Raw genomic sequence first — 57,671 nt, 5'->3', positions numbered from 1 at the left:
ACATTTGCGATAATTTGGGGAATCTGCTTTGTGTCGGCATATTGGATATAGGTATTGAGAATCCCCCACGAATAATCCCCATCGTGATTTAGCACGGTATTGTATTTATAATAATCTCTAATCGCCGTAATTTGCCTACTACTCGTATTTAGAGAGCCTAGATTTTGGTAGTTGAACTCACTATCTACATAGAGCGAATTTGCAGAATCTACATCCCAAGTTAATCTCCCGCCCACACTTGCGATGCGATAGCCTGTGGGAGAGTGGCTTGTGTAGGGATTTGTAGTTGTATCTCCTGTGTAGCCCGGAATGGACGATTTTAAGAATTTATTCGCTCCAGTGGCATTGTATCGCCCTCGCACATTTAGAAATAAGCTATTTTGCACTAGTGGAGAGCTCACAAATCCATTAAATCCATACATATCGCCCCAAGTGTCATTATGCTGTTGCAGTCGTAACTCTGTGGCAAAACTCCCGCTTAAGATATTAGTATTTTTCTTTGTGATGATGTTTATAACGCCACCCATCGCATCGCTTCCATAGATTATAGACGCAGGACCGCGAATAACCTCAATCCGCTCTATCATCGATACCGGCGGCATAAAGCCACTGCTTGGGTCAAATCCACTTCCGCCAAAGCCAGAGGCGACATTCTGCCTTTTGCCATCTATTAGAATTAGCGTATAACCCGCACTTAAACCACGAATAGAAATGCTACTAGCCCCTGTTTTGGAAATAGTTGTATTTACACCCGGAATCTCTTGCAAAGCATCGCCCAAATCCCTAATAGGGCGATTTACTAACTCCTCTTCAGGGATAATAGAAATCGTGGCTGGAGCGTCCTTGATATTTTCCTCAAAGCCACTTGCACTAACTACGGTTTTGCCTAAATCAATTTCCTTGATGTCTTGGGAGAATAGATTTGTAGATATAATTATACCCCCCCCCCGTTACGAAAATTATGAGATTTTTTAGTCGCATATAGAATCCTTAAAAATTTAGTAAATATTAAAAATATTGAAGTATTTTGAAAAAATGAAAATATCAAAATTAATATTAAAATAAAATTAAGAATGATTATTAAATTTATATTTGGATTTTTATGTGGAATATAGAATCTAAAATCGCCCAAGATTTAGAGATTCTAGATTTTATAATATTTCCTTAAGGGGAGGGGGGGGGTTATAATACTATAAATTAAAATTAAGGAGAGAGAAATGGCACAAAAAAAGATTAGTGAGATTTTTGGCGTAAATTGGCTTAGCATTCCACAATATCAGCGGGATTATGCGTGGGGAGAGAAAAATTTCCGTGATTTATGGGAGGATTTGAGAAGTTAACAAAAATTGCTTCGCAATTTTAAAATCTAGGATTCTAGCTTATTTTAGAGATAAAGTCGCTTAAGAATCTTAGGTTGTGGTGTGGAAAGCGTTATAATATCGCAAATAAAAATTTAAAGGAGAAAAGATGGCAGACATGAATGTTGACCCTAAAAGCATTAAGGATTTTCTAAGTTCTGGGAGGGAGTTTCTAATCCCTGAGTATCAGCGACAATATCGCTGGGATAAAGAGCAGTGTCAAACGCTGTGGGAGGATATTTTAGATTTTTTTGGAGAGGTGCGACAAACAAACGCACAAAATTCCCAAGAAAAAAACGAATATTATCTAGGGAGCATTGTGGGATTTAGCAGTGAGGATAATAAAAATGTGCTAGAAATCATCGATGGACAGCAGAGAATCACCACCTTAAACTTGCTTTTTCGTGCACTTTATGAAAAAGCCACAGGGGGCAATTACACCAATGAAAACACGAAAGGTTACGCCAAGCTTTTTGGCAAATGTATTTGGTGCTATGATGAGGGGAGCGAGGAGCTGGAATTTACTAAAACACACCTAAAAAGCAAGGTGATTTTAGATGAGGGTTTAACGGAGTTAGAAAAAATTTTAAGCGAGGATTGCACTTTGGATAATAAGCAAAACTCACTCTATGCCAAAAACTTTCAATTTTTTAGGGGAAAAATAGATGATTTTTTGACTCAAAATCCGGATTCGTTTGGAGAATTTTGTAAGGTGGTTTTAAATAATCTAATCATTATGCCTATTGAATGTAAGAGCGAGGATTCCGCACTTAGGATTTTCCAAACGCTAAATGATAGGGGGCTTCCGCTGGGAGATTCTGATATTATTAAAAGTAAAGTTTATGGCTTTACAAAGGCAGATTCTAGGAAGGACTTCATAAAACAATGGCAGGAGATTGAGGAAAATGTCGAAAATATTGAGTGGTATTTTAGGCAGTATATGCATGTTTTAAGAGCGAAAAATAATGATACTTCTAAGGAAATTGCACTTAGGACATTCTTTCTAAAAAATAATGTGGAAGCGTTAAAATCTGCAGAGCTAATGGAGGACATAAGCGATTTGGTGAAATTTTGGGGGGATAAATATGACGACAAATTAAGCCTTAGAGCAAATCAGTTTTTCGATATTTTGGCAGACTACCCAAACGAATATCACTACTATCTAAATAGTGCGATTTACTTTTATTTTAAGGACAAGGATTATTTTAGCGATTCTAGGATTTTGCCACTTTTGCAACAAAGTATCGCCAATTTATTCGTGGTTTTTATCGATAGCAAGGCAGTAAATACGATAAAGCCCATAGTTTTTAAGGCTTATACGAACTTATATAAAAATGGGAAGTTAGATTTTGGCGATAGTGCCAAAAAGATATTAGAAGATAAAGAAAATTTTAAGAAAAATTTGCTCTCACCATCTAAGTTGCAAAATGCTCTAATATCGCTAAATATGTATCTAAAATTCCAAGACCAAGATATATTGGCGGGGGAAGTCGAGCATATTTTCCCACGCAAATGGCAGAATACAAATTATAACGGCTGGGATAAAGATAGTGCAAAAGAAAAGCTAGAATCGCTTGGCAATAAAATGTGGCTAGAAAAACAGATAAATATCGAAGCTGGGAATGGCTACTTTGGCAAGAAAAAAGAGAAATATAAAAATTCTAAATTCCTTGAAGCAAATGAGTTGGCGAAATATCCAAAAGATGACTGACTTAAAGAGGATATAGAGAATAGAGAAAATGAGATTTTCAATCGACTTTATGAATGGTTTAGCGAAAATGTGTGATTTTCCACGAGTTTTTGAAGTAATTTTTAATCGTTTAAATAATAGCATTAGATTTAAAACAAGGAGGAAATATGGCAACCATAGAAAAGGAATATTATGAAAATGGAAACCTAAAGAGCGAGATTCCATATGAAAATGGCAAAATACACGGCATAGCAAAGGAATATTATAAAAATGGAAATCTTAGGAGAGAGACGACATATGAATATAACGAAGAGCAAGGCGTAGAAAAGTGGTATTATGACAATGGGAATCTTTGGAAAGAGGTTCCATACAAAAATGGCAGAACATATGGCACGGAAAAGGAGTGGCATAAAAGCGGGAAACTCGTGAGAGAGTGTATATACGAAAATGGCATACTTAGTATGGAAAAGTTGTGGTATGAAAATGGGAATCTTAAGAGTGAAACTCCATATAAAAATGGCGAACGACACGGCATAGTAAAAGAGTGGTATAAAGATGGGAGTTTTAGTGTCGAATATCTATATGAAGATGGGTGTATGATAGATAAAGATGGGTATTATGTTATAGATGAGGACGACATACGAGGACGATAAGGATTGGGTATATGCAATTTAAACAATCCAAAGCAGATTCTACCACTTCCCAAGTTTTAGACAATTTACAAGATTCGCTTTATTTAAGCAGTAGGGATATTCTAGCTTTTTATACTACATAGATTTTGATTATAATAGCCAAGCTACAAAAGTGTTGTTCGATGGTAAAAATGCGTTTTTACAAGAATCTCGACATTAGATTCTATGCTTGAGATTCTAGCAATATCCCATAAACTCCTAATTTTCCCACAACTAGCGATAGATTTTATAAATCGCATAAAACTTTCCAAAACCCCACCAAGCCTTTTTTATTATATTTTGGTGGCGATATTCCGCAAAACTTTCTATACATTTTTCCATCAAACTTTTTTGCAAACTCGTAAGATTCTTTTTCTAAGATTTAATTTAAGATTATTTTAAGTAGTTTCTAATATTTCCTTAATGGGGGGGGGTATAACGATGTCTTAAAATGAAAATTTAAAAATCTAAAGCTTAAAACCAAGAATCTAAATATAAGGAGAAAACATGGAAAAAATCAAAGCAGAAAGCGAACAATTAAGCGAGATATTTGATGATAAGCGATTTTATCAAGTTCCAGATTATCAGCGACCATATTCGTGGGATAAGGAGCATGTAGAGAGTTTATTAAGCGATTTAGAATCTGCTTATGTAAATGCTTACGATGAGGATTATTTTTGTGGCTCATTGGTGTTAGTTGTCAAAAAAATATACAAAGATAGGCAGATATTTGATGTGATTGACGGACAGCAGAGGCTTACTACATTTAGCCTTTTGGCTTGTGTGATTAGGGATTTATATGAGAAAAATTTAGAGGGCAAGGCGAAAGAGTATATCTTAGATTCTTTGAAAAATAGATATGGTGAAAAGGAAGAAAGGCTTAGATTTCTAACCGATGAGCGGTATCACTTGGATTATAAAAAAGTGGTAGATGGGGGCATTAAAGAAAATGCTGACAAGAATAAATATGCGACAAACGCAAAAATTATAAAGGAGTTTTTGAAGAAAGATTTGAGTAAATCTATAAACGAAAATTCCATCAATGAATTTGTAGAATGGCTTTATACAAGCGTTGTTTTAACAGTTATTATTTGTCAAAATGAAGATAGCGCAATAAGAATCTTTGAGATTATAAACACTAGGGGATTGCCACTAAGACCAAGCGATATTTTAAAAGCAAGGTTGATGCAAAAACTGACGACTAAAGAGGATAGAAATAGTTTTAAAACAGAATGGCAAGAAATTGAGCGCGACCTAGAAAACAGATTAGATTCCATGCTTACCACATACACATATTATAAACTTGGGGAGATTCCAAGAAAGCGATATGATGAGGAATTATTAAAAGTTTTTAAAGATATGGATTCTATGAAAATCATAGATGAAATTAAGGGATTTGCAAAAATCTATAAGGGCATATTAGACAGCGATAATACATATATTTACTGCCTAAAATACTTGCCAAATGAGATATATTGGATTAGCATTGTGTGCGGTGCGAAGTTTGAGAAATATGGCGAATTTGATAGCTTGTTAAAACATCTTGTGGCGTATTACTATCAGCATTTAATCGCTGGAAATACTTCAAATCAATTTAAGCAAACTTCCGTAAATATCATAAAGAAAATCAAAGAAAAAGCCCAAATAGACGACATAAAAAATATGATGATAAAAAATTTAGATGAGAAAAGGGCTAAAGAGTTTAAAAGTCGCCTTGAGGAATGTAGTGACAGCGATAAATGGATAAAGCAGATTCTGCTATTGGCGGAATATTTTTCAAGCGATGCGGAGAAAAGGGATTTTATAGAAATATCAAATAAATTGCATTTAGAGCATATCTTACCACAGAATCCAAAGGCTGGAGTGTGGGAGCAATTTAATCATTTTAGCGATGATGATAAAAAGAAACTTACGCATTCTTTGGGGAATCTAACGCTATCGTATTCCAAAAAGAATATTCAAGCCTCAAATGATTCCTTTGAAACCAAAAAGGAAGTATATGCAAATAGAGACGACAAAACAACCGCATTTATAATTACAAGAGATATTTTAAATGCGGATACTTGGAATAAGGAAGCCATAGAAACAAGAGGCGAGAAGCTAAGAAATAAGATTTATGAGATTATAGATATTTTTTAATGTGATAATTTTATAAATCTAAGTCAATAAGAATCCTAAATTTAGCCTTAAGATTCTACGAATCTTTTTGTTTTTTTAATTCATTTGCTAGAAATTTTGCTGTGTAGCTTTTAGATTTTTTAGCATTTTTTACTATCTCTTCTGGAGTGCCACAATCCACTATTTTCCCGCCTTTATCCCCGCCCTCTGGTCCTATATCTATAATATAATCTGCATTTTTTATAACATCTAAATTATGCTCTATTACTATGATACTATTGCCAAGACTAGTTAGGTGATGTAAAACTTTCATTAATTTATTTATATCATCAAAATGCAATCCTGTGGTTGGTTCATCTAATACATATAGTGTTTTACCTGTGTCATTTTTACATAATTCTTTAGCGATTTTTATCCTTTGTGCCTCCCCACCACTAAGACTTAGTGCATTTTGTCCTAGCTTAAGATAGCCTATCCCAATATCTTGTAGGGTTTTTAGTTTTTGTGCTATTTTTGGTATTTTTGCAAAAAATTCTATTGCTTCATCTACGCTCATATCTAATACATCTGCTATATTTTTTCCATTATAGAGTATTTCTAGTGTTTGTTCGTTATATTTTCTACCTTTACAAATATCACATTTCACCATTATATCTGGCAAAAAGTGCATTTCAATCTTAATTTCACCCTCACCAAAGCATCTCTCACATCTACCACCTTTTACATTAAAACTGAATCTACCTATATTATAACCGCGAATTTTAGCTTCTTTTGTTTGCGAAAAAATATCCCTTATATTATCCATAATCCCTGTATAAGTCGCAGGATTACTTCTTGGTGTTCTACCAATCGGGCTTTGGTCTAGATAGATTACCTTGTCTAATTCCTCTAAGCCCTCTATTGCTACATTATCGATTTTATTGATTTTTCTTGCGTTATTTAGCATTTCTTTTGCATTTGGTAATAAGGTTTGAAGCACAATGGAGCTTTTACCACTTCCACTTACACCAGTAAAACATACGAAGTTTAGTAGCGGAATCCTAACATCAAGATTCTTGATATTATTGATATTGATATTTTTTATGGTAAGCCATTTTTCCTGTTTGCGTCTATAAAAATATTCAATTTTTTTGCTTCCCTTTATATATTCTGCTGTTAATGTATTTGATTTCATCATTTCTTTTATATTGCCACTAAATATAACTTCTCCGCCCAAATTTCCAGCACTAGGTCCTATATCTACGATAAAATCTGCATTTTTGATGGTTTCTTTATCGTGTTCTACGACTACAAGTGTATTTCCCTTGTTTTGTAGATTTTGTAGCGTTTTTATAAGTTTTAATGTATCTCTTTCGTGTAATCCAATACTTGGCTCATCTAATACATATAAAACCCCTGTTAATCCACTTCCAATCTGGGAGGCGATTCTAATTCTTTGATTTTCTCCGCCACTTATTGTTCTACTATCTCGTCCAAGACTTAAATATCCAAGCCCAACATCATATAAAAAATATAGCCTTTCTCTTATTTCTTTTAATATACTTTGTGCTATGAATTGTTGTTGTTTTGTTAGATATGCGAAGTTTTTTTCATTATTAAATATCTTGTAAACATTTTCAATAGGTAGATTCACAATCTCGCCAATGCCATAATTTGCCACTTTAACGCTCAAGGATTCCAATTTTAGCCTATTTCCCTTGCATACATCGCAAATTTTTTCACTCATATAATCACTCAAACCATCTCTATCATCTTTAAACATATCATATGCTAGTTTTAGCACACCTTCCCAAGTTCTGGTAATAGAGCTAGTTTTCCACTCCACTTTAAATTCTTTTTGGCTTCCATAAAGTATTAATTTTTGTTGCTGTTCATTTAGATTCTCAAAACTATCATTTATATCTATTTTTATACTTTTTGCAAATCCCTTAAATAGCTCATTATAATAACTTTTATTAAAACCATATATTATTTTTATGCCACCTTTTATAAGCGGTAAATGCGGATTAATAACTTTTTTAATATCAATTCTGTAATTCATGCCAAGTCCATTACAGCTAGGACAAGCACCTTTTGGGGAGTTGAATGAAAAGCTTAATGGCTCTAATTCATCAAAGCTAACCTTACAATCAAAACACGCAAAATGCTCACTATAATGCAATGGCGTTTTTTCATCATTTTTTAGGATTTCAATCTCGCCATAGGATTCTTTGAGTGCTTTTTCAATTGCGTGGGCTATTCGTGATTTATTTTCTTCATTGATAATAACCCTATCTACCACTATTTTTAATGTATGTTTTTTTGTTTTTGATAGCTCTATTTTTTCATCAAGCCTACATAACACCCCATCAATCATAACTCTTAAATATCCCTTTTGTCGTAAGGATTCTAATATATCGTGAAATGCCCCTTTCTTTTCCTTGAATATTGGAGAAAGTATAATTATTTTTGTGCCAACATCAAGATGTAGAATCTGCTCAATAATATCGCTACTACTCATATGTGAGATTGGTTTTCCGCATAAATGGCAGTGTTGCCTCCCAACTCTTGCATATAATAATCTTAAATAATCATAGATTTCTGTTATAGTGCCAACTGTTGAGCGGGGATTTTTGCTTGTGGTTTTTTGGTCTATGGCTATGGCTGGAGTTAAACCCTCTATTTTGTCAACATCTGGTTTGCCGACTTTATCTAAAAACTGCCTTGCGTAGCTTGAGAGTGATTCTAAATATCGTCTTTGTCCCTCAGCATAGAGCGTATCAAATGCTAATGTGCTTTTGCCACTCCCACTTAAGCCAGTGAAAACCACAAGTTTATTTTTTGGAATCTCTAAATTAATATTTTTTAGATTATTTTCCCTAGCTCCAATAATTTTTATAGTATCCAATAGATTTGCGTTTTTCAAAATATTCTCCAAGAATCTTTAGAATCTTAAACCGCAAATTATATCTAACTTCACTTATAGATTATATTTTTTATCATAAATAATAAAACAACTATATATAAAACCACTACGGCAATTTTATGGGCTCTATTTGAGATTTTTTTGTTGATTTTTACCCCGAGATAAACACCAATTAGTGAGAAAATCCCTACGATTATGCCCTCCTTGTAATTGACATAATTATGAAAAGATAGGCTTATAAATCCTGAGATAGATGAAAAAATCACAAAAAATAATGATATTGGAACGATTTTTTTTGTCGGTAATCCTAAATAATAGCTAATCACAGGAACGATTATAAGCCCACCTCCAATGCCTAGCGATACAGCAAAAATCCCTGTTACAAATCCAACTATAAATAATATTAATTTTTTATATTTGTTTTTAGTGCCATCTTTTATTGTATTTGATTTTTTTAGGCTTTTAAATAGGGAATATCCACAAACTAAAATAAATGCAATTTCTAGATATATGGGTTTTAGAGAATCTACTATAAGACCGCTAAATGCCGCACCACAGAATCCTCCAATACCGACAAATATCGCAATCTTATAATCTAAAACCTTTGCTCTTAGATTTAAAAAAGTGCCATAAACTGATGAAAAAATCATTTGCATAACAGAGATTCCAATTGCATTTTTTATATCGAATCCAAAAAATATCATCGCAGGAACGATTATAGTCCCTCCGCCAATACCAAAAACCCCAGCTAAGATTCCCGCTACAATCCCATATATCGCAAGAACAAATATATCCATCTTACACCTTGTGTTAAATATAAAAAGATTATAGATTTTATCTTAAATTTAGCATTATTGTTTGGAATCTTTAGAGATATTTTGGAATTAAAATTGCTTGAATTATCAATAATTTATATGTATGGGAAACAATTTGAGAGTCGAGACTTTTAATAGATTTGTTCAAATTAGCATAGAAGAGCAGAATCCTATGCTTTTTAAAATCTTGAGATATGCCACAAAATATTTTCAAAATCAATATCATCTATCAAGTTCTATTTTAATACTTGATGATGGGGAGCGATTTAAGAAAGATTATTTGATTAATTGGGCTTATTATTCCGCTATGCAAGAACAACATTCTATAGAAGATTCCACACTGAAAAAATTAGAGCATATATTAGAATCTAGCTATCTTCCTATTAGGATTAAGATTACCTCATCGAATTCATTACTAGAATGCGTTAGAATCTCCTTTCGGCTACTTGGAGTAAATCGTGCTGTTTTGATATTTGATAGACCAAATCATATTGCAAAAAGATATATAAATGCGATGCTTTCGCAGATTATCATAAGTAGTGATTTATCGCATATCTATTTGGATTCCACCACACCTGATTTTTGGTATTATTTGATGAAAATCATAGGAAATAAGATTATCCATAATGTTAGATTGGAATTTGATTATGATAGCTTTAAATTGCAACAATTTAATCAAAAAGGTTTCAAATCTTCCTATCTCACACTAAAAGAGCAAAAACTGCATAAAGCCTATTTTGTGCTTGGTTGCAATCATAATGATAGTTTTTTCTGCATAAAATCAAGATATTTAGAACTCATAAAAGAATACCACCCTGATAAGGTTTTTGGTAAAGATGAATCTATAATAAAATTTTATAATCTAAAATTTATTGAATTAAAAGAAGCATTTGATATTATAAAAGCTAGTTTTGAAAATATTTAATATATTTAGTATAATCACTTATTCTTAAAAAAATTGTGTAAGGAAATATTATGAGTATTTTTCAAGCTATATTTAGCAATAATGAAAATAAAAAGCTTACTTTTGTTCTTGGGGCTGTGCTAGTTGTCATACTTATCTTAGGGCTTATTACCTATATATTTTTTTATAACGATAATACCGACTATGATAATTTAGATTTTACTACAAATGATATTCCAGCAATTCAAAATCTAGCTACTACACAATCACCTCCAGAGGTTGCATCGCCAAACACACAGGTTTCAAATCCTACTATAGAATCTACACAAGAATCTACACAAGTCGTTCAAAATCCTACACAGGATTCCATTGCTACTCCGCAAACATCTACTATAAATACTATAAGTCAATTGCAATATACTATTAAGCCTATTAATCAAAATATTGTTACTTGCCACACGATGAGAAATGGAAGATGGGTTATGCCAGAATCTTGTGCAAAAGATATTGTGGAATCTGTGCAGAATCTAATCAATACAAATAAAGAATTAATAGCCTTAGAAGTTAGTGGCATTGTTGATAATAATCCTTATGCAGGACCTAGTGCCGAGCTAAAACAAGAAGGTTTAGCATCTTTTCGTGCCAGAGAGGCTATAGGTTTGGTTACTAGAAATTTTTCTAATGTCGCTGTATTTGAGGGCTTAAGTATTCAAGCACCGGATAAAAGAGGATTTGAGATAAAAGCATATTATTTACAAAAATAAAGTGATGCATATTCGTAAAATAGGCGTTATTCTCCGCCCATCAACCCCCTCTTTAGGCAATGTTTATTTTGGATTTAAAGAGATTGCCGAAAAACATTCTATCGAGGTTAATATTGATAGTATGAGTGGCGAGATGATTGGGATTTATGGGGTTGAGTTTTCTAAATTATGCCAATGGTGCGATATTTTAGTAACTTTAGGTGGTGATGGGACTTTAATATCTGCCCTTAGACGCTCATTTTTTTATAATAAACCCATACTTGGGATTAATACCGGAAGATTAGGATTTTTAACAGCCATTGGCTTAGATGAATTGCCAGTTTTTATGGAAAAGCTAAAAAATGATGAATATGTCGTGCAATCGCAAATGATATTAGAGGGCGAATTTAGCCAACTTAGCGATAATAAAAAACTTCATTGTGTAAATGAATTTTTAATCTCAAAGCAAGACATTTCTGGAATGATAAAAATCATAGCAAAAATCAATGGCAAACATTTTAATACATATTTTAGCGATGGATTGATAATAGGCACTCCAGCGGGTTCTACAGCATACAATATAAGTGCTGGTGGCTCAGTTGTCTATCCATATACTAGAAATATTCTTTTAACTCCTATTTGTGCACATTCACTTACACAAAGACCTTTAATTCTAAGCGATGAATTTATATTAGAGTTTGAAATGCAAGATTCTAGAGCAAATCTAGTAATCGACGGACAAGAGATACTACCTTTTAACGAAAATGATAAATTAAAAATTTATAGCTCCAAAAGTAATTCTTTGCTTATTTATGATAGAAAAAGGGATTATTTTGAGGTTTTAAGACAAAAGTTTAGTTGGGGTGTGTAAATGATTTGGCGGCTTTTGATTAAAGATTCTCCTGCATTTAGCGAAGTTGTTATAAATCCAAGTAGTGGTTTTAATGTGTTTAGCGGTGTTAGCGGAAGTGGAAAATCTGTATTAATGGAAAGCATTCTAGCACTTTTTGGCATTAAAGATAGCAATGCCTTATTAATCGAAGGTGATTTTGAAACTGCGAATATCTACTTAGAAGATGCTGGAATCCTAACTAATGATGAGCTAATTTTAAGTGTTATTAAAAAAGATAAAACAAAGTATTTTCTAAATAATCAATCTACCTCTAAAAGGCGTATAAAAGAGATTTTCGGCGATTATGTTAAATATATCCACTCCCATTCCACAAGCGAATTAGAAGAAGAAAATCTTTTAGATTTACTCGATTTGATTATCGTTAAAAATAATCCCAATTTTAGTGCTTTGCTACTCTCCTACAAGCAAAATTATAAGGATTTTAAAGCTAAATTTGCAGAGTTAGAAAAGCTAAAAGGTGATGAGAAAAACATCATTGAATTAAGAGAATTAGCAGCTTATGAGATAGCTCAAATCGAGGGTGTAAATCCCAAGATTGGCGAATATGAAGAGTTGATGGATTTTAAGAAAAATCTCTCCAAAAAAGAAAAGATTTTAGAAAAAATCTCATCATTAAAAAATACATTGGATAATTTTCCTGTTTTGATTAGCTTTTTAGATTCCATAGATAAGAATAAAGCAATTTTTGAGGAGATTCTAGGCGAGATTGAATCTTGCATAAAAGACGAGGAAGAGCGACTTTTAAATATTAATGATGATGATATTGAGAGTATTTTAAATCGTATTGAATCTTTGGGCAGATTAATCTACAAATATGGCAGCATTGAGGAAAGTTTGGCGTATTTGAAAAAGAAAAAGAATGATTTAGAATATTATGAAAATATTAGTTTTAATAAAAAAGCCTTGCAAAATGAAGTTGAGAATCTACTGCAAACTTCCAATTCTCTAGCCAAAGAAATCTCAAAATATAGGAATGAAAATGTGGGATTATTGCTGGATAGATTAGATTTTTATTGCACATCTTTAATGCTAAATAAAGCTTATATAAGATTGAAAAATAAGGATTTAGGTATTAGCGGAATAGATTCTTTGGAATTAACATTAAAAGATTCTACTATCTCCACATTAAGTTCGGGTGAATTTAATCGCCTAAAACTCGCTATATTATGCATTAATATGGAATATACAAAAGCTAGTGGAATCTTAATCTTAGATGAGATTGATGCGAATCTAAGCGGAAGTGAGAGCGAAGGAATTGCTAAGATTCTATCTCAATTATCAAAGAGCTATCAAATATTTGCCATAAGCCATCAATCGCATATGCCAAGTTTCGCGGATAATCATTATTTAGTCCAAAAAACTAGCAATAAAAGTGAGATAAAATTACTAGATAAAGATGGCAGAATAAACGAAATAGCAAGAATGATAAGCGGAGAAAATATCACAGATGAGGCACTTTTATTTGCAAGAGAAAAACTTCGACATATAAAATAATATGAATCTTTTTATCCTACAAGAAATCGCTAATCTTTTTAAAACATTTGATAAGATAACTTATATAGGGCGACTTGATGATAATCTAATAAAACTAAATCTAGATTCCCAAACATTTTATATTAATCTAGAAAAATCTAAAAGTATGATTTTCTGCACGAATGAGGCAATTCTTAGTGTGAAAAAATATAAAGCCCCTTTTGATTTTGCCCTGCAAAAATATTGTTTAAAAGCAAATATATTAGATTGCAATATCGATGGAAATAATAGAATCCTGCGATTATTTTTGCATAAAAAGTTGGATTATAAAGAGCTAAATTGTATTTTACAGCTTGAATTTACCGGCAAATATACCAATGCTATTATTTTGGATTCTAATTTCATTATCTTGGAATCTCTGCGTAAGATTAGTCAAAATACTAGGATTGTAAAGCCCGGAATCGCTCTATCTCCTTTAAATCAACAAGTAAATTTTAAGATTAGGGAGGTTGATTTTGGTGGTGATATTTTGCAGTTTCTATATACAAGTTACGCAAATTTAATAAAACTAAATCTAGATTCCCTAAAGCAACAAACCATAACCCTACTAGAATCTAAAAAACAAAAATTAATAGCCTTGTTGGAGAATCTGCCAAATAAAGATAGCTTAATTGCTAAATCTAAATATTACGCAGAAATCGGGCATTTAATACAAAATAATATGAATGCAAAACTAAGCGGAAATAGCATTACGCTTAAAAACTATAATGGCGAGTTTGTAACATATAATTTGGATAATGATATTGGATTTAAGAGTAATGCGATATTGGTAAATGAGTTTTTTATGAAATCAAAAAAATTACAGCTTAAATCAAAAAATATCTCTATCCAAGAAGAGAATCTAAAAGATAATATTGCATTTTTAGACGCTAAAATTAACTTTGTAATGAAAGCTAATAATATCAATGATATAAAGATAATCAATCCCAAAACAAAGCAGAATCTTAGATATTCTCCATCTAAAGATAAGGTAAAATTGCCTTATGAAAGCTTTTTTATTGATAGTGTAAAAATATCTATCGGTAAGAATAAAAATGAAAATATCGCACTTCTAAAGGACGCAAAATCCAATGATATGTGGATGCATATAAGGGGTATTCCCTCATCGCATTTGATAATCCATTGTTCTAAAATGAATATTAGAGATGATGTTTTGCAAAAAGCAGGTGAGATTCTAGTGGGATTTTTAAAAGCTAAAAGTGGAAATTTTATTGTCGATTATACTAGAAGGAAGTTTGTAAAAATAAAAGAAGGTGCAAATGTGGTATATTCAAACCATTCTACGATAAATATAAAAAAATAAAGCTTTTAAAAAGGAGTTATTATGGCTATATCTCAAATAGGAAACATAACTCATATTAATCAAAATACGCAGTTAAATGCACAGCTTCAAGCAAATGCACAAAATCAACTAAATGTCCAAAGCACGATAAATATACAAGAATTTAGCGACAAAATGCAAGAAAATGCCGAGATTCGCCCAACTGAAGAGATTGAAAAAATCAACGAAGATTCTAGTAATTCAAATAAACAAGAATATAACGAAGAAAGCCCAAAAAATATAAATGAAGAAAGCAAGGATTCTGCCCTAAAAAAAGAAAATATCTATGCACAAGATGATGATTTCTCACTTGATATAGAGGTTTAATCTTAATAAACTAATGCATATTTTATGATAGAATATTAAATATTTAGTTTAAAGTTAAGTAAGGATTGATTATGTTACCTTTTAGCGACGAGGAATTAATAAGTCCGGTAGAATCTATCTTAAATCAGCTTAGACCATCTATTATGCTTGATGGTGGGAATATCACATTAGTTGAGATTAAAGATGGTAAGGTTTTTGTGAGATTAGAGGGTGCTTGTAAAGGTTGCCCAAGTAGCAATATCACGCTTAAAGATGGTATTGAACGACAATTAAGAAGGGATATTCACCCTGATTTAGAAGTTATAAGTATTAATTAATAGAGGTAGCATTTTGGATAGAAAATCTAAGGATATTTTACGAAAAGCAAAAAAAGCATTTTTAGCTAAAAAATATCATATTGCGATAAATTATTTTAATGATATTATAGTTTTGCATCCAGATAGCAAAGAAGCCAAAATGGGAATCTTGCTTTGCGATGTGGCAATTGATAATGAGGAACAAGCCCAAAAACTATTTGAATATTATCAAATCACAAAAACCCAAAAGCTTCCCAATGCAGAGGAAAATATCATAAATTTAATTAATATTTTAGATAAAAATACAAATCACTTTGTATCACTTTTAAATGATTATGAAGAGGCACAAATCAATGATATTGATGGAATCTTGTATTCTGATTTTAAGAAACTAATAGAAGCAAATAATGACTTTAAAAAAATGTTTGAATATGCGATGTTTAATACCAAGATAGTTTTTACCAAAAAAAGTGATTTTTACGAGTTTCTAAATCTATTAATAGATAATGGCTTAGGCGATATTTCAATGCAATATATCGAAAGTTTAAGGGGAGATATAATCTATGATAATGAAGTGCAAAAAATCATAAAAAGAGCCTTAAAGATTAATGAAAATAAACATTGACAATTCCAACTTTTCGCATTCCAAATATCTATATTTAAGCGATGATAGTAGAGAGGTTTTAGATGATTTAGATTCTACTATTTTTGTAAAAACAGATTTGAATGCGAGATTTTTACAAGAAATGCAAGCAAATAACGCAACAATAATATCCCCAAATGAATTAAAAAAATATCTTGTAAATAATACGAAAATAATAGGCATAACAGGCACAAATGGCAAAACAACAATAGCTTCTTGCATTTATTCATTATTATTATCGTTGGGATTTAGATGTGCACTTTTAGGCACAAGAGGTTTTTTTATAAACGATGAGAGAATCGCCTCCAAAGGGCTTACAACACCAACTTTATTAGAACTTTACAATAATATTCATATCGCCTCTAAATATAATTGTGATTATTTTGTGATGGAGGTAAGCTCACACGCTATAGCACAAAACCGCATTGAGGGATTGGACTTTGCACTAAAAATTTTAAGTAATATTACAGCTGACCACTTAGATTTTCATAAAACAATAGAGGAATATGAGCGAGTAAAAAACTCATTTTTTAGCGATGAGGGGCTAAAATTAATCAATAAAGATTCGCTAAATGCTAGATTTAATATTATTAATTGCTACACTTATGGCATTGAAAACAAGGGGAATCTTAGCCTAAATGCTTATAGCATAAAGGATTCTATCGATGGGCATATAACTTGGAATGATTTTAAAAGAAAGCAAAAGGAAGAATGCCTTATCCACTCTAATCTAATCGGCAAATATAATCTATACAATATCCTAGCTTCTATCGCAGCAGTGAAGATTCTAAATAATGATATTGCATTAGATGATATTTCAAAAGCATTAAATGAATTTGGCGGAGTTTGTGGGCGAATGGAGGTAGTTCATATAAATCCGCTTGTGATTGTGGATTTTGCTCATACGCCAGATGGAATGAAAAATATTCTATCAAGTTTTATAGGACGAAAAATAAAATTAGTTTTTGGTGCAGGTGGCGATAGAGATAGATTAAAACGACCTGTAATGGGACAAATTGCTGAAATTTACTCCACTAGAATCTATCTCACCAGCGATAATCCACGAAGCGAGAATCCACACTCAATAATAAATGAGATATTAGAGGGCATCAGTAATAAAAATAAGGTATTTGTAGAATCCAATCGCAAACTAGCCATACAAAAGGCATTAAGCGAATTAAGAAGTGATGAGGTATTGCTAATACTTGGCAAAGGCGATGAAACCTATCAAATAATCGGCGATAAGATTCTCCCCTTTGATGATAGAGTGGAAGTAAGAGAGTTCTATAAAAATGATGAAGCAAGAGAGTGAATATGGAAATTAAGATTGATAATAATAAGATTTTTTCGCCATTAAGAAATAAATGGCTTATTTTAACACCTGAAGAAGAAGTTAGACAAAATTATATTTGTCGCTTAATCAATGCTTATGGATATTCTCTTGAGCAAATGGATGAAGAGTTAAAAGTAAATAATTCTCATAGGGGACAAGGAAAAGCCAGAGCAGATATTGTTATTTGGAAATCTAAAGAAGATAAGAAAAATAAAAAATCAGCATTTATTGTTGTGGAGTGTAAAGCCGAAACTGTGAAAATCAAGCAAGAAGATTATTATCAAGGTGCAAATTATGCGGCTTGGTCGGGTGCAAATTTTTTTGTTACAACAAATGCAAGGGAAACTAAATTTTTTAAAGTTGATAAGGATTCTTTGCCTAAGGAGTTAGATGAAATCATTGATATTCCTAAGGCAGCGATAATAAACGACCAAAAGAAAATTGATAAATTATTATCTCAAACAAAAGCTTTCTCAAGAGATGAGTTTGCAAAACTACTTCAAAAATGTCATAACATTATTAGAAACAATGATAAATTATCTCCAGAAGCCGCATTTGATGAAATAAGCAAAATTCTTTTTATGAAAATAAGATATGAACGAAATCCCGATGAAGATGTGTTATTTTCATTGGATAAATTCCAACGAGATGAAAAACATTTCGAAAAAAATATCAAAAAACATTTGCCAATAGAAGCACAAATGCCATATATGCAATATTTATTTAAAGCCACAAAAGATGAATTTGCAGAAGATAAGCTTTTTGATTCTTTTGAAACAATTAAGATTAAGCAATATAGTTTTGAACAAATTGTTAAAGAGTTAGAGAAATATAATTTGTCTGCAACTTCTGATGATATTAAAGGTATAGCTTTTGAGCATTTTTTAGGCACGACTTTTAGGGGTGAATTAGGGCAATTCTTTACTCCAAGAACAATTGTTGATTTTATGGTTGAAGTGCTTGACCCAAAAGAGGGTGAAACGGTTTGCGACCCAACTTGCGGTTCTGGTGGCTTTTTAATTAAATCTTTTGAATATATAAGAGATAAAATAGAAAAAGATGTGGAAGAAAATAAAAAAGTTTTAAAAGCAATATTATTTAATGGTGAATATGAGAAAATGACAGAAGAGCAACAATCTAAAGTCAATGAAAAATATAATGAAATTTTAAAAAAAATAAATTACGATATTAATATTCCCAATAAATCCTATTCAAAACAATCTAAATCAGAAAGAAATAGAAGAATTTCAAAGTTATCATCAAGTTGTATATATGGAACAGATGCTAATCCAAGAATGGCAAGAACATCTAAAATGAATATGATAATGCACGGAGATGGGCATGGCGGCGTTCATCATCATGATGGACTTATCAATATTAATGGTATTTTTGAGGGTAGATTCGATGTTATATTGACAAATCCACCTTTTGGTGCTCGTGTTGAAAAAGATTATAAGCTTAGTGAAACTGATAGATTTTATGATGATGTAATATTAAACGAGTATAAGGAGCATTATGGGGAAGATTGTATAAAACAAATTAATGAATTAAATAATGCAATAGATAAAGGGCAAAAAGTTCTTGATAGATTTGATTTAGGTAAGGTTAGCGGACTTACTGAGGTTTTATTTATGGAAAGATGTTTAAATCTCCTTAAAAAAGGTGGAAGAATGGGAATAGTTCTTCCTGAGGGAATTTTAAATAATGCAAATTTGCAAAAAGTTCGAGATTATATTGAATCTAAAGCCAAGATTCTATTAATAACATCAATTCCATCTGATGTATTTATAGCATCTGGTGCTACAATCAAACCTAGTTTATTATTTTTCAAGAAATTTACAGAACAAGAAGAAAATCAATATGCTCAAATTAAGGCAAAAGTTGAAAAAGAAATAAAAGAATCTGTTCAAAAAGAAATTGATAAATACTTTAAAACTGAAAAAGACAAAATAATTTTATTAAACTTAACTTCAAAAAAATCAATAGCTACATTAAATTTATTAGAAAAGAAATGCAAAAAACTTTTTGATAAAGAGTTTTCACAGCAAATGGAAACCATAGGCAAAGAGAAAATAAAAAAATTATTCAACTATGAAATACCTATGGTTCAGGTTGAAAAAGCAGGAATTACAACAACAGGCGGTCAATGCGAAAATGAACTTATAAAAGTTGCAGAGGAATTTAAAAAATATAGAGAAGAAAAACAATTATGGCAGGATAATAGTTTGAGAGTTACATACAAATTACAAAATGATGATTTGCTACGCATTATAAATGGTGAGGAACAAGTTATTAATGAGTAATACAAAATTTTCATATTTAACTTTTATAAATTTTTCATTTTTATCACTTTGGGATTATAAGCGATATGCTTCTAATGCTATTATTTCAAATCATAATATTGTAAAATTATCATCTTGCATAACAGAAGAAAATGAAAAAATAAAACCTTTTGAATTCCCAAATGAAAAATTTGAGATTTTAGGTGTTAATAATAAAACAGGTTTATTTGACGCATACATTGAAAAAGGTTCTAAAATCAACCAACCATATAAAATTGTAAAAGATGGTTTTCTTGCATATAATCCATATCGTATAAATGTTGGCTCTATTGGTTTAAAAACCAAAGAACAAAAATATAAATATATAAGTCCCGCTTATGTTGTATTTAGCTGCAAAAAAAATTTAATCCCGGAATTTTTATATATTTTATTTAAAACAAATAAATTTAATAAATTAATTCGTGAAAATACAACGGGTTCAGTTCGGCAAACTCTTTCCTTTGCTTCAATGGGAAATATTATGTTTCCATTACCATCATTAGAAAAGCAACAAGAAATTATTAATAAATATAATGAAAAAATAAAACTTGCAGAAAAACAAGAGCAACAGGCAAAACAACTTGAAGATGATGTAGAGAAGTATTTACAAAATGAACTTGGATTAAAAATAGTTGATAGTTATTTTGAGAAAAATATTATATGGAGTATTTATAAATTATCACAATTAAGCAGATGGGATGTTTATAATAATACAAGTTCTATTTCATCTCAAAAATATAAAATATCAAAATTTAAGGATATAGTAGTTGGTAAACCTATGTATGGAGCTAATGAAAAAGCGATAAAAATAAAAACCGATGTGCGTTATATAAGGATTACAGATATAAACGAAGATGGTTCTTTAAACAACAATATTGTTTCGGCTAAAAAAGTTGATACCAAATATTTATTAAAAGAAAATGATTTTTTAATAGCTCGTTCAGGAACTGTTGGAAGGACTTTTTTATATAAGAATATTTTAGGAAAATGTATATATGCTGGTTATTTAATAAAATTTAATTTAGATACTTCAAAAGTAAAACCTGAATATATTTTATACTATTCAAAATCAAAAGCATATAAGACTTGGATTCTTTCAAATCAAAGAGCAAACGCCCAACCAAATATCAATAGTAAAGAATATTTGGAAAGTCCAATGATTATTCCTCCTCTTGACATACAAAATAAAATAGTAGAGCATATAAAATCAATGCAAGATAAGATAAAATCTCTCAATAAACAAGCAGAAAATAACCGCACACTTGCACAACAAGAATTCGAAAGAGAATTATTTGCATAATAGATTTTAAAACTATTTTTGGATTATTTCAAAAAATATTTTCACTAGCACTATATAAAATTAATCTTTATAAGGATTGGTGTGATTATATGAAGTTATATTTTGGTGGAGTGTAGGGGGGTCGAACCCCTGACCTCAACGCTGCCAGCGTTGCGCTCTCCCAACTGAGCTAACACCCCAAATATATAAAGAGAATCTTAAGTAATTAAATATAAAAACTACTTTAAAATCCCATAAAAAGATTCTCTAAATTTTCGTATCAATTTTTCTTTTTTACTTTATATGCCACATAAACGCCTACGATAAGGACTACGCTTATTAGAGTGAAAATCACCGCTTGTGTTACATAGGATTTAATCTGCAATTCTTCTTTCGTTAGATTTTTTGAAGTAAAAGTAGCTATAACCTCACTAACTTCCATTCCACCGCTGAAAATTGCACCGACATAGTATCCTAATATTGTTAATATTATAACCCAGATTCCAGCCCCAAAGCTTGTATAAAAGCTAAATTTAGCTAGATTCATTTTTGCCAATCCTGCTGGAAGTGATATATATTGTCTAACTGCTGGGATTAATCTCCCTACAAAAGTGCTTATCTCGCCATGTTTTTGAAAGAAAATCTCCATCGTTTGCATTGTTTTTTCACTAAAAAAGAAATATTTACCAAATCTTAGAATAAAACTTCTCCCAAATTTTATTGCTAAATAATAGTTAAATAAAGCCCCAGCAAGTGAGCCTAAGATTCCCATAATTACTGCTATATAAATATTCATTTCACCTTTATATGCTAGGTATCCAGCCGGTATCATAACCACTTCGCTTGGAAAAGGGAAAAAGCTAGATTCTAAAAACATCATAAAAAAAATACCAATATACCCAAGTTGCCCGACTGTATTTACAATAAAGTTAATTATATCTGCCATTTACACCTACAATTTTAAAGATTATAAATCATCATTTAAAACCATCAATAAAATATAAATGCTATAATTACCACAAATTAAAACATTATTTTAAGGTTTATAATTGATGAAAAGAAAAAAATTATATCAAAAATCCGAGAAAAAAGGACTCCCACTATGGCTTGGGACATTTGGGGATTTGATGAGTTTGCTTTTAACATTTTTTATACTCCTTTTATCGATGGCTACATTCGACCACGAAAAAGTAGATTCAGCTATCGGCTCTTTACAGGGAGCTTTATCGGTTTTAGAACATGGAAAAGAGACTGAAATCACACAGCCAAATCGCATTCAAGCAACGCCAATAACCCACGATAGCCCAGCAGAAAATGTTATGAATGTATTTTCAAGTCTTATTACCGAATATAATGAAATGACAAAGATTGCTGATGGTCCGGGTATTAATCTAGAAGAATCCGAAGATGGCTTTATTTTAAGGATTCCAAATGATTTGTTATTTAATACTGGAAGTAGTGTGATTGAAAATAACGATGGAAAAATATTTTTGCAAAGATTGGCTATGGAATTGGATTCTTATAAAGATATATTAACATTACGAATAATAGGCAATACTGATAATGTTCAATACAAAAGTGGTAGTAGCATTGATAATTGGGATTTATCAAATAAAAGGGCACTTAGTGTGGCTGATATGCTATTAACCTTTGGAGTTCCAGCAGATATAATGGAAGTTGGCGGAGATGGCGAATTTAATCCCATCGCTTCGAATGAAACATTACAAGGTAGAGCAGAAAATAGGCGAGTTGATATAAACTTTAGTTTTATTGGAAACACTAAGGATAAAAAACAACAAGCAAAAGATATTATCAATAAAATACAACAATAAAAGGCATAATCCAACGATGAAAGAGTTATTTGAAGGTGCAATAAAATTTAGAGAAGAAGATTATCTAAATCATCAAGAATTATATGAGAATCTTAAGAAAAAGCAAGACCCACATACGCTTTTTATATCTTGTGTGGATTCTAGAGTTGTCCCTAGTTTAATCACAAATACTTTGCCGGGCGAATTATTTGTAGTTACAAATATTGGAAATATTGTCCCACCTTATAGAGAGAATCCAAATCATATAAGAAGTGGCTATTTAGCAACGACTTCAGCGATAGAATATGCACTAAATATCTTAAATGTAAAAAATATCATTATTTGCGGACATAGTAATTGTGGTGCTTGTTCGGCTATCTATGAAACTAAAGAAACATTATCAGCTACGCCCTATGTTTGTAAATGGCTTGATTTGTTGAATCCTGTGAAAGAGCGAGTAGAAGCATTAAAACCAAATTCAAGAGCAAAGCGTATTTGGCTAACAGAGCAGATAAATATAGAACAGCAATTAGAGAATCTTATGACTTATCCATTTGTTGAGGAAAAATTTGATGCTGGTGAATTGCGAATCTTTGGTTGGTATTATATTATAGAAACAGGCGAGATTTTAAATTATAATATGATAAAAAGAGAATTTAAGATTATAAAAAATACACAAACTAAAAGCAGTTAAAAGAGGTAATATGAAAAAGATGATTCTAATGGCTGGACCTTGTGCTATCGAGGGCTATGATAAGATTAAGATTATTGCAAATGATTTAAAAGAGGTCTCAAATAATCCAAATATCGATTTTTATTTTAAAGCTAGTTTTGATAAAGCAAATAGAACTAGTTTGGAAAATTATCGTGGTGTTGGAATGAAAGAAGGCTTGGAAATATTGCAAGAGATAAAAAAGGAATTTGGATATAAGATTATTACTGATGTGCATGAATGCTATCAAGTTGAAAGTGTAGCAGAAGTCGCCGATGTAATTCAAATCCCAGCTCTTCTTTGTAGGCAAACAGATTTGATTGTTGAATCTGCAAGAACAAATAGAATCTTAAATATCAAAAAAGGGCAGTTTTTAAATCCAGCAGATATGAAATACGCGATATTTAAAGCTATTAAAACTAGAGGCGGAGATAGCGTTAATTATGATATTTCTAATCGATTAAATATTTGGGCAACAGAAAGAGGCAGTAGCTTTGGATATGGGAATCTTGTCGTGGATATGCGAGGTTTGGTTATAATGCGTAAATTTGCCCCAACTATTTTTGATGCTACGCATAGTGTGCAAATGCCCGGACTTGGTGGCGGTAAAAGCTCTGGAGATAGCTCATTTGTGATTCCTTTAGCAAGGGCTGCTGCTGGAGTTGGTGTAGATGGATTCTTCTTAGAAACACATAATGACCCTAAAAATGCCCTAAGTGATGGAAGTAATATGGTAGATTCTAAGGATTTAAACACTATTGTAAATAAATTAATAGAGATTTCAAATATAGACTAAAGGAGATGAAATGAATAGATTTGAAGGTGATTTAAGACTAAATGGCAGTGAAAAAGTGGCAATTATAGCATCAAGATTCAACCATCTTATCACAGATAGATTAGTTGAAGGGGCAGAAGATAGCTTTTTGCGACACGGGGGAGATGAAAATAATCTAAATCTTATTTTAGTGCCGGGGGCATATGAGATTCCATTTGCACTAAATAGGCTTTTAAGTCAAGATGATTATGATGGAATCTGTTGCATAGGGGCTATTATCCGCGGTTCAACCCCACATTTTGATTATGTGAGTGCTGAGGCTACAAAAGGTATCGCCAATGCCACACTTAAATATGGTGCTTGTGTGAGCTTTGGTCTTTTAACAACAGATACCATTGAACAAGCCATTGAGAGAGCTGGGACGAAAGTAGGCAATAAAGGTTTTGAAGCGATGAATTCATTAATAGAATTGATGAGTTTATATAAGAAAATATAATGGCGACTAGAACACACGCAAGAGAAGCAGTTGTTGTGCTTTTATATGCGTATTCAAGCGGAAATACAGATATACGAAAATTTGCTCCAATGATGTTAGAGCAGAAAAAAATTAAAAATATGCAATTAGAATTTGCACTAAATCTATTTGATGGTGTAGTTTCGCATCTTGATGATATTGATAAGATTATTATAGATTCGCTTAAAAGCTGGGATTTTAATAGAATTGGTGTTATTGATAAATGTATTATTCGCTTAGGCGTGTATGAGATGATTTTCACTAATCTTGATATACCTATTATCATTAATGAAGCATTGGAAATATCTAAAATATTAGGAAGTGATAATACCTCTCGTTTCGTAAATGGAATCCTAGATTCCATAGGCAAAAATAATAATATTAGAAATAAAGGTTGATAATGCCAAAACTATGTATTGCCCTTGATTTGCCAAGAGATGAGAATCTTGCTTTATGCGAGAATCTTGCAAAAAATAATATTTATAATATTTATTTAAAGATTGGGCTTAGAAGTTTTATACGCGATGGTGTAGATTTTATAAAAGATTTAGAGAATCTTGGATTTAAGATTTTTTTAGATTTAAAGCTTTATGACATTCCAAATACAATGCTAGATTCCATTAGAGAGATAATGAAATTAAATGTTAGTATGCTTACTATTCACGCAAGTAGTGGAAGAGTAGCAATGCGTGAGATTGGAAAACTAATAAAACAATGTGAGAATCCGCCATTAATTTTTGCGGTTAGTGCATTGACAAGTTTTACAAATGATGATTTTGTAGAAATCTATAATACTCCATTAGATAAGGCTATATTAAATCTTGCAAAAATAGTCAATGAATGCGGGATTGATGGTATAGTGTGCTCTCCTTTGGAATCTAAATCTATAAAAGATAAATTTGATTTATTAACGCTAACTCCGGGAATTAGACCTATAAAGAGCGATTTTAATACAGCAATAGATTTATATGATAATAGCGATGACCAAAATCGCACTTCATCTATTAAAATGGCAGAATCTAGCGATTTTATCGTTATAGGACGACCTATTTATAAGCACAAGAATCCTATTTTTATAACAAAGCAAATATTATCAATACTAGATAATAAAGGGTGTTAAATGCAGATTATAGCGGATATAGATAGTTTAATCGCTTGGAGAAATAATCAAAATGGAACAATTGGATATGTCGCTACTATGGGAGCTTTACATCAAGGGCATTTATCTTTAATGCGAGATTCTAAGAAAAATAATGACAAAACCATTGTATCTATCTTTGTCAATCCAGCACAATTTGGTGCAAATGAAGACTTTGATAAATATCCCAGAGCGAAAGATAAAGATATTGAGCTTTGTAGGATTGCGGGTGTTGATGTGGTTTTTACCCCTGAAGTTTGCCACATATATCCCATAAAAGATGAAGTAAATATTATTCCACCTATAAAAATGGCTAATGTTTTTGAAGGTGCATTTCGCCCCGGACATTTTAATGGCGTTTTGCTTGTTATCGCGAAGTTTTTTAATCTAATTCGTCCTACTAATGCGTATTTTGGCAAAAAAGACGCACAGCAATTGCTTATAATTAGGCGAATGGTTAGGGATTTGTTTTTTAATATAAATATTGTTGGTTGTGATATTGTGCGGGATTCTAATAATTTGGCACTTAGCTCAAGAAATGTTTATTTAGATTCTGCTTCGTATAATCTCGCACTTAGGATTCCTAAAGCTTTAGAGATTGTTTCGCATTGTGTTTTATCGAATAAATTGGAATCTAGCGTATTAGAAAAGGCTGCATTAGATGTTTTGGGAGATTTAGAAGTGGATTATTGCAAGATTGTAGATTTTAATCTAAATCCCATTGAAAAAGTGAAAAATGGAGAATCTCTATTAATAATAGCAGTTAGGGTTGGCGGGGTTAGATTGTTGGATAATTGTTGGTTTTAATATCTAATATTGAAAAATAGGAGTTTGCTTTGAGGGTTATTTTTTATTTAATTTTTACTATTGGGATATTGAGTGCAAATAATTTTACAGATGCCATAACATCAGGGACAAAAGAGGGAGATATACATCTTATTTTTGATTATGCAAATTCTTCACCAGATAAAAATGGCACAAAATATCAAGATAATGCATATCTAGCGACATCATTTGGACTTTATTATCATAGTGCTTTTTATGGATATTTTAGAGCATATATTGGATTTAGAGGGGCGCTTCCTTTGATACAAGGTAGTAAGAATTCTCGCTATAGTGGCGGAAAAGGTGATGGTGCAAGGGATTTTTGGACTAATAGTAGAGTAATGCTTGCTAGGAGTTATTTAGAGTATTTTGATGGTGATACTAATATACAAGCAGGTAGATTGGAGCAAGAAAGTGATTTAATAGCAAAGCAAATGGATGGCATTTGGTTTCGAAATAAATCTTTGGGTTTTTTGCTTATTGATGCTATATGGATAAATCAATATGGTAGGGTTTTGCCACGAGAGCTTTCAAGCTTTGAAAAATTTAATACAAAATATGGTGGGGCATATTATTTAGGGCTTACTTTGGATATTTTGGAGATTTTAAAACTAAAAGCTTATGGTCTAACCTCGCCACAATTTTATAGTTTTCTTGCATTTAAAGCAGATTTAGATACGACTTATATAGATGCAAGTGCGGGAATAGTCGCTGGATTTGAGCATAGAAATAGTGTTTTTAGGGATAAAAATAGCCTTTTATTTAATGCAGATATTGGATTTAATTTTAATATTTTCTATGGGGAATTAGGCTATATTAAAACAGGTTCATCTATTGGAATGGGGAATCTACAGCTTACAGGAAATAGCTTTAATCCGTTTTTTTATTTTAGTGGCGATGCATTAAATTATGAGCGAAATGTAAATTTATTTTATGGGAAGATTGGTATCGATGCAAATATAATACAAACTTATTTAGTATATGGCTACAATACTTTTAATAGGAATCAAAGCGTAGATTCTAAGAAATATTCTCAAGGTGAAATAAATCTATATTTTGATTGGAAAACAAGTGAAGTTACTAATGTTATTTTCTATTTTCTAAATACACACGGAGGTAAAAATGCCATTCCTACGCTAAATCAGCTTGGTTTAGCAGTAAAGCTTGGATTCTAAGAATCCTTATATAAAGATTCTATCAAAGTATTTTTTAAACACATAAAAGAATATAAAACCTCTTATAAATGTTTCAATTAGGATTATTATATATATCGAAAATATTGGTAATCCTGCTATTAAACATAAATACATTGGTAGGATTCTAAGCCCCCAAATTGATGTAATATTTATTATCAATGATATTTTTGTCGCACCTGCTCCACGATATGCACCATCAAGAACGAATATAAAAACAAGTGGAATCTGCGAAAGCCCAATAAAAAATAAATACATCATCGAGCTATAAACTACATCGTTTTTATTGCTAAAAGGATAGCTTAGGGCTTCCCCAAAAATCATCATAAAAAGCCCCATAACTCCCATAAAAATCGAGCCTAGAATGATTATTGTGTAGATAAATTGCTTTAATAAATCTTTTCTATTTTTTCCTAGATATTGTCCTGTGAGTGCCATAGAAGCGACCATAAATCCAAAAGATGGCATAACAGCAAATGCTTCAATTCTTGTGCCGATTTGGAATCCCGCTAAATAATCACTCCCATAAGTTGCAATGAATTTTGATATTAAGATTAACGATATAATCGTAAATCCTCTTTCCACGCCGACTGGAATCCCGATATTTATACCTTTTTTGAAAATAGCAGGAGAAAAGAAGAATCTTAATTTTAATCTGCCATTTTTCTTAGCTAGTAATGCTAGTAATATAACTAACTCTAAATATGAAGTCAATAGATTTGATATAGCCATTCCCACGATGTCTAGTGGCTCAAAAAAGATTCCAAAAATAAGAATATAATTTAATGCTATATTTATTGTTGTTATTACTATTTTGATAAAAAATGGTGTTTTTGTATTACCCATTGCGGCAAATGATGATATTAATATACTTTTTGCAAGTAACGCAGGAATCCCAAATAAAATAATATTTACAAATATTCCTCCCAAAGCTTGAGATGTGGTATCCACTCCAATCCAGCTAAAATAGCTTGGATATAGCAAATTAGCAATAAGATATATGGGTAGTGAAAAAGCAATTGCCCCAAAAAACATACTTGATAAAACATCTATAATCGCATTAAAATCTTTTTTGCCATATAGACGCGATATTTGTGCGTTTGTCCCTACAAAAAATACATTTGTGATAACAAAAATTAGCATAAAGAAATTTAGCCCAAGCCCAACGGCATTAATATGATAGCTTGATAATTTACCCATCATAAAAATACCAATCATTATATTTGCAATATCAAGCAAAGAGTTTAAGCCAGAGGGAATGGCTATGTTTAGGATTCTTTTACATCGTTGGGCGAATGTGATTTTGTGCTTTGTCAATGTGATTAGCCCAAATTAGTCTATAAATCTTTTTGTAATATTTTGATAAAACTCAATTCTTCTATCTCGTAAAAATGGCCACATATGGCGGACTTCGGCTATTCTATCCATATTAATTATAGCTTTGATTATCTCATCATTTTGGGTTTTTGCCATTGCGATTTCCTCGCCCTGTGGTCCAAAAATAAAGCTATGCCCCCAAAACTCAATGCCATTTATTTGATTGGATTTGGCGGAATCTGCGTATTTTGTGGAATCTTGGGCGATTTTAGATTCGCTAGATTCGGCTATTTTAGATTCTGTGGTGGTTTTGGATTCTATAGATTCTATAAGTTTATTTTCCTCAAATCCCACACGATTTACTGCTATTACAAATACGCCATTTGCAATTGCATGTCCTTTCTGCACTCCAAGCCACGCATTTAATTGGCGATTTTGCTCTTCTTTTGGCTCATTTGGGGAAAAGCCAATCGCTGTTGGGTAAATCAAAATCTCAGCTCCGCCCAAAGTCATAAGCCTAGCAGCCTCTGGAAACCACTGGTCCCAGCAGATTAAAATGCCAAGTTTTCCAATTGAGGTTTCTATTGGGCGAAATTCATTATCGCCGATGGTAAAATAAAATTTCTCATAAAATCCCGGGTCATCTGGAATATGCATTTTGCGGTATTTCCCAGCGATACTCCCGTCTTTTTCGAAAACCACAGCGGTATTGTGATAAAGCCCATTTGCTCGTTTCTCAAATAGTGAAGTAACCAAAACGATATTATTTTTTCTCGCCACTTGGGAGAAAATCTCAATTTCATTTTCAAAAGATTCTGCGTATTTGAAAAAATCCACATTCTCACTTTGACAGAAATACTCGCTTGTGTGAAGCTCCTGCAATACTACCAAATCCGCACCATTTATCGCAGCTTGTCTAATCATTTCTAATGTGTATTCAATGGTTTTTTCTTTTGTTTGTTTAAATGAATGCTGGATTAATGCCACTTGGATATTATTTTTTCTAATCATTCGTCATCTTCGTAATCGTCATCATCTATTGTATAATCATCGTCATCATAATCATAATCTATCTCATCACTATCATCAAAATCGTCCCAATCCTCGTCTAAATCATCATAATCATCATCGCTATCTTGCATTGCTAGTTTTAATATTTCTTCTTTCATAATATCCCCTTTTATAAATCTAATATTTTACAATTTATTTTATCCAATTAGACACAATATTTATATCTTTATAGCTTGTCATATCAAGCAATATTGGCGTAATACTTGTATATCCATCAAATACCGCTTGAAAATCCGAATTATTCTCCTCCCTTTCATTCCATTCTAGTGGGTGAAGTCCCAGCCAATAATACTCTTGCCCTCGTGGATTGCGATGTAGATGTGCGTCATTGCCGTATAATCTATATCCTAATTGAGTAGTTTTTATCCCCTTGTAATCTTTTCTTTTTACTTGAGGAATATTTATATTTAGCAGTTTTCTTCCATTTAGTGGGAAACTACTATCTAATATTTTTTGAGCAATATTTCTTGTTACTTCTTTTGCTAATGTAAAATCATATATAAAAGCGTCATTTTTATCGCTTAATACTTGCGATATAGCGATAGATGGAATCTCCCTTATAGCACCCTCCATTGCACCTGCAACGGTTCCTGAGTAGGTTACATCTTCGCCCATATTTGCACCTATATTGATTCCAGATATGATTAAATCCGGTTTTATCGTATAAAGTGTATTTAATGCTAGATAAATGCAATCTGCCGGCGTTCCATTGTCTAATTTATAATAATCATCTTTAATTTTTACAAATCTTAGAGGTTTTGTTAGTGTAAGTCCGTGCCCACAAGCGGATTTTTCACTAGCAGGGGCGACGACTAGAATCCTACCTAAATCCTTGATAGCCTCCACTAGTGCTTCTAATGCAGGAGAATCAAATCCATCATCATTTGTGATTAATATATTTTTCATTTATATCCTTATTATTTTTTAATATGCTTGAAGTAAAATCTCCAAATTTTTACTTATCTTTTTATCAATCTTTGCTAATCGTTCCATAATGATATTTTTCAAATCTTCTTTTGCTTTTTTTGCATTCTCTAATCCCAAAAGATTCACATAACTATTTTTATTTGTATCATTGTGTGTGGGCTTTCCTATATCTTTTTCATTTTCTAATGTATCAAGCAAATCATCTCTTATTTGGAAATATAAACCAAGTGTAATACCAAACTTATATAAACTACTAATCTCTTTTTTTGGTAGCTCAGCGATTATCCCGCCCATTTCTAATGCACTTGCTATGAGATTTGCCGTTTTATTGATATGGATAAAATCAAGTTTATCTTTTTGCAAAATGGTATTTTCAAAATAACAATCACAAGCTTGTCCTAAGACCATTTTTAAAGCACCAAATGAAAGTGAGTTGTTTAATTTGACTTTTATCTTATTTTTAAAATGTGATTTTCCAATGAGATAAAAAGCATAGGTATTTAGTGCATCTCCTGCTAGAATCGCACTTGTCTCATTATATTTTATATGTAGGGTTTGATGTCCTCTTCTTAAAGGTGAATTATCCATAGCAGGTAAATCATCGTGTATTAGCGAATATGTATGTAAGGATTCCAATGCTAGTGCCACTATAAATGTATCTTTTATTTTTTTGGGTTTTTTCGCTAAAACAACACTGAAAAGCAGATTCGGGCGGAATCTTTTGCCACCATTTATAACCATTTCCCAAAATGCTTCTTTGAAATGTGGATGAAAGCTTTCCATTATATTTGTATTGTGATTTCTTAAGAAATCCTCAAAATCGCTCATTATATTTTCATATTGTTTTTTCATAGATTCCCCTCAATTTAGTGTAATGAAAAGCTCAAATTTATTTCTAAGTATCAATAATGACAATTCATCTTTTTTCTGTGTGGCTATTGCCTTATTTAATGCTTGGATAGAATCTACTTTTATTTGATTTACCCTTAGGATTCTATCACCTTCTTTAAAATAGGTTTTGCCGATATTTTTAAGCACAACTAAATCTTTATTTAAAACAATGCCAAATGCTTCTAAAAATGAAACATCATCGCTAAAGCGGACATTTCGTCGTATCGTTTTTACTTCTAATGTTAGAATCTTAGAATCTCTTTTAATGGTTATTTTTACATTAGAATCTGGCTTTAGTAATGTAATCGTATCTACAAAATCATTAGAATCTACTATATTTTTATCATTAACTTTAAGTATTATATCTCCTATATTTATTCCAGTATTTATAAGTGGATTAGTATCGCTGACTATAACCCCATCTTTGCCATCTACTACAAATATACTTATATAAGAATATGCTATATTTTTAGCTTTTAGGAATATATCAATATATTTTTTATCGATAAATTTATTATTCCCCGCACTAATCCCATAAATTTGATAGCAAATATCACTAATGATTGAGTTTTCATCTATATTTTTACTAAATATTGCAAGTTTATTAAAAGATTGTTGTTTTTGTAGAATCTCGCCATTTATAATAGAATCTTTATTTATCGCTTTTACGGGGATTGATTTGTGTATATTATTAAATATAAATTTACCATTTAGCTCCATATCTTTAAATAGATATAAACCCAAAAAATCATCTTTTTTTATTAATGATTTGCTATCAAGCGGGATACTAGAATACGCTAGATAATTCCCATTTCCTATGTGGATTGCCATTGTATTAGCGAATTCTTTGGAGTTATTTATATAAAACTCTCTACACTTACTAAAATCTAGTGCATTTACAAAGCCCAAAGTTAAGATAAATACACAAAATACCTTAATTTTTAAATGGCGACATATCACCAAAAAGCTCCATTGCAGTATTTTTCTTATTTACTTCAACATTTTTATAAGCCTCATTGATTGCACCAATTAGCAGAATCTGTAGCGATTCTACATCATCTAATAAACTTTTATCAATGTTTAAATCTACAACCTCTCCTTTGCCATTTATGCTTACTTTCACCAAGCCACCACCACTTGTAGCACTAAAAATAGTATTTGCTTGTTTCTCTTCTATATTTTTAAAATTATCTTGAAATTGATTTAGCATTTTATTCAAATCATCAGGATTAAACATCATATTTCCTTTGAATGTGAGATTATGTTGTTATTACTATCTAATAAAATAATGGTAGGTTTGTAGGATTCTAACTCATCTATATCGTAACTTGCATACGCCATAATAATGATTTTATCGCCTATTTGCACCTTTCTTGCTGCAGCTCCATTTAGGCAGATAGTCCCGCTATTTGCCTCTCCTTCAATGATATAAGTGGAAAATCGCTCTCCATTATCAATGTCGGCAATATCCACCTTTTGCCCTACAAAGAGTTTCGCTTCTTTCAAAATCATCTTATCAATAGTGATTGAGCCCTTATAATTGAGATTTGCATCGGTTATCGTAGCACTGTGAATCTTGCTATAAAGCATTTCTATTTTCATAATCTTATCTTCTCTTACATATAAATTCTTATAAAAAATTTTAACATAATTTGATTATACTTGCTAGATAATTTTTTTTAAAGGTTCATTAATGGATAGGATTCTGCTTTCTTGTGGTAATGGCGGTAGGGAAAATGCTAATTTAATTAATAATGTTTTTATGAAATATTTTAAGGATTTTGCAAAATATGCATTTGAAGATGCAGGATTCTTCGCAGGATTCTCCAATAAACTTTCTAATGATTTCGCAATAAGCACAGATTCTTACACTATTACGCCCATATTTTTCCCCGGTGGTGATATTGGCAAACTTAGTATTTGTGGAAGTTGTAATGATGTGGCAGTTAGCGGTGCAAAACCTATGTATTTGACAATATCATTTATAATTGAAGAGGGATTTTTGGTGCAGGATTTAGAAAAAATCGCAAAATCAATGAGCGAAGAAATGCATAAAAATAATCTCACTCTTTTATCCGCTGATACAAAGGTAGTCCCAAAGGGTAGTGTGGAGGGCGTTTTTATCAACTCTACAATTATTGGTAAAGTGGAATACAAAGGCTTAAGTGCTAAGAATCTAAAAGAAGATGATGTTATTATTTTAAATGCACCGATTGGAAGTCATGGGGCTTGTATTTATTGTTTAAGAAATAATATAAGTTTAGAAAATAATCTACAAAGTGATTGTGCGAGTTTATGGGAAATGATTGAGGTATTATTAAAAAATAACATCGAGATTCACGCCATTAGAGATGCGACTCGTGGAGGTATTGCAGCACTTTTGAATGAATGGGCTAATTCTTCTAAAAAAGATATTTATATTAACCAAAATGATATTTTAATATTAGATGAGGTTAGAGGGATATGCGAGATTCTAGGAATTGAGCCATATAGTTTGGCAAATGAGGGAGTTTGTGCTTTTGCACTACCAGAAAGTAAGGCAAATAAGGCATTGGAGATTCTACATAATACGAATCTTGGGAAAGATTCTAGGATTATTGGTCGGGTTTGTAAGAATGATTTAGGAAATAAAGTAATACTACAAAATACTTGGGGAACAAAGCGATATTTGGAATATCCAGAGGGGGAGATTCTGCCTAGAATCTGCTAAGATTTATTTAGTTTTTAAAGCAAATATTAATTATGTTATAATTTTCAACCCAAAATCAAAGGTTTAGAAAGGCTTTTATGGATATTTACAAAGATGGTAATTTGGCATTGATTGGGGGGGGGCAGTCGCTTTAATTCCAAGCTTTAAACCAACTCCAGAACTTCTTAATATTGTTGATTCACTATTAGATTCAAATATCTCTGTTGTTATTGTAAATGACGGCTCTCCAAAGAGTTTTGATGCTATTTTTTCACAAATAAATAAAAAAGCGATTTTATTACACAATGCAATCAATCTTGGCAAAGGTGCGGCTTTAAAAAATGGCATTAATTTTATCTTAAATAATTATAGTAATTTGAAGTTAATAATCACGGCAGATTCCGATGGACAGCATAAAGTAGAAGATATACTACATTTAAGAGATATGTTTCTTGCTAATGTAGATATAGATTTAGCTATTGGTGTTCGTAAGTTTGAAGGGGAAAATATCCCATTTAAAAGCAAATTTGGCAATAAAATAACTAGAGTAATATTTAAAACTATGTTTGGTAAATCCATACAAGATACACAAACGGGGCTTCGTGCATTTAGTCCTGATTTTGCAAAAATGATGTTGAAAAATACCTATAATGGGTATGAATTTGAAATGCAAATGCTAGTTTTAGCTTGTAATAAAAATATGAAAATATTGCAAGTCCCAATCAAAACTATCTATATAAATAATAATGCCGCTTCACATTTTAATCCTATTTTTGATTCCATAAGTATTTATTTTGTGCTATTTAGACATATTGGAAATTCCATTCTTACTGCATTAATTGATTATGTTGTATTTGTGATTGCTTTTAGTTTAGGATTTGGACTTTTTGCTTGTATGTTAAGTGGTAGAATCATCGCTGGAAGCTTTAATTTCATCGTTGGTAAAACTATTGTTTTCAAAACAAAAGCGAATCTAAAATTTGAACTCATTTCTTATATTTCCTTAACCATTGTTTTAATGCTTATTTCTATGCAAGGTATTAAGTTTATCTCATATTATAGCGGTGTAAGTGAGATTATAGTTAAGCCAATTTGCGAATCAATGATTTTTGCTATTAGTTTTTTAGTGCAGAGATTTTTTATTTTCACTTCTAAAGCTAAGATTCTAGATTCTATCAATACAGAATCTATGGGGGGGGGGATAAGTGCTAGGGCGACAGATTGGGAAAAATATTATTCTAAACGAAAAAATAATAATTTTAAAATATCAAATATTACAAGAAAGATTAGTGCAACAATGATTTTGAATCTACTTAAAAAATATAAGAATATACATCGTATTTGCGAGTTTGGCGGTGGCGATAGCTGCTTTTATAAAGATTTTAGGGAATCCTACGCCAATGCGGATTATATCGTTTTTGATAATTCTAAAAAAGGTGTGGATTCTTTTAATAACAAATATGCGACCAAATCGCCACATAAACAAAAAGCAATATTATTTAATTTATTGGAATCTAAAGCAATAGATTCTAGCTTTGATGTGGTGTTTTCTGCTGGTTTAATCGAGCATTTTAATAAAACTAATACAAGAGCTATGTGTATAAAACATTTTGAGTTTGCAAAAAGTGGCGGAATTGTTTTAATCACATATCCAACGCCAACATTGCTTTATAGGGTTATTCGTAGCATATTAGAAAAATTAAATTTATGGGAATTTCACGATGAGCGGGCATTGCTTTTTGATGAAGTCAATGCTACTTGCGAAGAATATGGAGAATTGCTTAGTAGGAAATTAAATTTTGCTATTGGGCTTACACAGGAAATATTAGTTTATAAAAAATATTAAAGGAATATTATGGGTTTAGTTTTAGCGATATTATCATTTTTTAGTGCGGTATTTTTACCCGGAGCAATTGCATATAAATTATATTGTAGAAGATTCGGCATTTCTATAAATATATCTTTATTGATTGTGGCAAGTTTTATTATTAGCCTATGTTTTAATTTATATTTAGTTTATATGCTCGTTTTATTTGGAATCTACACACAAAATGTAGTTATTGTTATTTTTATCATAGAAATTATATTATTTCTATATCTATTTTTCTTTGAGATTAAAAATGGGATTCCGCTACCTTGCGTAATAAAATCCAATAATTATTTCTTGCAATTTTTATTCTTACTTGGAATCTTAATATCATTATATGTTTTTAATAATGTCCTAAAGGCAGATATTTTTTATGCTTGGGATGCCGTAGTATCGTGGAATCGCTGGGGAACTGAATGGGCTTTTGGTCAGCTTGTTTTAAATGAAGGTGGATATTCCCAACTATATCCCATATTATTATCTTTGGGTTATGTCGCTAGTCAAAAAATATCAAGTTTTCAAGGGATTGGCGTTGGCATATATTGGTATTTTGCATTTGTTGGGATTGTAGCAAGTATCTTTTTATTTAATAAAGATTCCATAAAGGGCAGTATATTTGGCATTACTCTTAGTGTTATTACATATATTGTATTTTTTAGATTATCCAATGAATTTTTTATCGGTTATGTTGATATGCCTGTTGCGATGATTATCTTAATATCAGCACTTTGTTTGCTAAAAGTCAGCCTTATGGAAACTAATAAAATAGATAAAAATATGCTATTTTTCTATCTTATTTTAGGTGCATTTGCCGCAGGAATCAGCACAGAGATAAAACAATCTGGATTATTTTGGTGTGTTGTTTATATCATCGCTTTATTTTATATAAAAAGAAAGCAAAAAATTGATATTAAAATAATATGGATTTGTATAGCCATCATTGCAATATTTAGTGCACCTTGGATTATCATTGCAATCTATAAGAAATTGATTTTAAATATAGATTCTACAAATGCTAGTTTTGTAATGGATAGAATATTTTTAGGAAAGGGATATGGAGACCGTTTATTAGATGCTTGTTCTTCATATAAAAATATTACAATATTATTCGTTCTATCGCTATTTAGTTTAAGATTACCAAATAAAATCTTTGGCTTTTTTGCTATTTTTGGCTTTCTATATTTTATTTTCTGGGGAACGCATTTAAGCTATGATTTGCGAAATTTACAAGCATCATTACCTTTGATGATAATTTCTCTTAGTGCTGTTATTGTTTATTATGCCAAATTTTATAATGCCATATTAGCATTTTTGTATAAACGAATCGCCCTTATTTTCGTGTGTTTTATTGCAATTGGTTTGATTGTGGCATCTTTTAGTGCTGAGAATATACTAAAAGCAGAATATAGAAAAAAGATGAATTTAGGCGATAGACATGCAAATGAAATGGTTTTTGAAACCTTTAAAAATAAAGGGAAAAAGATAGTTCTAACAAGCAATCAACTTCTAGCATTTACACCTGATTTTGATAGAAAGTATTATAAACTTTATCATTTTGGGAAACATATAAAAGATGGTGAATTTGAAAAATACGCAACTAACTTTAAAAAAGAACAAGGAAGTTTCTATATCCTATTGCCAAATAGCGAATTACATCGATATGAAAACTTTTTAAGTAATAAAACCAAGATAGGCTCTACGAATCAATATACTTTATTTGAATATTAGATTTATCTATGGTGAAGTAATGGCGACTTTATAAATATTTAATGGATAGATAAAAGTAACAAAATGGTAAAATTTTAAAAAATACAATTTGTTTTTGCAAAAATATCTTATTTTTTTGTATAATTTCCATTTTTAATAGATTAATATTTTTATCTAGGATATTTATGAGATTAAACACAATGATAAATCGAAGAAGTTTTTTACTTTCATCATCATTGATATTATTAAATATAGCAAATGCGAATTTTTTTAGCAAAAATGTTGATTTTAAAAGCCTAAAAATTGGTTATTTGCCTATAAGCGACCATCTTTTAATAATCGCCAAAGAGCTATACAACTCCCCATTTACGCCAATAAAATTTAGCTCATGGGCGGATTTAAGCGAGGCTTTAAGGGCAAAGGCGATAGATGGAGCATTTATACTAACGCCCCTTGCTTTGCGATTGAGAACTCAAGGGGTGAGCTTAAAAGCGATATTTGCAGCACATCGAAATGGCTCTGCACTAGTGCTAAAAAAAGGGATTTTAGAAACTCAAAATGCCAAAAATCTTAATGTGGCGAATTTAAAAAATGTGGCGAATGGAAAAAATAAAAATGCGGAAAATGTAGCAAATATAGCGAAAAGCGATAGCTTAAATAAAAATGCAAAAAATAATTTTAAGCCCGATATTTCGCTTTTAAAAGGGCTTAGGATTGCTATTCCAAGCCGATTTTCAACACATTATTTATTGCTTGCAAATCTCTTAGAGCAGGGCGGACTAACCCCAAATGATATTAAAATCGTAGATATGTCCCCACCAGAAATGGTTTTTGGGCTTTTGTCAAATAGTATTGATGGCTTTATCGTGGCTGAACCTTTTGGGTTTATCGCTGAGCTACGCGATATTGCAGAGCTTTTTAGGCTCTCAAAGGATATTGTAAATAATCATATTTGCTGCGTTTTTGCCCTAAGGGAGGAAGTTTTAGCAGATTCTCAAATGGATTCTAAGATTTTAGCGGATTCTGGAATCCAAACTATCGTTAATAATTTTGTAAAAACGGCACATTTTATAGAGCATAATCACGAAGATTCTGCAATTTTAGGGAATAAGCTTTTAGGCTATAAACCAGAAATTATCAAAAATCTCCTAGATTGCGATGAAAGAGTGGTTTTTAAAAACCTAAAATTAAGCAAAAACGATATAGATTGGAATGTGAAAAATATGCAAGATTTTGGCATTTGGAGCAATGGAGCGGATAAAATAGCAGATTCCCAAAGTGATATTTTTAGCGATTTTGTGGATTCAACGCTTCTAGATTCTGCCTTTAAAGCGCTAGATTCCACGAATCTCACGCAAGATTCCACACAGAAATTAAACTTAAATCGCAATCCGCAAGAATCCAGATTCCACACAGAATCTAAAGCTAAATTCCACAGCGGAATCCCAGAATCTAAAGCTAAATCCACCCCAAGATTTTACGCAGAATCTAACGCAAAACTCACAGAATCCACCACAAAGAATCCGCTATGAAGCTTAGAATTCTATCTTTTATCATTTTTATTGCCATTATTTTTTTATGGGAAATCTTGCTAGATTCTACTAGCTTTTTACCGCGTCCTAGCGATGTTTGGGCGGCATTCTTAGAGCTATTAAATAATGGAATCTTAATCCAATCCATACTAGATTCCCTAAGGCGATTTGCAATCGGGCTATTTATCGGCGGAGGCGTGGCGACATTCGTGGGGCTTATCTTAGGGCGATTTACTAGCTTTGAGATAGTCTTAGAGCCATATATCCAGCTTTTACGCCCCATTTCACCCATTGCGTGGCTTCCTATACTCGCCCTTTTATTTGGGATTGGCGAAGTTGGGGCGATTTTTGTAATCATCTATGCCGTATTTTTCCCTGTTTTATTGCTCTCAATCGCTGGTGTTCGGGCGATAAACCCCACGCTTTTGCAAATGGCAAAGAATTTTGGGGCAAGTGAATGGCTTATTTTTAAAAGCATTATTTTACCCGGGGCATTCGCTCATATCGCAAGTGGGCTTAAACTTGCTGCATCAATTGCGTGGATTCACCTTGTGGCAGGGGAGATGCTAGGGATTCAAAGCGGACTTGGGTATCTTATAATCGATGGGCGAAATACCTTACGAATGGATATTGTAGTGGTTGCGATGAGTTGGATTGGGATTTTGGGCTATGGGATTCATCTTGTATTTGTGAGATTGGAGCGATTTATCCGCTCTAAATTAGGAGAATCTAAGTGAGAGAATCTAAGCTGGAATCTAGAAAAAATCCACTTGCGGAATCTACGCAAATAAAGGGAATCTAAATGATTAAAATAAAACATTGCAATAAATCTTTTCATACTAAAAAATCCCAGCACGAAGCTAAATATCACGCTTTGAAAAATATAAATTTGGAGATAAAAAGGGGCGAATTTGTCATTCTACTTGGCTCTAGTGGGTGTGGGAAAACGACCTTGTTAAATATCATCGGTGGATTTGAGGGCTTTGATAGTGGCGAAATATCCATAGATAGCGAGGTTTTTCATAAGCAAACAAATCCAAAAGATTGCATTAAGATTTTCCAAGATTTCGCATTGCTTCCGTGGCGAAATGCACTAGATAATATCGCTTTTGGGCTTCAATCTAAGGGATTTAGCCTAAAAGAATCAAGGGGAAAAGCAAGGGAATATTTGAAGTTAGTGCATCTAGAATCGCTCTCCCACTCATTCCCCATAAATTTAAGTGGTGGACAAAAGCAGCGAATCGCCCTTGCAAGGGGACTATGCGTTAAGCCAAAGATTCTATTATTAGATGAGCCATTTTCAGCACTCGATAATTTCACTAGAATTTCCTTGCAAAATGAGTTGCTTAGGATTTCAAAAGAGCTAAAAACTACGATGATTTTCGTAACGCACGACATCGAAGAGGCGATTTTCCTAGGCGATAGAGTAATTATAATGAAGCCAAATCCGGGGCAAATCGTAGCAGACATAGAAATAAAAATCGATAAAAGCGATAGAAATAGCTTGGAATTTTTGGGATTAAAGCGGAAAATCGCACAATATTTGGAAGATTATCGATTTGATTTAGAATATGTGATTTAGTCTAAATCCCGTGCCATATGGATTTTTAATTGCATATGGCACAAAAATTTAACAATACAAAGGATAAATAATGAAAGTAGGACAAACTTCTTGCACTAGATTAGAACCAATCGACAAAAAAGGACTAGAGGAATTAATAAAAAATGGCAAGGCAAATCCAAATGCCATAAAAACATTGAAATGTAAAACTGTGGCTGAGGGGCGATTTCGCCATTCAAATTATATTAGGAATCTCCCAGCTTATATCGTAGATGAGCCACCAACACTTCTAGGCGATGATACCGCACCAAATCCTAGCGAGGCACTTTTAGCGGCACTTGGAAGTTGCCTAGCTGTAGGGATTCACGCAAATGCAATCGCAAATAATATCGTTATTACAAAGTTGGAGTTGGAACTTGAGGGTGATTTGAATATTACTGCAGTTTGGGGGACAGGGGACTTATCAAAGGATAAACCGCTTGGATTTACTGATATTCGCGTAAAAATTAATATAGAATCTAACGCAGATAAAGAAACTACAGATAATCTAATCGCCCACGCTACAAAATACTCTCCTGTGGCAAATACGATTTTGAGAGCGGTGAATCTTAGCGTAAAAGCGGGATAATGTAGAAAATAAACATTTAAGGAAATAGTATGGGAGTTGAAAACATCTTAGAATCTTTAAGTAATAAGGTCGTAGAAATCCACAAGGGGCATTATCCTAAGGATATTTTGCTTGATTTAGGGAAAGCGGGTTTATATCAACCTTTTTTAAAAAATGGCGAAAATGGGCTATTTCAAGCGATAGGAAATATCGCTAAAGTCTCGCAAATCTGTGGAAATACGGGCTTTTGTGTGTGGTGTCAAAATGCTCTAATTTGGTATTTATTTAATGCTAAAAATAAGAATGAGCGAATAAAAGAATTATTTAAAAAAGCAAGCAATGGCGAGATTCTCGGTGGCACAGGGCTTTCAAACCCTATGAAAGCATTTGTAGGGATTGAAAAACACAAGATTAAAGGCAAAAAAGTATCAAATGGAATCGCCCTAAGTGGAACTTTGCCGTGGGTCTCAAATATAGAAAAAGGGCATTATTTTGGTGCTATTGTAGAGATGGAATATTCTAGTGAGTTTTCGCTAGTTTTAATCGAATGCAATGAAAATGCAAAGCTCTCACACAGCGTGTCTTTTTGTGCGTTAGAGGGCTCTGGGACACTTGCGGTGTGCTTGGATAATTATATCGTGCCAAGTGAAGATATTTTAGTGCCAGATTTTAAGGAGTCTTTGCTAGAGATTATCCCAGCTTTTGTCATTTTGCAAGGTGGCATTGCACTTGGGCTAATTGATTCTGCGATTGAAAACTGCACGAAGAATCTTAATATAAAAGGCGGGATAAACTCGTATTTATCAAGCTTAGATGACTTTGTGGAAAGGCGGAATAATCTAGTAGAGCGGACGCAAAATCTAGCCAAAACGCCATATCTAAAAACGAAAGAATATTTTCGCTCCGCCTTAGAATTAAAAAAAGATTTTATAGATTTGGCACTTGAACTAGCAAATCAAAATATGTTATTTTTAGGCACAAAGGGCTATTTGCAAGATTCTTTGGCTTCAAAATTATTACTAGAATCTTATTTTGTTGCCATCGTAACGCCGTCCTTAAAGCATATTAATAAAATCTTGCAAAGCTGATTTTCAATGATAATTTTTAGGATTCTATCGTGCATGAATATTCTGTAGTTTCATCGCTTATTCTTTTATGTGAAGAAGAGGCATTGAAAAATAATGCAAAAAATATCATTACAATAACTATTGAGATTGGCGAGAGAAGTGGCGTAGAGGTGGAGCTTCTTAAGAGTGCTTTTGAGTTTTTTAAAGAAGAAAGTAGATTCTGTAAAAATAGCATCCTCGAGATAGTGCATAAAAATATTACATTGCATTGTAATGATTGTAATTTTAAATTTACCGCTAGTGGATTGAATTACGGGATATGTCCGCAATGCAATAGTAATAATGTAATTATTATTGAGGGAAAAGAATTAAATTTATTAAGGCTAGAAATGGAATAATTTTATAAAAAGTTTTAGGATTAACAAATGGATAAGATTTTTGATAAATTTATACAAAATGCAGATAATATTCGTGAGACTTGGCAGATTGTGGAATTTTTTGAAGAGGAATTTAAAAAATTCAAAAATGAAGTTAATGATTATGAAAATAATATAACAAAAGAGCAAGAAATGCTAAAGGCTATTCGAGCGGAGTATTTGGAGATTCAAGATGCGTTAAAAAATGCAAAAATCGATTTAGAGCGATTACAAGAGCAGAATAAAAACCTAGAAACAAATATCTATGATGTGGATTCTATCGATAATCTGCGTAAGAATATCCCTATTCGTCCGCTTGAGAAAGTTGATATTCGTTTAAAAGATGGCATTGTAGTAAAGGCGAATCCTGCTAGAGATGTGTATTCTAAGGAAATCGCTGAAAAATATCTTATAAGTTTAAAAGAACTAAGAGCATTAAAATCAAAGCTTATGAATAGTGATTTGGAAAATGCAAAATTAAAAAATGAGATAAAAGATATAAAGGCAGAAAGAAAAGTTATATGAAACTTTTTGTAAGTGCCCTAGAGCCATCTTCTAATATACATTTACAATATTTATTAAAAGAGCTAAAAAAACACATAGATTTTGATTTATATGGGGTTTTTTCGAAAGATATAGAATATGGGATTCCACTATATGAATTAGAGCAATTTTCCATTATGGGCTTTGTTGATGTTTTTAAAAAAATAACATTTTTCTTAAATGCTTCTAATGAAATGTCTAAATTAGCCCTAGAGTGCGATAAAATACTGCTACTTGATAGCTCATCTTTTCACATTCCTTTGGCTAAGAAAATAAAAAAAGCTAATCCAAATAAGGTTATAATGTATTATATTTTGCCACAGATTTGGGCTTGGAAGCCGTGGCGTGCAAAAACTATTGAAAAATATTTTGATAAATTAGCAGCGACTCTGCCTTTTGAGATTTCTTATTATCAAGCAAAAGCTGTTTTTATAGGACATCCATTGCTTGATGAAATAACGCATTTTAGGGGAGATTCTAGTGTGGAATCTAATGCAGAATCTAAAGATTCTAGGATTCTAGAATCCAATACTAAGAATCTCATTACCTTTATGCCGGGTAGTAGGATTGGTGAGATAAATAGAATCTTTCCTATTTTTAGAGAGTTAAAAAATATCCTAAAAAAAGAGGATTCTAATTTAGTGTTTAATTTAGTCGTTCCTAAGCATTTTAAGCATAGAAAAATAGATGAGATTTACAATGATATAAGTGATTTTAATATTGTTTTTGATGCACAATTAAGCTTATATGAGAGCAAATTCGCCTTTATCTGTAGTGGCACAGCGACGCTAGAATGTGCCATAATAGGAACTCCATTTGTGCTAGGATATAAAGCAAAGAAATTCGATGCTTTAGTTGTAAAAAATTTTTTAAATATTGAGTATGTTGGATTGGCAAATATTTTATATCGTAAGATTCACCCAGATTCACTTTTTCATTATGAAATCTTGCAAGATAAACTAACTGCAAAAAATCTTCTTGATGCCTATAATAAATCAAAAGATGATGATTTTATCTCCAAAAGCCTAGAAATACGCAAATATTTACAATATGGCAGTGCGAAAAATGTAGCTTGTTGGCTACTTGATAAAAATTAAATAGTTTTATAGATTATGGTAAAATTTGATTAATTTATTTTTGATAGAGGTGATGTTATGAGAACTAAGATTTTAGCTGTAATTGTCGTAGTAGCATTGTGTGTGGGCGGTTATTTGTATAAAGATACTATTATGGGATTCCTTGGGTTTCATTCTTCTAATGAAGAAACATTTGACGAAACAATAGATGTCCCCATTGTTGAAAATCAAGCTATGAAAAATACAGATTCCAATGCGACATCTTTCAATATTACTTCAAGTCCCTCAAGCCCTGCGGGAATCTTAAATAACTCTTGTTCTAGTGGTGTTATTAAGGATTGCGTAGCATTGGCAAATCTCTATTTAGAGGGTTCAAGCGTAGCAAAAGACCCTATAAAAGCAATAAATATCTTAATAAAACCTTGCGAAGATGAGAATGCAGATGCCTGTGCTTTGCTTGCTAATATCTATGATAAGGGCTTAGGTGTTGCTGAATCTATTTATTTATATTTAGGTTATGCAAACAAGGCTTGTAATTTTGGAAATATGGATTCTTGCTATGATTTGGGAGTTAAATATTATCGTGGAAATGGTGAATTAATGCCAAAAGATGTAATGAAATCATTGTATTTATTTAAAAAGACTTGCGATAAAGGTAAATTGGAGGGTTGTAATAATCTAGCAGTGATTTACAATAATGGTAAAAATGGCATTCCAAGGAATCTTAATCTCGCTAAATCTTTATTTGAAAATGCTTGTAAAAGTGGCTATCAACCAAGTTGTGATAATCTAAAGAAAATTTTTCCTAATTAAAATTTATAAGGTAGTTTTATGCAAAAAGAACCAATGACTGAATATGGCTATAAAAAGCTATGTGAGGAATTAAAAAATCTAAAAGAAGTCGAGCGTCCGCATATCGTTAAGGAAATTGATATTGCTCGCTCTCACGGCGATTTAAAAGAAAATGCGGAATATCACGCAGCAAGAGAAAAGCAATCTTTTATAGAATCTAGAATAGCAGAATTAAGCTCTATCTTAGCAAATATACAAATAATCAATCCAGCGACTTATGCCCATAATAGCGTTAGTTTTGGTAGCACGATTAGCCTATTAAATCTTGAGAATGACATTAAGGTGAAATATACTATTGTCGGCTCTTATGAAAGTAATCCTGAGAGAGGATATATCTCATTTCATTCCCCAATTGCAAAATCCATCATAGGTAAGAAAATAGGGGACGAAGTCTCTATAAAGCTACCAAAAGGTGAGAGTGAATTTGAGATTTTAGATATAAGTTATGAGGAGATTGTATTTTGATTAATCTTAAGATTAAAAAGTTAAATAATGATGCTATTTTACCAAAATATCAAAGTAGCGGAGCTAGTGGATTTGACTTGCATAGTGTGGAGGATTTGGATATTTTGCCTAGTGAATTTATAGCGGTTAAAACAGGATTATCATTTGAGATTCCATCTGGATATGAGATTCAAGTGCGACCAAGAAGTGGTTTGGCTTTTAAAAATGGAATTAGTGTTTTAAATACGCCCGGCACGATTGATAGCGATTACAGAGGCGAAGTGATGGTAATATTATTTAATTTTTCAAAAAATATATTTAATATCAAAAAAGGTGATAGAATTGCCCAAGCTATTCTCTCACAAGTTTTTCAAGCAAATTTAATCTTAAGCGATAGTTTAGATACTACAGAGCGTGGAAATAGCGGTTTTGGTAGCACAGGAATCTAAAAAGCGTTAGGGATTAATTTAAAATCTTAAGGTGATATTAATTAGAATGTCAAACTATAGAATCTAAAACAAGGATTAAATATTGAGTATCAAAAATAACTTAAATTATATTAAAAATGAATTTAGTAATGATGAAAAGATATTAGAAAGTGCTTTTAAGCTAGAAATCTTATATAAGCGATATAAACACATAATTTGGGGACTTGGAATCCTAATCTTATTTGGGATTTGTGCTTATGGAATCCACTCATATTATAATGAATATAATGCCAAAAAATATAGCAATGTTTATAGTTCTTTGCTTGAGAATCCAAATGATACTGCTCTAAAAGAACAGCTTCAAAAAGGCAATCCAACTTTATATAGTATGTTTATTTTACAACAAGCACTAAAAAATGGAAATCTAAGCGAACTAGAATCATTAAGTAAAGATAAAAATAGCTTAATATCTTCAATTGCACTTTATCATTTGGGTAGTTTCGATAGAAATATATCGCAATTGGAGCAAGTCGATAAATATGCTCTTGGGGATTTATCGAAATTACAACAAGCTTATGAACTTATCGATGAAAATAAGATTAGTGAAGCACAAATTATACTTGATAAGATTCCACAAGATTCGCAGTTAAATGAGCTAAAACAGCTTTTAAAGCATTATATGATTACAAAAAGATAATATTATGAATAGAATCTTTACATTTAGCATTTTTATATTTATTATCTTTGTAGGTTGTAGTGAAAAGAAGTATTTTACGCCAGATAAAAATAGTATCTTAGGAGAGATAAAAGTTGATGGTAAATTAGATTCCGATATTTATCAATCAAATAAAAATGGTGCAGTATTGAAAAATGGCACACTTATCACAAAAGATGGAATCTATCAAATAAAACTCAAAGATAATTTTTCTTTTTTAAATACTAGTGGTGATTTATTGCTTGTGGCAAATTATGATGATAATACACTTTTTATTTTAAATAAAGATGGTAAGGAATTAAAATCTTTTCCATTTGATTATATGCCTATTTCTGCGTCCTTAAGAGATAATATCCTAGCTGTTGTTTTAGCTGATAATACTTCTATTATTTGGGATATTAATGTAAATGAATTGCTATTTTCACACAAAAGTCCCGCTTCATATGCGATAAATTCCAAAGCTGCTTCGCCCTTATTTTTAGATACTACGATTATATTTCCAACTTTTGATGGTAAGATTATTTTAGTTAGTTTGGATAATTTTAAGATTATTAGAACTATTGCTTTAGGGAGTGGAATCTTTTTTAATAATGTGATTTATTTGGCATTAGAGGGTGAGAATCTCATTGTTGCTACAAATAATAAATTAATGACTCTAATATCAGGCGAAGATTTTTCTTATGATGTAAATATTAGTGATGTTTTATATACAAATAATAAAATCTATGTATTAAGTCTTGAGGGTGAAGTAATAGAGCTTGATTTGCTTTTAAACGAGCTTAATAAAAAGAAATTTCCATTTGCGACGCTTAATTCAATCATAGTAAAAGATAATATCTACACACTAGAATCCCAAGGATATATGATTAAAATTGATAAGAATAACTTTATAGATTCTATTTATAAAATAGATATTGATGAATATAAAGATAGTTTTTATACAGATGATGTAATCTATTATGATAATAAAATTATTAGATTCCCGAAGTGAAAAATGCTTTTATGTGATATAGGAAATAGTTATTTTCATTTTTTTTACAAAGGTAGAATCTGGCGTGAAGAATCTAATGGCTTGACTAAGAAAAATAAAGATTTTACTATATATTATATAAGCGTAAATGCTAGAAACGAAAAAAAATTATTAGAATCACATAGCAATTGTTTGAATATTGAAAAGTTTGTTAAACTTGATACGATTTATCAAGGTTTGGGAATCGATAGAAAAGTTGCTTGTTTATCCATAAGAAATGGCGTGATAGTTGATTCTGGGAGTGCAATTACAATAGATATTATGCAAGAGGGAATCCATCTCGGTGGTTACATACTGCCCGGAATCGAGAGTTATAGAAGATTATTTGCTAATATCGAAACGCTTAAAATGGAATTTAATCTTGATGTATCATTAAACTCATTACCACAAAATACAAAAGATGCCGTGAGTTATGGTTGTTTAAAGAGTATAATTCTAACAATACAAGATGTTTCGAAAGATAATTATATTTATTTTACTGGCGGAGATGGAAAATTTTTGTCGAGATTCTTTCATAATTCTATTTATGATAATACGCTTATTTTTAAAGGTATGACAAAAATAGTTAATGAAAATCATATTTTAAAGGTTAGATAAATGATTACAGTAGCCCTACCAAAAGGTAGAATTGCCGATGAAGTTTTAGGTCTTTTTACAAATATTTTTGGTAGCGATTTTGCATTTGTCAATAGACAATTAATCCTACAAAAAGATAATTTTAGATTCCTACTTGTTAGAAATCAAGATGTTCCTATTTATGTCGCTTATCAAGCGGCTGATTTAGGTGTAGTGGGACTTGATGTTTTAGAAGAAACTAAGATTGATATTGTAAGATTATTGGATTTAAAAATAGGAAAATGCAAAGTAGTGCTTGGCTCAAAAGTAGATGAGACATTAGATTATAATAAGCCACAGATAAAAATAGCAACAAAAATGCCAAATATCACTAGAGACTTTTTTTCAAAAAGAGCCGTAGCTACCGATATTATCAAGCTTTATGGCTCGATTGAGTTAGCTCCACTAGTTAATCTAGCCGATGCGATTGTAGATATTGTTGAAACAGGAAATACTATGAAAGAAAATAATCTAAAAATTGATGAGATTATCTTGGAATCTAGCGCATATCTAATCGCCAATAATAATAGCTTCTATGCTAAAAAAGTCGATATTTTAAATCTCTATAATAAAATAGAACATCTAGTAAAAGAAAAATAAATGAAGATTTTGCTTTGCTTTTGTTTGATTATATGCCATTTATTTGGTGCTTGGGTTATGTTTAGCGATGGAGAAGATACATATATTTATAATAATACAAATGGTGATATTTATATAAGATATAGAAAAAATGGAAAAAATTATGAGGATGTATTTGTTAAAATGCCCTCAGGCGTGATACCAAAAAATCTTGATTCAAATATCAATAAAAAAGAATTTAATGGCTATAATTATGAGAATAATTCTAATCCATCGAACGATGACTTGCTTAATAAATTGCAAGATATACAAAATAGCACTTTGAATAAAGTGTTAGAATAGAGAGGGGAAATTATGATTTCTTTAGACAAGCAAAATGTCAAAGAAATTGATTTTTTTGATTATTTATTTGATAGACAGGCATTATTGCACTATTTGAATAACACTTCTAAAGATATAGAGATAATCGCATTATTATTTGAGTTAGAAGATTTAGATAGGTGGTTTTCTATTTATGCTCCAAATATAGCTTGTAAGACAGGAGAGGAAATACTCGCTGTTATAAATGGCATACTTCCGCCAAATGCAAGGTTTTTTCAAATATCAAGAGATACATATTCTATTATGTTTGAAGATATTAAGATAGATAAAGTTATTGAGTTTGCACATATTTTACGAACATTCATCGTTGAGCGAAAATTTTATAATAATTTAAGTGGATTTGATATAACGCCTTGCATAGGGATAACGAAAGGAAATGTTGATTTTGTCATTCCAAAAGCCTTTAGTGCTTTAAAATACGCAAAAAAGTTTTTATCAAAGGTTTATTTTTTAGATATTGATGATAAGACATTCGAACAACAGCAAAAAGAAGAGATTAGACTAAATATTTTAGTTAAAAATGCCATTTATGATGGACGAATAGTGCCTTTTTATCAACCAATCTATAATAATAAATTAAATAAAATCACAAAATATGAATGTTTATCAAGGCTAATTGATGATGATAAGGTTTTATATCCATATGATTTTTTTAATATAGCAAGACAAATGGGCTTTATGCGTAGCATTACTTATTCTGTGATAAATAATAGTTTTAAGGTTTTTAAAAATAATGATTATGAGTTTTCTATCAATATCACCGAAGAAGATATTCGTGATACGCAAATGATAGATTATTTAAGTAATCGTTGTATGAAGTATAGTATTAATCCCTCTAGGATTATCATTGAGCTTTTAGAGGATATTGAGTTTGGTGATGATGATTTAGTTGTAAATAATATTTTGATATTAAAAAATATGGGATTTAAGATTGCTATTGATGATTTTGGCTATGCTAATTCCAATTTTGGGCGATTAATTAAAATGCAAATTGATTATATCAAGATTGATGGACGATTTGTAAAAAATATAGATACAGACCCAATAAGTTATAAAATCGTTAAATCAATAGCAACTCTAGCAAAAACTATTGATGTTAAATGTATCGCAGAATTTGTCCATTCGAAATCTATACAAAAGTTAGTAAGAAAGCTTGGAATAGAGTATTCGCAAGGATACCACATAGGACAGGCTTCATCTAATTTGCTCAATAAGGTATGATATTGAAATTTATAGTTAAGAAGCAATATTTTTATATATATCTTGCGATTGTAGTATTATTTACTGCATTCTACATTACTTTATTTGCAATAAATAGAATGCAATTACTAAATAAAACCTTAGGCAATGAGCGTGAAAAAATTGTAAATGAGATTAAAATTGTAGAAAGTCTGGCTTATTCTTCAAATATCTATCAATTACGATATTTTGTAAATTGTGTTACATTGATAGAATATCTTTATAATAAAAATACAAAAGATGTAGAATCCATATTGGCTAAAAATACAATCTATGATTTTATTGCTATAACTGATTTAGATGGTAATTATAAATTTAAAAGCAAAGATGATTTTAAATTTCAATTTAATGTAAAAGAAGTTTTTGATAAAGATGCCATTTCAACTATTATAGCTTTCGATAGGGAAACTGAGACTACCTACAAGGTTTTTACTTATGCTATTAAGAAAAATAATAAAATAGATTCCTATATCGTAGCTTATTTAAGTGTTGATTTTTTATCTAATTTTAATAATATTTATTTAGTTTCAAAAGATGGATATTTGCTAAATAAAGCCTATATAAATGATATTGATATGAATTATAAGAATCTGTCATTTTTATATCCAGATGAATGGGATATGATAGTCAAAGATTTAGATGGTCAATTTGTAAGTCATAATGGCATTTTTACATTCTCACATTTGAAACGAATACATAATATTGGAGATATAAAAGTAAAGCAGAATCCATATTATATTATTTCTATTATCTCGATTAATCCAAATGACAGCCCGTATTTTATAAATAGTATTTCATCTTTTTTCAAATACATAAATTTTAAGATTAATATTACATATTGGATTATTGGCTATATATGGATTTTCGGCACATCTATTATTTTATTAGTGGTGATTATAAATATAATCAAAAATAGCAAGATTGAAAGTCTTGATGGTATGACAGATGCATTTAATAGACGAAGTGGATATGCGAAATTAACCAAACTTATAAGCGAATTTTCTGAAACAGGCATAAAACATTATATTAATAATATTAAAAGATTTATATATTTTAGAAAGCCTATTAATTCGATACATTTTTGTATGGTTGATATAGATGGATTAAAGCAAGTAAATGATACTTTAGGACATAAATATGGTGATGAACTTATAGTTAATACCATTGATTGCATTAAGAAAGATTTACATAGAAGCGAGATTCTCATTAGAATGGGTGGAGATGAGTTTCTCATTGTATTTTTAAATAGAGATTTTAATGATATTGATAAATATTGGAAAGATGTATTACAACGATTTAATGATAAAAACAATAGTGGTAATTTTAAATATATCATTAAAGCAAGTCATGGTGTAACAGAATATAAAATTGGTATGGATATTGAGAGTTGCATTATCCAAGCTGATGAGCTTATGTATAAGGAAAAAAGACGACATAAGGTGAATTTATTTTTTGATTGATTTTATAAAGAGTATTTTATGGAAGTTTATGGCAGATTCTGGGTCAAAAAAGACAATAAAAATTATCTTGGTATAGGTAGAGTAGAGCTTTTAAGAGGTATTATCAAAACAGGCTCTATCTCAAGCTCTGCAAAAACTATGCGAATGAGCTATAAAGCCGCTTGGGATAACATCGATGCTATAAATAATCTCTCCGCTACCCCGCTTGTTACAAGTGCCACAGGAGGGAAAGGCGGAGGTGGCACGAAAGTAACTCCCGCTGGATTAGAGGCAATCGAAGCCTTTAGAGAGCTAGAAAATGCCAAAGAGGCATTTTGTGCCTACCTTAGCGACATAGAAAGTCTAGAGGAGCTAAAAAATAAATCGCTTGAAATCCAAAAGTTATTGAAAAAATAGGGGATTCTCCAAACGGCTTTTTAATTGCATAAAAGCAGAATCTATATATTGCAAAATGTGAGAATTTAGGCGAATACTTGGAATTTTTAGAGACTCTTACGAGATTTTAATTTATTAAAATTGCTAATTTTCAATAAACTTAGATTCCGCACAAAGCACCAAATAAAAGCGGTGAGTGGATTGGACTTATAAAAGGCGAAGCCTTAAAATAATTCGTAATTTTTTTAAATTGCCACATTTTGCGAATTTTAAAAATGTAAGATTAAAAAAACAACTTATAAAGGCATAGAATCTAAAGAATCTAAGTGATTTTTAGATTCTGTAAGCCCCACTTTGGGCTAGATTCTTAAAGATTTAAAGATTAGATTTTGAATGCGTCATATAAACTTACTTTAGATTCCTATCATCACTTTTGCCGTATTTCTTAATTAGTATTTTTTTAAATCTCATAATGCTCTCCAAGTCGTCTAATTCTTGCTTTTCGTCTTACGATTTTTTGGGAGATTGCTCGTCGTCCATAAATGCCTCATACAGCAATATCCCCACATGTCTCAAATATCATTTTCTCCCTTTAATTTATGTTTTTTAAATACGGAGATTCTTTAATGTGGAATCTTTGGGCTTTGAATTTTGCAAATCACAAGAATCCATAAGAATCTTGGAATCTCCGTGCAATATTTTCTAATCTTAGATGCCAAAGAATCTAAGATTAGAATCTTTAACCTTTTTTCTTTGTTGCTTCAAAAATTCTTGCAATATTAATATTTGCCACACTTTTTACTATGTCATCATAAAAACCACTCTTTCGATGTCCTTTGGAACATACTTTGCTATTTGGTCTCATTTTAAATTTTAGAATCCTTATTCTGCCCTAGCTTAGAATGTTCTTAAAAATGATAAATTTTCAATATTTTTAGTGTTTATGATGGATTTAAAAGATTGTATTAAAAATTAAAAGAATGGAATCTGTGGAATCTAAAGCTGGAATCTGTGGAAATTTAAGCGGAATCTAAAGCAGCAGAATCCGGATTTTAGATTCCAGATTCCGCCTTTGAATAAAACTAAAAATGCAAACTTACATTTTCTCTATCATCACATCGGCGAATTGAGAGCATTTCACCTCAGTCGCTCCGTCCATAAGCCTTGCAAAGTCATAAGTTACTTTCTTAGATTCAATCGCCTTTTTCATCGCACTTACGATTAAATCCGCGGCTTCACTCCAGCCCATATGGCGAAGCATCATTTCCGCACTTAAAATCAAGCTTCCCGGATTGACCTTATCCTGTCCTGCGTATTTTGGAGCCGTGCCGTGTGTGGCTTCAAACATACCGATTGTATCATTCAAGTTCGCCCCCGGAGCAATACCAATGCCACCAACCATCGCAGCCAACGCATCGCTAATATAATCGCCATTTAGATTCATCGTAGCAATCACATCGTATTCCGCCGGACGAAGCAGAATCTGCTGTAAGAACGCATCGGCAATGCTATCTTTTATGATGATTTCTTTGCCAGATTTTGGATTTTTCATTCTGCACCACGGACCGCCGTCGATTTCACTCGCACCAAACTCCTCTTTTGCCACCTCATACGCCCAGTTTCTAAACGCGCCCTCAGTATATTTCATAATATTTCCCTTATGCACGATAGTAACCGAATCTTTATCATTATCAATTGCGTATTCTAGGGCTTTTTTCATCAATCTTTTTGTGCCGTCCTTGCTAATTGGCTTTATGCCAATTCCGCTAGATTCTGGGAATCTAATCTTTGTAACGCCCAAATCTTTCTGCAAGAAATCAATGATTTTTTTATTTTCCGCTGTGCCTTGAGCGAACTCGATTCCAGCGTAAATATCCTCGCTATTTTCCCTATAAATCACCATATCGACTTTGCCCGGCTCTTTTACTGGGCTAGGACTACCATACCAGCGAACTGGTCGTAAGCACACATATAAATCTAGCATTTGTCGTAACGCCACATTCAACGAGCGGAATCCCTCTCCAACAGGCGTTGTAAGTGGTCCTTTGATAGAAACTTTAAAATACTTTATCGCTTCTAGCGTATCTGGTAAAAGCCACTGCTCCATTGGGTTTAGAGCGGATTCATTTTTAAATTTATTAAAGCATTTTTCCCCAGTATAGACCTCATACCAAGAGATTTTTTTCGCCCCATTATATGCCTTTTTTACCGCCGCATCGACTACTTTTATCATGGCAGGTGTTATATCCACGCCAATCCCATCGCCCTCGATGTAGGGGATAACTGGGTTATTTGGAACTTTTAAGATTCCATTTTCTACGCTGATAGCCTCGCCCTCGCTTGGTAGTGGCAAATATTTTGGATTATATCCTTGAAATTTACTCATATGATTTTCCTTTAAAATGAAGTTGAAATTATAGTTTGCACTAATTTGCATTAATTCTTAATGAAAATCACGCATTATTTGCAAAATCGCAATCGGCAATTATAGATTTATGTAACATTGTGTAGTAGAATTTTTGCAAAATTTGCATTTTTGCTTAAAAGTTTTGTTATTATGATTTTCACGCATATTTTAAGATTCTTGTATTTTTTTACGCCTATGTTTTTAGAGCGTGGGCGTTAGATTCTTATGCTAAAATAAATATTTAAAGGAGAAAAAATGGGGAAAAATACCGTTACACTTACTAATAACAGCACAAATGAATCGTTTGAATTTGACTTGATTGAATGCACTAGGGGACCAAAGGCAATCGACTTTGGCAAACTTTTTGAAAAAACTGGAATCTTTTCCTACGACCCCGGCTACGCTTCTACGGCTGGTTGTAAATCCACTATAAGCTATATTGATGGGAAAAATGGCGTGTTGCTTTATCGTGGGATTCCAATCCAAGATTTGGTTGCGAAATATAAATTTACTGATATTTGTTCGCTTCTAATATCAGGTGAATTGCCAAAAGATTCCACGGAATCTGCGGAGATAGACTTGGAGCTACGACATTTGTCATTCTTGCACGAGGGGCTTATAAATATCTTTAAAGCATTCCCAGACGGAGCCCACCCAATGGCGAATCTATCCTCTGCTGTTGGGGCTTTATCGACATTCTATAAAGATTATATGGAAATAGACAATGATGATGAATATCAAATGATGGCAAAGCGAATGATAGCTAAGATTCCCACACTCGTGGCGTTTTCCTATCGTAATTCTATCGGCTATCCAAATGTTTATCCGGATATTTCTCGCTCGTATGTGGAAAACTTCCTATTTATGCTTAGGGCGTTCCCAGATGGCAAGTTAAAGCGGACTTTACAGGGCGAAGTGGAGATTGATAAGCTAGAAGTTGAGGCGTTGGATAAGATTTTCACACTTCACGCAGACCACGGGCAAAATGCCTCTACTACGACTGTCCGCAATGTCGCTTCAACTGGAGTTCACCCATATGCGGCAATTAGTGCTGGGATTAACGCACTTTGGGGACCATCGCACGGTGGGGCAAATGAAAAGGTTTTGGCACAATTAGCCGAGATTGATGATGCGAAAAATGTGGATAAATTCATCGCAAGAGTGAAAGATAAAAATGACCCATTTAGATTAATGGGATTTGGACATAGAGTGTATAAAAATTACGACCCACGGGCAAAAGTGCTAAAAGGGCTAAAAGATGATTTAGCCAAAAAGGGCATTAAGATGAATAATAAATTTAGCGATATTGCTGAGAAAATCGAGGAAGTTGCACTGAAAGATGAGTATTTTATCGAGCGCAATCTCTATCCAAATGTGGATTTCTACTCTGGCATTATTTTAACGGCGTTGAAGATTCCAGTGAGCTTGTTTACGCCAATTTTTGTTATCGGGCGAATGCCGGGCTGGTGTGCGCAGGTGATAGAGCATATCAAGTCGGGTGCTAGAATTACACGACCGAGGCAGGTTTACGAGGGGAAATAAGCTCCGGTTTTATTGTGGGCTTGTTGGGGCTTGTCCTTCCGGATAATAAATTGCGGAGTGGGGGATTCTTAAGCACAAGATAGACCGCTAGTCTTATCTTGTGCTTAAGAATCCCCCACAACCACGATTTCTCACACAAAAACCCTTCGCCTTTTGGATTCTTTGGATTCTTGGGAATCTTGTAAATCTTTAGAT

At 31.8% G+C, this 57,671-nt stretch carries 61 protein-coding genes and 1 tRNA gene (1 of these 62 only partly in view); 46 read left to right on the top strand and 16 right to left on the bottom strand.

Annotation, left to right across the window (positions count from 1 at the left end):
* Positions 1–848, bottom strand: partial view of a TonB-dependent receptor gene (locus CCY99_RS01890; protein ID WP_258443086.1) — the beginning only. The gene continues 1,174 nt to the left of window position 1, outside the view; only the first 848 of its 2,022 coding nucleotides appear in the window; the start codon lies at positions 846–848; its stop codon lies off the left edge, out of view.
* Between the two features lie 369 nt (positions 849–1,217).
* Between CCY99_RS01890 and CCY99_RS01880 the strand changes: the two genes are divergently transcribed.
* The 3 genes from CCY99_RS01880 (at position 1,218) to CCY99_RS01870 (ending at position 3,701) form a co-directional block, all read left to right on the top strand.
* The gene (locus CCY99_RS01880) at positions 1,218–1,340 is read left to right on the top strand and encodes a DUF262 domain-containing protein (protein WP_112059713.1); all 123 of its coding nucleotides are present in this window, start codon (positions 1,218–1,220) and stop codon (positions 1,338–1,340) included.
* Positions 1,341–1,467: 127 nt separating this feature from the next.
* Positions 1,468–3,069 (top strand): DUF262 domain-containing protein, encoded by a 1,602-nt coding sequence (locus CCY99_RS01875; RefSeq protein ID WP_112059712.1) that lies wholly within the window; start codon positions 1,468–1,470, stop codon positions 3,067–3,069.
* A 146-nt stretch (positions 3,070–3,215) separates the two neighbouring features.
* The gene (locus CCY99_RS01870) at positions 3,216–3,701 is read left to right on the top strand and encodes a toxin-antitoxin system YwqK family antitoxin (protein ID WP_112059711.1); all 486 of its coding nucleotides are present in this window, start codon (positions 3,216–3,218) and stop codon (positions 3,699–3,701) included.
* A 143-nt stretch (positions 3,702–3,844) separates the two neighbouring features.
* Here CCY99_RS01870 and CCY99_RS09800 read toward each other — a convergent pair whose 3' ends face one another.
* A complete protein-coding gene (locus tag CCY99_RS09800) occupies positions 3,845–3,979 on the bottom strand; it encodes a hypothetical protein (RefSeq protein ID WP_258443024.1) in 135 nt (44 codons plus the stop codon).
* A 247-nt stretch (positions 3,980–4,226) separates the two neighbouring features.
* Between CCY99_RS09800 and CCY99_RS01865 the strand changes: the two genes are divergently transcribed.
* Positions 4,227–5,858 (top strand): DUF262 domain-containing protein, encoded by a 1,632-nt coding sequence (locus CCY99_RS01865; RefSeq protein WP_112059710.1) that lies wholly within the window; start codon positions 4,227–4,229, stop codon positions 5,856–5,858.
* A gap of 55 nt (positions 5,859–5,913) precedes the next feature.
* Here CCY99_RS01865 and uvrA read toward each other — a convergent pair whose 3' ends face one another.
* Positions 5,914–8,742, bottom strand: coding sequence for an excinuclease ABC subunit UvrA (gene uvrA, locus CCY99_RS01860; protein WP_112059709.1), 2,829 nt, complete (start codon positions 8,740–8,742; stop codon positions 5,914–5,916).
* Between the two features lie 50 nt (positions 8,743–8,792).
* Positions 8,793–9,539, bottom strand: coding sequence for a sulfite exporter TauE/SafE family protein (locus tag CCY99_RS01855; RefSeq protein ID WP_112059708.1), 747 nt, complete (start codon positions 9,537–9,539; stop codon positions 8,793–8,795).
* A gap of 133 nt (positions 9,540–9,672) precedes the next feature.
* Here CCY99_RS01855 and CCY99_RS01850 point away from each other — a divergent pair, with 133 nt between their 5' ends.
* The 11 genes from CCY99_RS01850 to CCY99_RS01800 all read left to right on the top strand — a co-directional run bounded on the left by CCY99_RS01850 (position 9,673) and on the right by CCY99_RS01800 (position 21,191).
* Entirely contained in the window at positions 9,673–10,482 is an 810-nt protein-coding gene (locus CCY99_RS01850; protein ID WP_258443019.1) for a J domain-containing protein, read from the top strand.
* 50 nt (positions 10,483–10,532) lie between these two features.
* Positions 10,533–11,225 (top strand): hypothetical protein, encoded by a 693-nt coding sequence (locus CCY99_RS01845; RefSeq protein ID WP_112059706.1) that lies wholly within the window; start codon positions 10,533–10,535, stop codon positions 11,223–11,225.
* Positions 11,226–11,229: 4 nt separating this feature from the next.
* Positions 11,230–12,075, top strand: coding sequence for an NAD(+)/NADH kinase (locus CCY99_RS01840; protein ID WP_112059791.1), 846 nt, complete (start codon positions 11,230–11,232; stop codon positions 12,073–12,075).
* Positions 12,076–13,611: an AAA family ATPase gene (locus CCY99_RS01835; protein WP_112059705.1), complete on the top strand. Its 1,536-nt coding sequence runs from the start codon at positions 12,076–12,078 to the stop codon at positions 13,609–13,611.
* Position 13,612: 1 nt separating this feature from the next.
* Positions 13,613–14,953, top strand: a complete 1,341-nt coding sequence (locus tag CCY99_RS01830) for an NFACT family protein (RefSeq protein ID WP_112059704.1) — start codon at positions 13,613–13,615, stop codon at positions 14,951–14,953.
* 21 nt (positions 14,954–14,974) lie between these two features.
* Positions 14,975–15,298, top strand: a complete 324-nt coding sequence (locus CCY99_RS01825) for a hypothetical protein (protein WP_112059703.1) — start codon at positions 14,975–14,977, stop codon at positions 15,296–15,298.
* A 71-nt stretch (positions 15,299–15,369) separates the two neighbouring features.
* A complete protein-coding gene (locus tag CCY99_RS01820; protein WP_112059702.1) occupies positions 15,370–15,615 on the top strand; it encodes a NifU family protein in 246 nt (81 codons plus the stop codon).
* 13 nt (positions 15,616–15,628) lie between these two features.
* The gene (locus CCY99_RS01815; protein ID WP_112059701.1) at positions 15,629–16,219 is read left to right on the top strand and encodes a hypothetical protein; all 591 of its coding nucleotides are present in this window, start codon (positions 15,629–15,631) and stop codon (positions 16,217–16,219) included.
* Positions 16,203–17,549 (top strand): UDP-N-acetylmuramoyl-L-alanyl-D-glutamate--2,6-diaminopimelate ligase, encoded by a 1,347-nt coding sequence (locus CCY99_RS01810; RefSeq protein ID WP_112059700.1) that lies wholly within the window; start codon positions 16,203–16,205, stop codon positions 17,547–17,549. Before CCY99_RS01815 ends, CCY99_RS01810 begins: the two co-directional genes overlap by 17 nt.
* A gap of 2 nt (positions 17,550–17,551) precedes the next feature.
* On the top strand, positions 17,552–19,873 hold the full coding sequence (locus CCY99_RS01805) for an N-6 DNA methylase (RefSeq protein ID WP_112059699.1): 2,322 nt from the start codon (positions 17,552–17,554) through the stop codon (positions 19,871–19,873).
* Complete coding sequence (locus CCY99_RS01800) at positions 19,866–21,191, top strand: restriction endonuclease subunit S (protein WP_181646797.1); 1,326 nt, start codon at positions 19,866–19,868, stop codon at positions 21,189–21,191. The genes CCY99_RS01805 and CCY99_RS01800 overlap by 8 nt, the downstream gene beginning before the upstream one ends.
* A gap of 103 nt (positions 21,192–21,294) precedes the next feature.
* Here the strand turns inward: CCY99_RS01800 and CCY99_RS01795 are convergent.
* A tRNA-Ala gene (locus tag CCY99_RS01795) sits at positions 21,295–21,370 on the bottom strand.
* Positions 21,371–21,450: 80 nt separating this feature from the next.
* Positions 21,451–22,116, bottom strand: a complete 666-nt coding sequence (locus tag CCY99_RS01790) for a DedA family protein (RefSeq protein WP_112059697.1) — start codon at positions 22,114–22,116, stop codon at positions 21,451–21,453.
* Positions 22,117–22,222: 106 nt separating this feature from the next.
* Between CCY99_RS01790 and CCY99_RS01785 the strand changes: the two genes are divergently transcribed.
* Genes CCY99_RS01785 through CCY99_RS01750 form a run of 8 tightly spaced genes read left to right on the top strand, consistent with a single transcriptional unit; the run spans position 22,223 to position 28,120 of the window.
* A complete protein-coding gene (locus CCY99_RS01785; protein ID WP_112059696.1) occupies positions 22,223–23,002 on the top strand; it encodes a flagellar motor protein MotB in 780 nt (259 codons plus the stop codon).
* 16 nt (positions 23,003–23,018) lie between these two features.
* Complete coding sequence (locus tag CCY99_RS01780; RefSeq protein ID WP_112059790.1) at positions 23,019–23,675, top strand: carbonic anhydrase; 657 nt, start codon at positions 23,019–23,021, stop codon at positions 23,673–23,675.
* A gap of 10 nt (positions 23,676–23,685) precedes the next feature.
* Positions 23,686–24,489 (top strand): 3-deoxy-8-phosphooctulonate synthase, encoded by an 804-nt coding sequence (kdsA, locus tag CCY99_RS01775; protein WP_112059695.1) that lies wholly within the window; start codon positions 23,686–23,688, stop codon positions 24,487–24,489.
* A gap of 10 nt (positions 24,490–24,499) precedes the next feature.
* Complete coding sequence (gene ribH / locus CCY99_RS01770; protein WP_112059694.1) at positions 24,500–24,964, top strand: 6,7-dimethyl-8-ribityllumazine synthase; 465 nt, start codon at positions 24,500–24,502, stop codon at positions 24,962–24,964.
* Positions 24,964–25,380, top strand: a complete 417-nt coding sequence (gene nusB, locus CCY99_RS01765; protein WP_112059693.1) for a transcription antitermination factor NusB — start codon at positions 24,964–24,966, stop codon at positions 25,378–25,380. Before ribH ends, nusB begins: the two co-directional genes overlap by 1 nt.
* Positions 25,381–25,382: 2 nt before the next feature.
* Positions 25,383–26,102, top strand: coding sequence for an orotidine-5'-phosphate decarboxylase (pyrF, locus tag CCY99_RS01760; RefSeq protein WP_112059692.1), 720 nt, complete (start codon positions 25,383–25,385; stop codon positions 26,100–26,102).
* Positions 26,103–26,927: a pantoate--beta-alanine ligase gene (gene panC, locus CCY99_RS01755; protein ID WP_112059691.1), complete on the top strand. Its 825-nt coding sequence runs from the start codon at positions 26,103–26,105 to the stop codon at positions 26,925–26,927.
* A 29-nt stretch (positions 26,928–26,956) separates the two neighbouring features.
* Complete coding sequence (locus CCY99_RS01750; protein ID WP_112059690.1) at positions 26,957–28,120, top strand: Opr family porin; 1,164 nt, start codon at positions 26,957–26,959, stop codon at positions 28,118–28,120.
* Positions 28,121–28,126: 6 nt separating this feature from the next.
* Here the strand turns inward: CCY99_RS01750 and CCY99_RS01745 are convergent, their stop codons facing one another.
* The 8 genes from CCY99_RS01745 to panD are packed head-to-tail and all read right to left on the bottom strand — an operon-like array spanning position 28,127 to position 33,946.
* The gene (locus CCY99_RS01745; RefSeq protein ID WP_112059689.1) at positions 28,127–29,455 is read right to left on the bottom strand and encodes an MATE family efflux transporter; all 1,329 of its coding nucleotides are present in this window, start codon (positions 29,453–29,455) and stop codon (positions 28,127–28,129) included.
* A 15-nt stretch (positions 29,456–29,470) separates the two neighbouring features.
* On the bottom strand, positions 29,471–30,466 hold the full coding sequence (locus CCY99_RS01740; protein WP_112059688.1) for a carbon-nitrogen hydrolase: 996 nt from the start codon (positions 30,464–30,466) through the stop codon (positions 29,471–29,473).
* Positions 30,463–30,624, bottom strand: coding sequence for a hypothetical protein (locus tag CCY99_RS09430; RefSeq protein WP_181646796.1), 162 nt, complete (start codon positions 30,622–30,624; stop codon positions 30,463–30,465). Before CCY99_RS09430 ends, CCY99_RS01740 begins: the two co-directional genes overlap by 4 nt.
* Positions 30,625–30,658: 34 nt before the next feature.
* Positions 30,659–31,432, bottom strand: coding sequence for a 5'/3'-nucleotidase SurE (surE, locus tag CCY99_RS01735; protein ID WP_112059687.1), 774 nt, complete (start codon positions 31,430–31,432; stop codon positions 30,659–30,661).
* A gap of 18 nt (positions 31,433–31,450) precedes the next feature.
* Positions 31,451–32,305 carry a polyprenyl synthetase family protein gene (locus tag CCY99_RS01730; RefSeq protein ID WP_112059686.1) on the bottom strand — a complete coding sequence of 285 codons (855 nt, stop codon included), beginning with the start codon at positions 32,303–32,305 and terminating at the stop codon, positions 31,451–31,453.
* A 9-nt stretch (positions 32,306–32,314) separates the two neighbouring features.
* Entirely contained in the window at positions 32,315–33,304 is a 990-nt protein-coding gene (locus CCY99_RS01725) for a PDZ domain-containing protein (protein WP_146744918.1), read from the bottom strand.
* On the bottom strand, positions 33,279–33,581 hold the full coding sequence (locus CCY99_RS01720) for a YbaB/EbfC family nucleoid-associated protein (RefSeq protein ID WP_112059684.1): 303 nt from the start codon (positions 33,579–33,581) through the stop codon (positions 33,279–33,281). Before CCY99_RS01720 ends, CCY99_RS01725 begins: the two co-directional genes overlap by 26 nt.
* Complete coding sequence (gene panD / locus CCY99_RS01715; RefSeq protein WP_112059683.1) at positions 33,581–33,946, bottom strand: aspartate 1-decarboxylase; 366 nt, start codon at positions 33,944–33,946, stop codon at positions 33,581–33,583. The genes CCY99_RS01720 and panD overlap by 1 nt, the downstream gene beginning before the upstream one ends.
* 91 nt (positions 33,947–34,037) lie before the next feature.
* Here panD and hypE point away from each other — a divergent pair, with 91 nt between their 5' ends.
* The 22 genes from hypE (at position 34,038) to CCY99_RS01600 (ending at position 53,548) form a co-directional block, all read left to right on the top strand.
* The gene (gene hypE, locus CCY99_RS01710) at positions 34,038–35,054 is read left to right on the top strand and encodes a hydrogenase expression/formation protein HypE (RefSeq protein ID WP_112059682.1); all 1,017 of its coding nucleotides are present in this window, start codon (positions 34,038–34,040) and stop codon (positions 35,052–35,054) included.
* A 106-nt stretch (positions 35,055–35,160) separates the two neighbouring features.
* A complete protein-coding gene (locus CCY99_RS01700) occupies positions 35,161–36,879 on the top strand; it encodes a glycosyltransferase (RefSeq protein WP_346436734.1) in 1,719 nt (572 codons plus the stop codon).
* A 9-nt stretch (positions 36,880–36,888) separates the two neighbouring features.
* Entirely contained in the window at positions 36,889–38,628 is a 1,740-nt protein-coding gene (locus CCY99_RS01695; protein ID WP_112059679.1) for a hypothetical protein, read from the top strand.
* 164 nt (positions 38,629–38,792) lie between these two features.
* Positions 38,793–40,139: an ABC transporter substrate-binding protein gene (locus CCY99_RS01690; protein WP_112059678.1), complete on the top strand. Its 1,347-nt coding sequence runs from the start codon at positions 38,793–38,795 to the stop codon at positions 40,137–40,139.
* Positions 40,136–40,876 (top strand): ABC transporter permease, encoded by a 741-nt coding sequence (locus CCY99_RS01685; RefSeq protein ID WP_112059677.1) that lies wholly within the window; start codon positions 40,136–40,138, stop codon positions 40,874–40,876. The genes CCY99_RS01690 and CCY99_RS01685 overlap by 4 nt, the downstream gene beginning before the upstream one ends.
* Before the next feature lie 65 nt (positions 40,877–40,941).
* A complete protein-coding gene (locus tag CCY99_RS01680) occupies positions 40,942–41,721 on the top strand; it encodes an ABC transporter ATP-binding protein (protein ID WP_112059676.1) in 780 nt (259 codons plus the stop codon).
* Positions 41,722–41,791: 70 nt separating this feature from the next.
* Entirely contained in the window at positions 41,792–42,328 is a 537-nt protein-coding gene (locus CCY99_RS01675) for an OsmC family protein (RefSeq protein ID WP_112059675.1), read from the top strand.
* A 29-nt stretch (positions 42,329–42,357) separates the two neighbouring features.
* Positions 42,358–43,395, top strand: coding sequence for an acyl-CoA/acyl-ACP dehydrogenase (locus CCY99_RS01670; protein ID WP_112059674.1), 1,038 nt, complete (start codon positions 42,358–42,360; stop codon positions 43,393–43,395).
* Between the two features lie 29 nt (positions 43,396–43,424).
* Positions 43,425–43,772 (top strand): hydrogenase/urease nickel incorporation protein HypA, encoded by a 348-nt coding sequence (hypA, locus tag CCY99_RS01665; RefSeq protein WP_112059673.1) that lies wholly within the window; start codon positions 43,425–43,427, stop codon positions 43,770–43,772.
* Positions 43,773–43,799: 27 nt separating this feature from the next.
* Positions 43,800–44,315 carry a nickel-binding protein Mua gene (mua, locus tag CCY99_RS01660; RefSeq protein WP_112059672.1) on the top strand — a complete coding sequence of 172 codons (516 nt, stop codon included), beginning with the start codon at positions 43,800–43,802 and terminating at the stop codon, positions 44,313–44,315.
* Positions 44,312–45,430, top strand: a complete 1,119-nt coding sequence (gene lpxB / locus CCY99_RS01655; protein WP_112059671.1) for a lipid-A-disaccharide synthase — start codon at positions 44,312–44,314, stop codon at positions 45,428–45,430. The genes mua and lpxB overlap by 4 nt, the downstream gene beginning before the upstream one ends.
* Positions 45,431–45,487: 57 nt before the next feature.
* Positions 45,488–46,222: a tetratricopeptide repeat protein gene (locus CCY99_RS01650; protein ID WP_112059670.1), complete on the top strand. Its 735-nt coding sequence runs from the start codon at positions 45,488–45,490 to the stop codon at positions 46,220–46,222.
* Positions 46,223–46,240: 18 nt separating this feature from the next.
* Entirely contained in the window at positions 46,241–46,726 is a 486-nt protein-coding gene (greA, locus tag CCY99_RS01645; protein ID WP_112059669.1) for a transcription elongation factor GreA, read from the top strand.
* A complete protein-coding gene (gene dut, locus CCY99_RS01640) occupies positions 46,723–47,154 on the top strand; it encodes a dUTP diphosphatase (RefSeq protein ID WP_220092223.1) in 432 nt (143 codons plus the stop codon). Before greA ends, dut begins: the two co-directional genes overlap by 4 nt.
* Positions 47,155–47,236: 82 nt before the next feature.
* Complete coding sequence (locus tag CCY99_RS01635) at positions 47,237–47,830, top strand: hypothetical protein (protein WP_112059668.1); 594 nt, start codon at positions 47,237–47,239, stop codon at positions 47,828–47,830.
* Between the two features lie 4 nt (positions 47,831–47,834).
* Positions 47,835–48,839, top strand: coding sequence for a plasminogen-binding protein (locus CCY99_RS01630; protein ID WP_112059667.1), 1,005 nt, complete (start codon positions 47,835–47,837; stop codon positions 48,837–48,839).
* A 3-nt stretch (positions 48,840–48,842) separates the two neighbouring features.
* Entirely contained in the window at positions 48,843–49,475 is a 633-nt protein-coding gene (locus CCY99_RS01625; protein WP_112059666.1) for a type III pantothenate kinase, read from the top strand.
* Complete coding sequence (gene hisG / locus CCY99_RS01620; RefSeq protein WP_112059665.1) at positions 49,476–50,093, top strand: ATP phosphoribosyltransferase; 618 nt, start codon at positions 49,476–49,478, stop codon at positions 50,091–50,093.
* Entirely contained in the window at positions 50,094–50,414 is a 321-nt protein-coding gene (locus tag CCY99_RS01615) for a hypothetical protein (protein WP_112059664.1), read from the top strand.
* Between the two features lie 12 nt (positions 50,415–50,426).
* Positions 50,427–51,674 carry an EAL domain-containing protein gene (locus CCY99_RS01610; protein WP_112059663.1) on the top strand — a complete coding sequence of 416 codons (1,248 nt, stop codon included), beginning with the start codon at positions 50,427–50,429 and terminating at the stop codon, positions 51,672–51,674.
* A gap of 2 nt (positions 51,675–51,676) precedes the next feature.
* Positions 51,677–53,152, top strand: coding sequence for a GGDEF domain-containing protein (locus CCY99_RS01605; protein ID WP_181646795.1), 1,476 nt, complete (start codon positions 51,677–51,679; stop codon positions 53,150–53,152).
* An 18-nt stretch (positions 53,153–53,170) separates the two neighbouring features.
* Positions 53,171–53,548, top strand: coding sequence for a LysR family transcriptional regulator (locus tag CCY99_RS01600; protein ID WP_112059661.1), 378 nt, complete (start codon positions 53,171–53,173; stop codon positions 53,546–53,548).
* A gap of 718 nt (positions 53,549–54,266) precedes the next feature.
* Here the strand turns inward: CCY99_RS01600 and CCY99_RS09795 are convergent.
* A complete protein-coding gene (locus CCY99_RS09795) occupies positions 54,267–54,392 on the bottom strand; it encodes a hypothetical protein (RefSeq protein WP_258442988.1) in 126 nt (41 codons plus the stop codon).
* 231 nt (positions 54,393–54,623) lie between these two features.
* The gene (icd, locus tag CCY99_RS01595) at positions 54,624–55,913 is read right to left on the bottom strand and encodes an NADP-dependent isocitrate dehydrogenase (RefSeq protein ID WP_112059660.1); all 1,290 of its coding nucleotides are present in this window, start codon (positions 55,911–55,913) and stop codon (positions 54,624–54,626) included.
* A 276-nt stretch (positions 55,914–56,189) separates the two neighbouring features.
* On the opposite strand from icd, the gene CCY99_RS01590 reads away from it, so the two are divergent.
* Positions 56,190–57,476 carry a citrate synthase gene (locus tag CCY99_RS01590; RefSeq protein ID WP_112059659.1) on the top strand — a complete coding sequence of 429 codons (1,287 nt, stop codon included), beginning with the start codon at positions 56,190–56,192 and terminating at the stop codon, positions 57,474–57,476.
* The last annotated feature ends 195 nt before the right edge of the window (positions 57,477–57,671 follow it).

It is taken from the genome of Helicobacter sp. 16-1353 (assembly GCF_003288815.1).
Lineage (GTDB): Bacteria > Campylobacterota > Campylobacteria > Campylobacterales > Helicobacteraceae > NHYM01.
This window is presented reverse-complemented; position numbering and strand designations above follow the sequence as displayed.

Coding starts and splice junctions, on each gene's coding strand:
- CCY99_RS01880 (WP_112059713.1), top strand. CDS start 1,218: ATGGCACAAAAAAAGATTAGTGAGATTTTTGGCGTAAATTGGCTTAGC.
- CCY99_RS01875 (WP_112059712.1), top strand. CDS start 1,468: ATGGCAGACATGAATGTTGACCCTAAAAGCATTAAGGATTTTCTAAGT.
- CCY99_RS01870 (WP_112059711.1), top strand. CDS start 3,216: ATGGCAACCATAGAAAAGGAATATTATGAAAATGGAAACCTAAAGAGC.
- CCY99_RS09800 (WP_258443024.1), bottom strand. CDS start 3,979: ATGCGATTTATAAAATCTATCGCTAGTTGTGGGAAAATTAGGAGTTTA.
- CCY99_RS01865 (WP_112059710.1), top strand. CDS start 4,227: ATGGAAAAAATCAAAGCAGAAAGCGAACAATTAAGCGAGATATTTGAT.
- CCY99_RS01855 (WP_112059708.1), bottom strand. CDS start 9,539: ATGGATATATTTGTTCTTGCGATATATGGGATTGTAGCGGGAATCTTA.
- CCY99_RS01845 (WP_112059706.1), top strand. CDS start 10,533: ATGAGTATTTTTCAAGCTATATTTAGCAATAATGAAAATAAAAAGCTT.
- CCY99_RS01840 (WP_112059791.1), top strand. CDS start 11,230: ATGCATATTCGTAAAATAGGCGTTATTCTCCGCCCATCAACCCCCTCT.
- CCY99_RS01835 (WP_112059705.1), top strand. CDS start 12,076: ATGATTTGGCGGCTTTTGATTAAAGATTCTCCTGCATTTAGCGAAGTT.
- CCY99_RS01830 (WP_112059704.1), top strand. CDS start 13,613: ATGAATCTTTTTATCCTACAAGAAATCGCTAATCTTTTTAAAACATTT.
- CCY99_RS01825 (WP_112059703.1), top strand. CDS start 14,975: ATGGCTATATCTCAAATAGGAAACATAACTCATATTAATCAAAATACG.
- CCY99_RS01820 (WP_112059702.1), top strand. CDS start 15,370: ATGTTACCTTTTAGCGACGAGGAATTAATAAGTCCGGTAGAATCTATC.
- CCY99_RS01810 (WP_112059700.1), top strand. CDS start 16,203: ATGAAAATAAACATTGACAATTCCAACTTTTCGCATTCCAAATATCTA.
- CCY99_RS01805 (WP_112059699.1), top strand. CDS start 17,552: ATGGAAATTAAGATTGATAATAATAAGATTTTTTCGCCATTAAGAAAT.
- CCY99_RS01800 (WP_181646797.1), top strand. CDS start 19,866: ATGAGTAATACAAAATTTTCATATTTAACTTTTATAAATTTTTCATTT.
- CCY99_RS01790 (WP_112059697.1), bottom strand. CDS start 22,116: ATGGCAGATATAATTAACTTTATTGTAAATACAGTCGGGCAACTTGGG.
- CCY99_RS01785 (WP_112059696.1), top strand. CDS start 22,223: ATGAAAAGAAAAAAATTATATCAAAAATCCGAGAAAAAAGGACTCCCA.
- CCY99_RS01780 (WP_112059790.1), top strand. CDS start 23,019: ATGAAAGAGTTATTTGAAGGTGCAATAAAATTTAGAGAAGAAGATTAT.
- kdsA (WP_112059695.1), top strand. CDS start 23,686: ATGAAAAAGATGATTCTAATGGCTGGACCTTGTGCTATCGAGGGCTAT.
- ribH (WP_112059694.1), top strand. CDS start 24,500: ATGAATAGATTTGAAGGTGATTTAAGACTAAATGGCAGTGAAAAAGTG.
- nusB (WP_112059693.1), top strand. CDS start 24,964: ATGGCGACTAGAACACACGCAAGAGAAGCAGTTGTTGTGCTTTTATAT.
- pyrF (WP_112059692.1), top strand. CDS start 25,383: ATGCCAAAACTATGTATTGCCCTTGATTTGCCAAGAGATGAGAATCTT.
- panC (WP_112059691.1), top strand. CDS start 26,103: ATGCAGATTATAGCGGATATAGATAGTTTAATCGCTTGGAGAAATAAT.
- CCY99_RS01740 (WP_112059688.1), bottom strand. CDS start 30,466: ATGATTAGAAAAAATAATATCCAAGTGGCATTAATCCAGCATTCATTT.
- CCY99_RS09430 (WP_181646796.1), bottom strand. CDS start 30,624: ATGAAAGAAGAAATATTAAAACTAGCAATGCAAGATAGCGATGATGAT.
- surE (WP_112059687.1), bottom strand. CDS start 31,432: ATGAAAAATATATTAATCACAAATGATGATGGATTTGATTCTCCTGCA.
- CCY99_RS01730 (WP_112059686.1), bottom strand. CDS start 32,305: ATGAAAAAACAATATGAAAATATAATGAGCGATTTTGAGGATTTCTTA.
- CCY99_RS01720 (WP_112059684.1), bottom strand. CDS start 33,581: ATGTTTAATCCTGATGATTTGAATAAAATGCTAAATCAATTTCAAGAT.
- panD (WP_112059683.1), bottom strand. CDS start 33,946: ATGAAAATAGAAATGCTTTATAGCAAGATTCACAGTGCTACGATAACC.
- hypE (WP_112059682.1), top strand. CDS start 34,038: ATGGATAGGATTCTGCTTTCTTGTGGTAATGGCGGTAGGGAAAATGCT.
- CCY99_RS01695 (WP_112059679.1), top strand. CDS start 36,889: ATGGGTTTAGTTTTAGCGATATTATCATTTTTTAGTGCGGTATTTTTA.
- CCY99_RS01690 (WP_112059678.1), top strand. CDS start 38,793: ATGAGATTAAACACAATGATAAATCGAAGAAGTTTTTTACTTTCATCA.
- CCY99_RS01685 (WP_112059677.1), top strand. CDS start 40,136: ATGAAGCTTAGAATTCTATCTTTTATCATTTTTATTGCCATTATTTTT.
- CCY99_RS01680 (WP_112059676.1), top strand. CDS start 40,942: ATGATTAAAATAAAACATTGCAATAAATCTTTTCATACTAAAAAATCC.
- CCY99_RS01675 (WP_112059675.1), top strand. CDS start 41,792: ATGAAAGTAGGACAAACTTCTTGCACTAGATTAGAACCAATCGACAAA.
- CCY99_RS01670 (WP_112059674.1), top strand. CDS start 42,358: ATGGGAGTTGAAAACATCTTAGAATCTTTAAGTAATAAGGTCGTAGAA.
- mua (WP_112059672.1), top strand. CDS start 43,800: ATGGATAAGATTTTTGATAAATTTATACAAAATGCAGATAATATTCGT.
- lpxB (WP_112059671.1), top strand. CDS start 44,312: ATGAAACTTTTTGTAAGTGCCCTAGAGCCATCTTCTAATATACATTTA.
- CCY99_RS01650 (WP_112059670.1), top strand. CDS start 45,488: ATGAGAACTAAGATTTTAGCTGTAATTGTCGTAGTAGCATTGTGTGTG.
- greA (WP_112059669.1), top strand. CDS start 46,241: ATGCAAAAAGAACCAATGACTGAATATGGCTATAAAAAGCTATGTGAG.
- CCY99_RS01630 (WP_112059667.1), top strand. CDS start 47,835: ATGAATAGAATCTTTACATTTAGCATTTTTATATTTATTATCTTTGTA.
- CCY99_RS01625 (WP_112059666.1), top strand. CDS start 48,843: ATGCTTTTATGTGATATAGGAAATAGTTATTTTCATTTTTTTTACAAA.
- hisG (WP_112059665.1), top strand. CDS start 49,476: ATGATTACAGTAGCCCTACCAAAAGGTAGAATTGCCGATGAAGTTTTA.
- CCY99_RS01615 (WP_112059664.1), top strand. CDS start 50,094: ATGAAGATTTTGCTTTGCTTTTGTTTGATTATATGCCATTTATTTGGT.
- CCY99_RS01610 (WP_112059663.1), top strand. CDS start 50,427: ATGATTTCTTTAGACAAGCAAAATGTCAAAGAAATTGATTTTTTTGAT.
- CCY99_RS01600 (WP_112059661.1), top strand. CDS start 53,171: ATGGAAGTTTATGGCAGATTCTGGGTCAAAAAAGACAATAAAAATTAT.
- CCY99_RS09795 (WP_258442988.1), bottom strand. CDS start 54,392: ATGAGACCAAATAGCAAAGTATGTTCCAAAGGACATCGAAAGAGTGGT.
- icd (WP_112059660.1), bottom strand. CDS start 55,913: ATGAGTAAATTTCAAGGATATAATCCAAAATATTTGCCACTACCAAGC.
- CCY99_RS01590 (WP_112059659.1), top strand. CDS start 56,190: ATGGGGAAAAATACCGTTACACTTACTAATAACAGCACAAATGAATCG.